Raw genomic sequence first — 57,671 nt, forward strand, 5'->3', positions numbered from 1 at the left:
TTACGTCATTATTGCGGTAGTTGGTTTTTCGGCTCTGGTCAGCCTGATCCGTGGGTTTGTCCGGGAAGCCTTATCTCTTGTTACCTGGGGATGCGCGTTTTTTGTCGCCAGTCATTACTACGCCTACCTTGCAGTCTGGTTTACAGGGTTTGACGACGAACTGGTTCGTAACGGTATCGCCATTGGGGTGTTGTTTGTCGCCACCCTGATTGTCGGTGCGATTGTGAATTACGTGATCGGCTCGCTGGTGGAAAAAACCGGCCTGTCGGGAACCGACCGGGTGTTGGGCGTCTGTTTCGGGGCGTTGCGTGGTGTGCTGATAGTAGCCGCTTTGCTGTTCTTCCTCGATACTTTCACCGGCTTTTCAAAAAGTCCGGACTGGCAACAGTCTCAACTCATTCCCGAGTTCAGTTATATAATCAGGTGGTTTTTCGATTACCTGAAAAGCACGTCGAGTTTTTTACCCCGGTGATGCGACCGGGAGTGCGGCTTAATGAGGAAATGACAACATGTGCGGTATTGTCGGTATCACCGGTTTCATGCCGGTCAACCAGTCGATCTATGACGCGTTAACGGTGCTCCAGCACCGCGGGCAGGATGCCGCAGGCATTTGTACTATCGATGCGCTGAAGTGCTTCCGTCTGCGTAAGGCCAATGGCCTGGTCAGCGACGTTTTCGAAGCACGCCACATGCAGCGTCTGCAGGGCAACATGGGGATTGGTCACGCGCGTTATCCTACCGCGGGCAGCTCAAGTGCCTCTGAAGCGCAGCCATTCTACGTAAACTCGCCGTACGGTATCACGCTGGCACATAACGGTAATCTGACCAACGCCCACGAACTGCGTAAGCATCTGTTCGAAAAAGGCCGTCGTCATGTGAATACCACCTCAGATTCTGAAATTCTGCTGAATATTTTTGCGCAGGAGCTGGATCGCTTCCAGAACGATCCGCTGGAAGCCGACAATATTTTTGCTGCCGTCGCGGCGGTGCACCAGCAGGTGCGCGGCGCCTATGCGGTGGTGGCGATGATCATCGGTCATGGCATGGTGGCGTTCCGCGATCCGAACGGCATCCGGCCGCTGGTGCTGGGCAAACGCGTAATTGCGGATGGCCGTACCGAATATATGGTCGCCTCGGAGAGCGTGGCGCTGGATACGCTGGGGTTTGAATTTATCCGTGACGTTGCGCCGGGTGAAGCGGTCTACGTCACTGAGCAGGGTCAGCTCTCGACCCGCCAGTGCGCCGAAAACCCGAAAAGCAATCCCTGCCTGTTCGAGTACGTCTACTTTGCCCGTCCCGACTCTTTCCTCGACAAGATTTCGGTCTACAGCGCCCGTGTCCGTATGGGTACCAAGCTGGGTGAGAAAATTGCCCGCGAGTGGGAAGATCTCGATATCGATGTGGTGATCCCGATTCCGGAAACCTCGACCGATATCGCGCTGGAAATTGCGCGCATTCTCGATAAACCCTATCGTCAGGGCTTCGTGAAAAACCGTTACGTTGGTCGTACCTTTATCATGCCGGGCCAGCAGTTGCGCCGCAGCGCTGTGCGCCGCAAGCTGAACGCTAACCGCGCCGAGTTCCGGGATAAAAACGTGTTGCTGGTGGATGACTCCATCGTGCGCGGCACCACCTCTGAGCAGATTATTGAGATGGCGCGTGAAGCCGGTGCGAAGCGGGTTTACCTGGCGTCAGCGGCACCGGAAATTCGTTTCCCGAACGTCTATGGCATTGATATGCCTAGCGCCACCGAGCTGATTGCTCACGGGCGTGAAGTGGAAGAGATTCGCCAGCTGATTAAAGCCGATGCGCTGATTTTCCAGGACCTCGACGATCTGATCGAAGCGGTGCGTGAAGAGAACCCGGATATTACCCAGTTTGAATGTTCGGTGTTTAACGGGGTTTACGTGACCAAAGATGTCGATCAGCAGTATCTGGAGTATCTTGAATCGCTGCGTAATGATGATGCTAAAGCGCTTCAGCGGCAGAATGAAGTTGAGAACCTCGAACTGCACAACGAAGGCTAAGCGCCAGCGTTAAAGCAGAGAAAGCAGGGCGGGAGCAATCCCGCCCTGTTTGTTTTCAGAAATCGCCTGGCCGCGTTATGATGGTGCATCCGGATACAGCAAGGTTGGAATATGAAACGACTCATCATTGGCATCTCTGGCGCCAGCGGGGTGATTTATGGCGTGCGTATGCTGCAGGTTTTGCAGCAGGTCGATGAGGTGGAAACCCATCTGGTGATGAGCCAGGCGGCGCGTCAGACGCTGGGGCTGGAGAGTGATTACTCACTGCGTGACGTGCAGGCGCTGGCCGATGTGGTGCATGACGTGCGCGATATTGCAGCAAGCATCTCATCAGGATCGTTTAAAACCCTGGGAATGGCGATTTTGCCGTGCTCAATGAAGACCCTGTCCGGCATTGTCCACAGCTACAGCGATTCGCTGCTGACCCGTGCGGCTGACGTGGTATTAAAAGAGCGGCGCAGGCTGGTTCTGTGCGTGCGGGAAACACCGCTGCACGTTGGCCACCTGCGCATGATGACCACCGCGGCCGAGCTGGGCGCGATTATCATGCCACCGGTACCGGCGTTTTATCATCGCCCTGAAACCATTGAGCAACTGGTTGATCAAACGGTTAATCGGGTCATCGATCAGTTTGATATCGAATTGCCAGAGGATTTGTTCGCGCGCTGGCAGGGTGCATAAAGTTCCGCTGGCGCACTTATTTAGTGCATAAGCGCGCCTCGGATCACTCTTCGTGCATTTGATGCACCAAAAGTTAACATCATCGCTTTTTCTCTTTTACTTCACTGTTATATTCCCCTGACAAACTCAGCGTTTTCGGCTGTCCCACGTCACGCTAAGTGCGCGGATAACTTGCAGAACTGGCATGAAACATGCAAATTACTTTGCGCAAACACATCACGAACCACATAACAAAAAGCACTTCACTTGAGGGTAATCTATGAAAAAGCGTGTTCTGGCTCTTTCCCTGATGCTGGGTTTATCCAGTGCTGCCAGCGTATTTGCGGCGGTGCCAGGTTCAATCCGCATCGGTACAGATCCAACCTACCCACCGTTTGAGTCAAAAAACGCGCAAGGGCAGTTAGTGGGCTTTGATATCGACCTCGCTAACGAAATCTGTAAACGCATTCATACCCAATGTACTTACGTTGAGAGCGACTTCGACGCGCTGATCCCTTCGCTGAAAGCGAAGAAAATTGACGCCATCATCTCTTCTCTTTCGATCACAGCAAAACGTCAGGAAGAAATTGCCTTCTCGGAAAAACTCTACGCCGCCAACGCGCGCTTAGTGGCACCGAAAGGTTCAAAAATCGAGCCGACGATTGAGTCGCTGAAAGGCAAAAATATCGGCCTGTTACAGGGGACCACGCAGGAAACCTACGCCAACCAGAACTGGCGGCCAAAAGGCGTCAACGTGACGCCGTATGCCAACCAGGATCTGGTCTATCAGGATCTCAATGCCGGGCGAATTGATGCCGCGTTTCAGGACGAAGTCCAGGCGAGCGAAGGGTTCCTGAAGCAGCCGGTTGGTAAAAACTACGCGTTCGCCGGTCCGGCAGTGAAAGATGACAAAATCTTCGGCGTCGGTACCGGTATGGGGCTGCGTAAAGATGACAGCGAACTGAAAGCCGCCATCGACAAAGCCTTTGCTGAGATGCGTAAAGATGGCACCTACGACAAGATTGCGAAGAAGTATTTCGACTTTAATGTGTACGGCGACTAACCATCCTGTCGCTCTGCCGACTGATTGCTGAGGTGAGCGGACCGGATGCAGGTGCAGCAATTGCCGACAGCGGTCGGCGTTGTTGTCACTGGCATTGACCGGCCTGCTGACATCCGCAACGACCTGGCAGAGCAAAGCTGCCCGCGCACCACTGGCGGGCAGCGTTCCGTTTCCACCGCACGACAGGACCCTTTCGATGCTGTATGGCTATTCTGATGTAATTCTTCGGGGCACGCTGGTGACGCTGGAACTGGCGCTGACCTCAGTGGTACTGGCAGTGCTGCTCGGCCTGATCGGGGCCGGTGCCAAACTGTCCCGTAACCGACTGCTGGCGATGATTTTTGAAGGCTACACCACCCTGATTCGCGGTGTGCCGGACCTCGTTCTTATGCTGCTGATCTTCTACGGTCTGCAGATTGTGCTCAATCAGGTGACCGACGCGCTGGGTCTGGCCCAGTTTGATATCGACCCTATGGTCGCGGGTATCATCACGCTCGGCTTTATCTATGGTGCTTACTTCACTGAAACCTTTCGCGGCGCCTTCATGGCGGTGCCAAAAGGGCAGATCGAAGCGGCAACCGCCTTTGGTTTCACCGGTTCACAGGTGTTCCGCCGCATACTGTTTCCGGCAATGATGCGCTATGCGCTGCCGGGCATTGGCAACAACTGGCAGGTTATCCTCAAGGCGACGGCGCTGGTCTCCCTGCTGGGGCTGGAAGATGTGGTGAAAGCCACTCAGCTGGCCGGTAAAAGTACCTGGCAACCGTTCTACTTCGCGATTGTGGCGGGCGTCATTTATCTGGTCTTCACCACGCTGTCGAACGGCGTGCTGTGGTGGCTCAACCGGCGCTACACGGTCGGCGTGAAGAGGGCGAGTTATGATTGATATCATTCAGGAATACTGGAAATCGCTGCTCTGGACCGACGGTTACCGCTTTACCGGCGTCGCCATTACGCTGTGGCTGCTGATCCTCTCGGTGGTGATCGGCGGAACGCTGGCGATCCTGCTGGCGATTGCGCGGGTTTCACCGAACCGGTTTATCAGTTTCCCGGTCTGGTTGTTCACCTATGTGTTTCGCGGTACGCCGCTCTACGTGCAGTTGCTGGTGTTCTATTCGGGGATGTATACGCTGGAAATTGTTAAGGGCACCGAACTGCTGAACGCTTTTTTCCGCAGCGGACTGAACTGTACCTTGCTGGCGTTTACCCTGAATACCTGCGCTTACACCACCGAAATTTTTGCCGGTGCGATCCGCTCGGTGCCACACGGTGAAATTGAGGCAGCGCGGGCCTATGGCTTCTCCACCTTTAAACTCTATCGCTGCATTATCCTGCCGTCGGCGTTGCGCACCGCGTTACCCGCTTACAGCAACGAAGTGATTTTAATGCTGCACTCCACTGCGCTGGCGTTTACCGCTACGGTACCGGACTTGCTGAAAATCGCGCGAGATATTAACTCGGCGACCTATCAGCCGTTTACCGCGTTCGGCCTGGCCGCCGTGCTGTACCTGATCATTTCTTACGTGTTAATCAGCCTGTTCCGTGTTGCGGAACGCCGCTGGCTGGCTCATGTAAAACCCTCTTCATCGCATTGAGTAGAACTATGGCTGACAATAAATTAAGCGTCACCGAATTGCATAAACGTTACGGTGAACATGAAGTGCTGAAAGGGGTCTCGTTAACCGCCAACGCGGGCGATGTGATCACTATCATTGGATCGTCCGGTTCGGGGAAAAGTACCTTTTTACGCTGCATCAACTTCCTCGAAAAACCGAGCGAAGGCACCATCGTGGTCAACAATCAGCAGATCAACTTAGTCCGCGACAAAGATGGTCAGCTCAAGGTAGCGAACAAAGAGCAGCTGCGCGCACTGCGTACCAGCCTGACCATGGTGTTCCAGCACTTTAATCTGTGGAGCCACATGACGGTGCTGGAAAACGTTATGGAAGCGCCGATTCAGGTGCTGGGACTGAGTAAAGCGGAAGCGCGTGAACGGGCGATCAAATATCTCGATAAGGTCGGAATTGATGCGCGGGCACAGGCGAAATATCCGGTTCATCTCTCCGGCGGTCAGCAGCAGCGCGTGTCAATTGCACGCGCGCTGGCAATGGAGCCGGAAGTGCTGCTGTTTGATGAGCCAACTTCGGCGCTCGATCCGGAACTGGTGGGCGAAGTGCTGCGCATTATGCAGAAACTGGCGGAAGAGGGGAAAACCATGGTAGTGGTCACGCACGAAATGGAATTTGCCCGCCACGTCTCCAGCCACGTCATTTTCCTGCATCAGGGCAAGATCGAAGAACAGGGCACGCCAGTGGAGCTGTTTGGCAGCCCGAAGAGTGCTCGTCTGCAGCAGTTCCTGAAAGGCTCGCTGAAGTAACGCTGCGCCCGCGTGTGGCTGATGCGGGCCAGGTCATGAGGTGCGGCTGACGGTAGCGCACAGGCTGCGCGTTATCGTCAGCGTTGACACCGCTTCGCCAGACGGCACCGGCTGACGGTGCTGCGCCTGCACGCCGGTGATGATTCGCCGATCGCGTTCGTTAATGCTTCACCACATCCTGCAACGCCTGCTGTAAATCGTACCAGCGGAAAGTAAATCCCGACGCCTCCAGCCGTTTCGGTATCACATGCTGTCCACCCAGTACCAGCACGGCGGATTCACCCATCATCAGTTTGATGGCGCTGGCAGGCGTGCGCATAAAGGCCGGACGGTGCATCACCCGCCCCAGAATGGCGGCAAACTGCTCATTGCGTACCGCGTAAGGCGCGACCATGTTGAATGGGCCGCGCAGATCGTCATGATCCAGCAGCCAGATAATCGCGCTGAGCATATCGTCAAGATGGATCCACGGCATATATTGCTTGCCGCTGCCGATCGGCCCGCCGATTCCCAGCTTAAACGGCAGCTTCATTTTGCTGAGCGCACCGCCCTCGGCAGCCAGCACCACGCCGGTACGTAACAGGCAGACGCGGGTGCGATCGCTTTCGGCCGCGAGCGCCAGCTGCTCCCAGCGCGCGCAAAGTTGATGGGTAAATTCGTCGTGTCCGGGGTCCTCTTCGGTCAGCACCACATCGCCGCTGTCGCCGTAAAAACCGGTTGCCGAGCCGGAGATCAGCACCGCCGGTGGCGTGGTGCTGGCGTTGATCAGTGAGGCGATCTGTTCCGTGATCTGCCAGCGGCTTTCGCATAACTGCTGCTTATGCGGTTCAGTCCAGCGTTTGTCGGCAATGGGCTCGCCCGCCAGGTTGATCACCGCATCAACATTATTGAGATCGGACTGTTGCGACAGCCCTGACCAGAGCGCCACGCCTTCGCCCAGTTTTTCACGCGCGCTCACCACGTCACGCGTCACTACACTGATCTGGTGACCGAGCTGTTGCAGGCGAGGAATCAGATGACGACCTATCAATCCCGTTCCACCGGTAATAAGAATGTGCATGTTGCGGCTCCCTTGACGTTGTTGTTATTTATTCTCTTCAGCATAGAAGAGTAAGGCCAGTGTGAGGTGAGTCGCGTCGCGCTTTCTTGCAATCAGGCGAAACATCGGACCAGCTCAGCGTTGCCTTCAGAAATAAAAGTCGGTAAACATGATGCAATCCTGACAGCCAATTGAGGTAACCGATGAATTATCCGCCCATCACCCTGTGGTCAGATTCATCATTTTTCAGTCCTTACGCCATGTCGGCTTACGTTGCGCTCACCGAAAAGGGTATTCCGTTTACCCTGAAACGGGTTGATTTGTCGCAGAATCAGCAATTCGCGGCGGCCTATCGTGAGCTCTCGTTAACCTGCCGGGTTCCCACGCTGCAGATCGATGACTTTCTGCTGAGCGAATCGTCGGCGATCGGCGAATATCTCGAAGAGCGGTTTCCGGCTCCCGAATTTGAACGTCTCTATCCACGCGACCGTGAAAAACGGGCGCGGGCAAGAGAGATTCAGGCCTGGCTACGCAGCGATTTTCTGTGGATCCGACAGGAGCGGCCGACTGAAGTGCTGTTTGCCGGCGAGCGATTTTCACCGCTGACCGCCTCAGCGCAGCAGGCGGTGGATAAGCTAGTTACGGCAGTTGAACGTCTGTTACCCGAAGGGCAGCAAAATCTGTTTGGTGAATGGTCAATTGCCGATACCGATCTGGCGGTGATGCTCAACCGACTGGTACTGCATGGCGATCCGTTACCCGCACGCTTACAGCACTATGCTGAGTTTCAGTGGCAGCGTGCCTCAGTACAACTGTGGTTAGCTGAAAGCGGTAAAAATCGATAGCTTTCGAGGCTTGCTCAAGCTAACGGAAGTGATTACCTTACGCCACACTATGAGAATAACGTGGTAAACAGCGCGTGCATCCAGGCACGCTAAACAGGAAAGGGTTACGGATGGTGGATCACATTGCGGGTGACGATGTCGAGTGGGTCGATATCGTTAGCGAAGAGAATGAAGTCGTTGCTCAGGCGACACGCGCACAGATGCGTGCTCAATGCCTGCGTCACCGCGCCACCTATATCGTGGTACATGACGGTATGGGCAAGATTCTGGTACAGCGTCGTACCGAGATCAAAGATTTTATGCCAGGCAAACTGGACGCGACCGCCGGCGGTGTTGTACAGAGCGGCGAAGATATGCTGGAGTCGGCGCGACGTGAAGCGGAAGAGGAGCTGGGCATCGCCGATGTACCCTTTGCCGAACATGGCAAATTCTACTTCGAAGATGAACACTGCCGCGTCTGGGGCGGGCTGTTCAGCTGTGTGTCACACGGACCCTTTGCGATGCAGGAAACCGAAGTCGATGAGATCATCTGGATGACGCCTGATGAGATCACCGCACGTTGTGATGAGTTTACCGACGATTCGCTGAAGGCGTTGTCGTTGTGGATGAGCCGCAACGGCGAGAACCGCGCCTGATAAACGAGTGAACCGCGCTGCCTGTGCCGTTCACCTGAATCGGTGGTGGCAGGCGGTTACGCGATCGCAGATAAAAAAAAGGGCATGCGCCGTGGCATGCCCTCTCTGTCAGATTAACGCTTAGCCTTCAGCCTGCTGTGACTGAATAGCGGTCAGAGCGATGGTGTAGACGATATCATCCACCAGCGCGCCGCGTGACAGGTCGTTGACCGGTTTACGCATCCCCTGCAGCATCGGACCAATAGAGATCAGATCGGCAGAACGCTGTACCGCTTTGTAAGTGGTATTACCGGTGTTGAGATCCGGGAAGATGAACACCGTCGCGCGACCGGCAACCTGTGAATTTGGCGCTTTCGACTTCGCCACATCTTCCATGATCGCGGCGTCATACTGCAGCGGACCATCGATCACCAGATCAGGACGTTTCTCCTGCGCGATACGCGTGGCTTCACGCACTTTTTCCACATCGCTACCTGCACCCGAGGTGCCGGTGGAGTAGGAGATCATCGCCACACGCGGGTCGATACCAAAGGCTTTGGCGGAATCGGCTGACTGAATCGCGATCTCGGCCAGCTGTTCAGCGGTCGGGTCCGGGTTAATGGCGCAGTCACCGTAGACCAGCACCTGCTCAGGCAGCAGCATAAAGAACACCGACGACACCAGCGAACTGTTTGGCGCGGTTTTGATCAGCTGCAACGGTGGACGAATGGTATTCGCGGTAGTGTGGACGGCACCGGAAACCAGACCGTCGACTTCGCCACTTTCCAGCATCATGGTGCCAAGCACCACGTTATCCTCCAGCTGTTCCTGCGCCACCACTTCGGTCATGCCTTTGCTCTTACGCAGCTCAACCAGACGCGGCACGTAGTTTTCACGTACCTGAGCCGGATCGACAATCTCGACGCCTTTACCGAGCTCAACGCCCTGTGCAGCAGCGACACGCTGGATCTCATCCGGATTACCTAACAGCACGCAGGTCGCGATGCCGCGTTCGGCACAGATCGCGGCGGCTTTCACGGTACGCGGCTCATCACCTTCTGGCAGCACCACACGTTTGCCTGCTTTACGCGCCAGCTCGGTCAGCTGATAGCGGAAGGCTGGCGGTGACAGACGACGGCTGCGTTCAGAGGTGGCGGTCAGTGACTCAATCCAGTCAGCATTGATGTAGCTGGCGACATACTCCTGCACTTTTTCAATGCGCTGGGTATCATCAGCCGGCACTTCCAGGTTGAAGCTCTGCAGGCTGAGTGAGGTCTGCCAGGTGTTGGTTTTCACCATAAACACCGGCAGGCCGGTCTGGAACGCGCGCTCACACAGTTTCGCGATGCGCTCGTCAATCTCATAGTTACCGGTCAGCAGTATCGCACCAATCTCGATGCCGTTCATCGCGGCCAGGCAGGCGGCAACCAGCACATCCGGACGGTCAGCAGAGGTAACCAGCAGCGAGCCAGGGCGGAAATGCTCCAGCATGTGCGGAATGCTGCGGGCGCAGAAGGTAACGGATTTCACCCGGCGGGTCTGAATCTCACCTTCGTTGATGATGCGCGCATTGAGGTGACGGCACATATCGATGGCGCGGGTCGCGATCAGATCAAAGCTCCACGGCACGCAGCCTAATACCGGCAGCGGGCTGTCGGAAAACAGCTGCTTAGGATCGATATTGGCGATGCTGGCTTTTGACGAGTCATCAAAAATCTCTGACAGGTCAGGGCGGGTACGCCCTTGTTCATCGACGGGCGCATTCAGTTTGTTGATGATCACGCCGGTGATGTTTTTATTCTTCTGTCCGCCAAAGCTGCTTTGGGTCAGCTCAATGCGTTCTTTCAGCTGGGCCGGAGAGTCATTGCCCAGCGCCATCACGAAGACGATTTCCGCATTCAGGGTTTTCGCGATTTCGTAGTTCAGCGCGTTAGCGAACTGATGCTTACGGGTCGGGACCAGGCCTTCAACCAGCACCACTTCGGCATCCTGGGTGTTGGCATGGTAACGGGAGATAATTTCTTCCATCAGCACATCCTGCTGGTTCGATCCCAGCAGAGATTCTACCCGTGACATCTGCAGCGGTTCAGCGGCAGGAATCGACGAGTTCTTACGGATGATGGTGGTGGTTTGATCCGGGGTATCGCCGCCAGAACGCGGCTGAGCAATCGGCTTGAAGACGCTGAGACGCACGCCTTTACGTTCCATGGCGCGAATGACGCCGAGGCTGACGCTGGTCAGGCCGACGCTGGTGCCGGTCGGAATGAGCATAATTGTACGTGACACGATTGAACCTCTCAGGAATTGCAGGGTGTCAAAAACAACTCCGTCAGCCTGAGCTGACGGAGAGAAGTGATTACGCAGTCAGACGCGCAGCGTCCTGGGCGATGACCAACTCTTCGTTGGTTGGAATCACCAACGCCGGGCGGGTCCCTTCTTTATTGATGTAGCCGGACTGGCCAAAGCGGGCCGCCAGGTTACGATCGTGATCGACTTCGAAACCGAGTAGCGCCAGCTTTTTCAGCGACAGTTCACGCACCATCGCGGCGTTTTCACCGATGCCGCCGGTGAAGACCACGGCGTCAAGACGGCCATCCATCAGCGCGGTATAGCTGCCGATATATTTTGCCAGGCGGTGACAGAACACATCCATCGCGCGCTTCGCATCTTCTTTGGTGGTGTAGTTCTCTTCAACATAACGGCAGTCGCTGGTCACTTCGGTCAGCCCTAACAGGCCAGACTCTTTGGTCAGCAGCTTGTTGATCGCATCCACACTCATGCCGAGGGTGTCGTGCAGGAAGAAGATGATAGCCGGATCGATATCACCACTGCGGGTACCCATCACCAGACCTTCCAGCGGCGTCAGACCCATTGAGGTATCGACGCACTCACCATTGCGGATTGCCGAGACAGAACCGCCGTTGCCGAGGTGACAGGTAATGATGTTCAGTGACGCCAGCGGCTTGTTGAGCATTTTGGCCGCTTCATGAGTGACGTAGAAGTGGCTGGTCCCGTGCGCGCCATAGCGACGGACGCCATGTTCTTTATATAATTTGTACGGCAGCGCGTAGAGATAGGACTCTTCCGGCATTGTCTGATGGAAAGCGGTGTCAAATACCGCGACATTCTTATCTGACAGGTGCGGGAAGTTTTTCATCGCCTCATCGATACCGATCAGGTGGGCCGGATTGTGCAGCGGGGCGAATGAAGAGGCATCTTTAATGCCCTGAATCACCTCTTCGGTGATCACCACGGACTGCGTCAGTTTTTCGCCGCCGTGAACGATGCGATGGCCGATTGCAGCAATTTGTGCCGAAAGCGCGGGTTTTTGTGCCAGAATGGTTTTAACAATGAAATTCAGTGCTTCGCTATGCGCCGCGCCGGCACCGAGAGGGGCTTCCTGTTTTTGACCGTCCAGCTTCCACTTAATACGCGCTTCAGGAAGATGAAAGCATTCCGCCAGACCAGACAAAAACTCGTCACCGCTGGCAGGATTGAGGATGGCAAACTTAAGGGAAGAGCTGCCACAGTTCAGGACCAGAACTAACTTACTCGACATGGAAGTACCTATTTTTAGAGAGTGGCGAAAAAAAACGCAATCAGACTATCAGCGTAGCCCATGAAAGCTGGTAGATTAATGATAAACATCATGCGGTAGTCAGAATTCTGCTTTTCCGCAAAAATTTTTAGTAATTTTACGCAAAAATTTGAAATTTCTTTGTCGAAACATGACCCGTCCTCTTCCCAAAGGCGGTCGTCGCTGCCAGAAAGGTGGAGAAACGGCGTCAGGATAGCCGGAGTCACCTTTAAAGACAAAAAAAATTGAAGGATGTCACGTAAAGTTGTGTAGTTATAACTATTTTTTAATCTTTGCAGTATTAGTTGAGGTGAGCCATGGCGAATGAATCTGGCAGTACCAGCTGGTTCCGGATGTTTCAGCGCGGACAGCATTACATGAAGACCTGGCCGGCTGATAAGCGCCTGGCACCGGTATTCCCGGAAAATCGTGTCTCATCAGCGACGCGTTTTGCCATTCGTTTTATGCCACCTTTGGCCATTTTTACGCTGACCTGGCAGATCGCGATGGGCGGTCAGCTCGGGCCAGCCGTCGCGACCGCACTGTTCGCCTGTAGCCTGCCGATGCAGGGGCTATGGTGGCTGGGTAAACGCTCCGTCACGCCGCTTCCGCCCACGTTGCTCAACTGGTTTCATGAAGTGCGGGCAAAACTGGAAGAGGCAGGGCAGGCCATCGCCCCGGTTGAAGGCAAACCGACCTACCAGGCGCTGGCTGACGTGCTGAAACGCGCTTTCAAACAGCTGGACCGCACCTTCCTCGACGACCTCTGAGTCACGCCGTTTTTACACTAAAAACCCGGCGAACCTGCAGTCAGATCAAAGAAAGGCGATACGGAGATTTCCGTATCGTCAGCCCTGTGTGATCATTTCCACCTTGTCTGTTATCTGAGCGGTCTCTGGCCGGGAGTAAATGATGGAAATGACCCATGCACAGCGTTTGATCCTTACCAACCAGTACAAAATCATGGCAATGCTTGAGCCAGAAAATGGTGAGCGCTTTCGCCGTTATCAAACCATTATCGAACGCGGCTATGCGCTGCAGATGCGCGAGCTGGACAAAGAGTTCGGTGAGCTCAGCGAAGAGACCTGCCGGACGGTGATCGACATTATGGAGATGCACCATGCGCTGCACGTCTCCTGGTCGAACCTGAAAGATAAAGGCACGCTGGAAGAGCGGCGTCTGGCTTTCCTCGGTTTCGATGCGGCAACCGAAGCGCGCTATCTGGGGTATGTGCGTTTTATGGTCAACAGCGAAGGGCGCTACACCCATTTTGATTCCGGCTCCCACGGGTTTAATGCCCAGACGCCGATGTGGGAAAAGTATCAACGTATGCTGGCTTTGTGGCAGACTTGTCCGCGACAGTACCATTTAAGCGCCAATGAAATTGCGCAAGTGATTAATGCCTGAGGAGGAGTGACGCGTGACCTACAGTGGTTTTCTATTTGATTTAGATGGCACCTTAGTGGATTCACTGCCGGCGGTTGAACGTGCCTGGAGTCAATGGGGCGCCCGCCACGGCATTGCAGCGGAAGAGATTCTGGCATTTATCCACGGCAAACAGGCGATCACTTCACTGCGTCATTTTATGGCCGGTCAGCCGGAAGCGGCGATTCAGGCGGAGTTTGTGGCGCTGGAACAGGCCGAAGCGGCAGATACTGATGGCGTTCAGGCACTGCCCGGCGCACACGCATTGCTGAATACGCTTAATGAATTGCAGATCCCCTGGGCGATTGTGACTTCAGGTTCCGTCCCGGTGGCGCATGCGCGACATAAAGCGGCAGGATTACCGCAACCGGCGGTGTTCATTACTGCCGAGCAGGTAGCCAAAGGTAAACCCGAGCCGGACCCTTATTTGCTGGGTGCCGAAAAGCTCGGCTTAGCGGCCACTTCCTGCGTCGTGGTTGAAGATGCGCCAGCCGGGATTCTCTCAGGCCTGAATGCCGGTTGTGCGGTTATTGCGGTTAATGCGCCAGCTGACACGCCACGATTTAACGAGGTGGCGTTGTCGCTCACCTCGCTTGAGTCATTAATCGTGACCCGGCATCGCGATGGGCACTTCAGCTTTGGCCGTCAGGATCAATAACGCTTCCGCGCCGCGGATTCAGAGCGGCGTATCCTGTGAAATTTCATCCAGTGACAGGCTGAAACTGGGAATAAACACCTCAACGAAGTAATCCATTTCCGGCGAGCGGCGGTCGGCCAGGGTTTTTTCCAGCCTGGCCTTGGCCAGCAGAAATTCGTTGTTACCGGCGGAAAGCTCTTCCAGACACTTCACGTAAGCACAGAGCGCATCCGCCTGCTTCACGACCGCCTGTTCCTCTTCACTGTGCAGATGCTCATCAATCAGCGGACGGTAGATCGCCTGAAACTCTTCAGGCAGCATCTCAATCAGCTTCTGCTGCGCAATTTTTTCAATCTTTTTATATTCGTGGGCAATTTGCGCGTTGTAATACTTCACCGGGGTCGGCAGATCGCCGGTCAGCACTTCGCTGGCATCGTGGTAGAGCGCCAGCATGGCGATGCGATCGGCGTTGAGCGTGCCGTTGAACTTGAGGTTTTTAATCGACGCCAGGGCGTGCGCCACCATCGCGACCTGCAGACTGTGCTCAGAGACGTTTTCGGTGCGCACATTACGCATCAGGGGCCAGCGATTAATCAGTTTCAGGCGGGAGAGATGGGCAAAGAAGTGGCTTTGAGTCATGAGCGTTCCTGTGAGCCGACAGGGGAGAGACGGGCTCTCCCCAAATAGCGTCAGTATACGCGGCTGAGATTACTGACGATAGCCTTGCAGGAAGCGGCCAAACTTATTGATCGCCATCTCAAGATCATCGACGCGCGGCAGAGTGACGATGCGCAGGTGATCCGGCCACGGCCAGTTAAAGGCGCTGCCCTGTACCAGCAGCACTTTCTCCTGCAGCAGGAAATCCAGCACCATCTTCTGATCGTCAAAGATATTGAATTTTTTCGCATCAATGCGCGGGAACATATAGAGCGCGCCCTGCGGTTTCACGCAGCTGACGCCGGGAATATCATTAATCAGCTCCCAGGCGCGCTGGCGCTGTTCATACAGCCGGCCGCCAGGCATGATAAATTCACTGATGCTCTGGTAGCCACCCAGCGCGGTCTGAATCGCATGCTGAGCCGGAACGTTGGCACAGAGACGCATTGAAGCAAGCATCTCCAGCCCTTCAATGTACCCTTTAGCGTGCTTTTTCGGGCCGTTCAGCACCATCCAGCCCTGACGGAAGCCCGCCACACGGTAGGTTTTTGACAGGCCATTAAAGGTCACGGTCAGCAGATCGGGGGCCAGCGCGGCGATGCAGTGATGCTGTGCTTCGTCGTACAGAATTTTGTCGTAGATCTCATCGGCGAAAATGATCAGGTTATGCTGACGGGCAATTTCGACGATCTCTAACAGCAGCTCTTTGCTGTAAACCGCACCGGTGGGGTTATTCGGGTTGATGATAACGATGCCGCGGGTGCGTGGCGTGATCTTACTGCGGATATCATCCAGGTCGGGGAACCAGCCAGCCGATTCGTCACACAGATAATGCACCGCTTTACCGCTCGACAGCGAGACGGCTGCAGTCCATAACGGATAGTCGGGTGCCGGTACCAGCATCTCATCGCCACTGTTCAGCAGGGCCTGCATCGCCTGCACGATCAGCTCAGAGACACCGTTACCAATGTAGATATCCTCGACGGTGACATCGCGCATATCGCGTGCCTGATAATGCTGCATGATCGCTTTACGGGCAGAATACAAACCTTTCGAGTCGCAATAACCCTGTGCGCTCGGCAGATTACGAATCACATCCACCAGAATTTCGTCAGGCGCTTCAAAACCAAACGGCGCGGGATTACCGATGTTCAGTTTGAGTACTTTGTTGCCTTCTTCTTCGAGGCGTTTGGCCTCTTTCAATACCGGACCGCGGATGTCGTAGCAAACGTTATCCAGCTTACCGGATTTATCAATCTGAAAAGTCATTGTTACCGCCTTAATGGGCAGAATCCTTTTGGCTGCCACAGAAATCAAACCAGCACAATGTACTCTCCTCACGAACACAAAAGAAGGGTGCCGCTCGGTTTTGGCGCGTTCAGCAACTTTTCCCGTCGCTGATAGCGCAAAAGATATTTGTTACCCTGATAATTAGTTAAACTAACCATATCAGCATTGCTAAACGATATTTTTAGCTGAGAGAGGCGGGCGCTGGCGGGGCTGCATTTGCACATTATGAAACATTTTTGGAACTTATGACGGTTGAACCTTTCCCGACATTTGAAATATACACTCTGTGAAATAGTTAAACGATATTTTATTGATGGTTAAATAATCATCGTTTAAGGGGTGTTGACGTGGCTCAGGTCTTAATGCTGCTAAAGAATGATGCCGTTGGCACCTTGTCATAACCGGAGAAGTGCCAAAAGATCAGGTCCGGATGGCACCAGCTTTGCGAATCAGAAGGCATTCACTGTCACTTCCGGCCAGAGATCAGACTCACCGAACAGGTGAAAAGAAAGCGATCCGCTGGCAGAAGGGGCCGGAAACGCCTTTAGCGCAAAATTTACAGCGCTTTTCACAAAATCATTTCCATTTTGAAGTCAAAAATGATTAAGTATAATTTATTATTTAGTGCGTCTTGCCGCTCCGCTTTACCGGATGCAACATCGCGCATTCTGTCCCGCTTCGCTGTTTTGGGTGGGAATAAGACAACTACGCAGCTTCCTGCATTCGCGCACCCCGCGCCTTCGGTTCAGAAGTTGTATCTGTCTTCCTGGTCCTGTTGATCTTCTGATGGGTCTTCAGCGGTCTGTAAACGTCAGTAAAATTTTTTGTGCCAGTCTCAACACAGGACTGTCATTGAGCACCATTACTGTTTATCACTTTGATAAGCTTAGTAATAACACCAGGGTAGTAGTTCGTAAAAATCTAATAAGTGAAGAAAAAAACATGACTAATGCAAATCGTCCGATACTGAATCTCGACCTCGATCTGCTGAGAACCTTCGTTGCCGTTGCTGATCTCAATACGTTTGCCGCCGCCGCTGCAGCGGTCTGCAGAACGCAATCAGCCGTCAGCCAGCAGATGCAACGTCTGGAGCAATTGGTAGGTAAAGAGCTGTTTGCCAGACATGGACGTAATAAGCTATTAACCGAGCACGGAATCCAGCTTTTAGGTTACGCCAGAAAAATCCTTCGTTTTAATGACGAAGCCTGCACCTCCCTGATGTACAGCAATATTCAGGGTGTGCTGACGATTGGCGCCTCCGATGATACCTCTGACACCATTCTGCCGTTCCTGCTGAACCGGGTTACCTCGGTTTATCCGAAGCTGGCTATTGATGTGCGGGTAAAACGTAACCCTTTCATGATGGAAATGCTCAACCAGGGCGAAGTTGACCTTGTGGTCACCACTTCCAGCCCGGGCAATTTCACCTATCAGGTCCTGCGCACGTCACCGACCTTGTGGTACTGCGCGGCAGATTACATTTTCCAGCGTGGCGAAGCCATTCCGCTGGTGCTGCTGGATGAGCCAAGTCCTTATCGCGACATGGCCATCGATCATCTTAATGAAGCGGGCATCCCGTGGCGTATCTCGTACGTCGCGTCAACGCTGGCTGCGGTTCGTGCCGCGGTTAAAGCGGGATTGGGTGTCACAGCACGTCCGGTCGAGATGATGAGTCCGGAACTGCGGGTGATGGGCGCAGCAGAAGGTTTACCGGTGCTGCCGGATACCCAGTATCTGCTGTGTCGTAATCCTGACAGCGATAACGAACTGGCACTGGCAATCTTTAACGCCATGCAGTCAACCAATGACCCGTACAATCTGAGTGCCAATCCGGATGGTACGCTGTTACTGGACGACGAAGAGTAAGTTGGTTGCCATTATGCTGCACAGATCCTGTGCGGAATGAGCGGCACAAAACGCCGATAAAAAAGCCTTTCATTCTGTAAGCAGAACGAGAGGCTTTTTTTTACCCGCCTGATGATAGCTGACAGCTTTTTCCGCTTCGCCAGCCTGCTGTTTCAATAGTCACCTGCTGCAATTAATTTCATCTCTGCTTTAACTGAAACTTACCCACCAAAAAAACGGATGCTTCGTTTCGCCTTGCGCCAAAAAATGGAGAAATTTAGCGCAAAAAGGGCAGAAGTGTGTTCTGGATCAAAAAAATACCCCTGGTAAGGGGAAGGAAAACCCGCGGATACCTGTCAAAATATGTTTGTTAAATGCACGATCCATGCGTGTAAATACCCGCTACACTAAAATTAACCCTACAGACTGAAGCGATTTAGCTGGAAAGCGGGGCATCATTTGTTAATAATATGATGCAGGTGTGAAATAATGTTTGGATACTTTTGTCAAAGTTGACAAAAGGTTATAGAAAGGAGTAAAAAACCCCATAAAATTGCTGCTTATTTAAGAATAACAGCGACATTTAAAAGGTTTTTATCCTTCCCTTGAATCGATGTGGTCAGTTTGCTGCGGGAAACGCGTGCAGGATGCCAGCGCCACTTTTGATGAGTAAGCAATGAGTATGTCAACTACCACCGAAATCATCGCTCAGCATTGGGCGTTTATCGTCTTTATCGTCATCGCATTTGGCCTGTGTGCTTTCATGTTGACCGGAGGATGGCTGCTTGGCGGCAGAGCGCGCGCGCGTTATAAAGACACGCCGTTCGAGTCAGGCATCGAGTCCGTAGGCGACACCCATATCCGCCTGTCGGCCAAATTCTATCTGGTTGCGATGTTTTTCGTCATCTTCGACGTCGAAGCCCTCTTTTTATACGCATGGGCGACCTCAATCCGCGAAAGCGGCTGGGTCGGCTTTGTGGAAGCCGCAATTTTCATTTTGGTGCTCCTGGCGGGCTTGGTCTATCTGGTACGCATCGGCGCACTCGATTGGGCTCCTGCACGTCGTCGCGTCGTGGTTAAAACCACCACGATCAGTCACACCAATCCTCACAAGCAGTAAAAGAGAGGCAATAAGATGGACTATACGCTCACCCGCATAGACCCGAACGGTGGTGAGAACGACCGTTATCCTCTGCAAAAGCAGGAAATCGTCAGCGATCCGCTGGAGCAGCACGTTCATCGCAGCGTTTACATGGGCAAACTCGAAAATGCCCTGCACGACATGGTGAACTGGGGGCGTAAAAACTCCCTGTGGCCTTATAACTTCGGCCTCTCCTGTTGTTATGTAGAGATGACGACCTCGTTTACCGCCGTGCATGACGTGGCACGTTTTGGTGCTGAAGTCATGCGCGCCTCGCCACGTCAGGCCGACTTTATGGTGATCGCAGGTACGCCATTTACCAAAATGGCCCCGGTGATTCAGCGTCTGTATGACCAGATGCTGGAGCCAAAATGGGTGATCTCAATGGGTGCCTGCGCCAACTCTGGCGGCATGTATGACATCTATTCCGTGGTGCAGGGCGTGGATAAATTCCTGCCGGTTGATGTGTATATCCCTGGCTGCCCGCCGCGTCCGGAAGCCTACATGCAGGCGCTGCTGCTGTTGCAGGAGTCGATCGGCAAAGAGCGTCGTCCGCTCTCCTGGGTGGTTGGCGATCAGGGTGTTTACCGCGCCAACATGCAGTCCGAGCGTGAGAGAAAACGCGGTGAGCGCATTGCGGTCACTAACCTGCGCAGCCCGGACGAAGTGTAAGTTAACCGTATGGATGGCAAAACGCGCCTGCAGCAGAACATCACAATTTAATGCATGGCCCCATCCTGACGCCTTCATTTGAGTGCCTGAGACCAGGCCGGAATGGTGAGTAACGTATGACAGATTTGACCACGCAAGATCTCGCTCAGCCTTCATGGCAAACCCGTGATCACCTGGATGACCCGGTGATCGGCGAGTTGCGTAACCGTTTTGGGCCGGATGCCTTTACCGTTCAGGCGACCCGCACCGGGATTCCGGTAGTCTGGGTAAAGCGTGAACAGCTACTGGAAATCACCGAGTTCCTGCGTAAATTACCTAAACCTTACGTCATGCTGTATGACCTGCATGGCATGGATGAGCGTTTACGCACCCACCGCGCCGGCTTGCCTGCCGCGGATTTTTCCGTTTTCTATCATCTGCTGTCGATTGAACGCAATCGCGACATCATGCTCAAGGTGGCGTTATCTGAAAATGATATGCACCTGCCGACCATCACCCGCCTTTTCCCGAATGCCAACTGGTATGAGCGTGAAACCTGGGAGATGTTTGGTGTGACCTTCGATGGTCACCCGCACCTGACCCGCATCATGATGCCGCCGACCTGGGAAGGTCACCCGCTGCGCAAGGATTACCCGGCGCGCGCCACCGAATTTGATCCGTTTACGCTGACTAAACAGAAAGAAGATCTGGAGATGGAGGCGCTGACCTTCAAGCCCGAAGACTGGGGTATGAAGCGCAGCACCGCCAATGAGGACTTCATGTTCCTCAACCTCGGTCCTAACCACCCGTCAGCGCACGGGGCTTTCCGCATCATTCTGCAGCTGGATGGCGAAGAGATCGTCGACTGCGTGCCTGACATCGGTTATCACCATCGCGGTGCCGAAAAGATGGGTGAACGTCAGTCGTGGCACAGCTACATTCCTTACACCGACCGCGTCGAGTATCTCGGCGGTTGCGTGAATGAGATGCCTTACGTGCTGGCGGTGGAGAAACTGGCCGGTATCGTGGTGCCGGATCGCGTCAATGTGATCCGCGTGATGCTGTCAGAACTGTTCCGCATCAATAGCCATCTGCTCTACATTTCGACCTTTATTCAGGACGTCGGCGCCATGACGCCGGTGTTCTTTGCCTTTACCGATCGCCAGAAAATTTATGACGTGGTGGAAGCCATCACCGGCTTCCGTATGCACCCGGCCTGGTTCCGCATTGGCGGCGTGGCGCACGACCTGCCGAAAGGCTGGGAACGTCTGCTGCGTGACTTCCTTGACTGGATGCCGAAGCGCCTGAAGGAGTATGACAAAGCCGCACTGCGCAACAGCGTGCTGGTTGGTCGTTCTAAAGGCGTTGCCGCGTACAACATGGAAGAAGCGCTGGCGTGGGGCACCACCGGTGCGGGCCTGCGCGCCACCGGCCTCGACTTTGATGTGCGTAAATGGCGTCCGTACTCCGGCTACGAAAACTTCGACTTCGAGATCCCGACCGGTTCAGGCATCAGTGATGCGTACAGCCGCGTTCAGCTGAAGATGGAAGAGATGTGGCAGTCACTGCGTATCCTGGAGCAGTGTCTCAACAACATGCCAGAGGGTCCGTTCAAAGCCGATCACCCGCTGACCACACCGCCGCCGAAAGAGCGCACGTTGCAGCACATTGAAACGCTGATCACCCACTTCCTGCAGGTTTCGTGGGGGCCGGTAATGCCGGCTAACGAATCCTTCCAGATGATCGAAGCGACGAAAGGGATCAACAGTTACTACCTGACCAGCGACGGCAGCACCATGAGCTACCGCACCCGCGTGCGTACGCCCAGCTTCCCGCATCTGCAGCAGATTCCTTCTGTGATCCGTGGCAGCCTGGTATCCGACCTGATCGTATACCTCGGTAGTATCGATTTTGTTATGTCAGACGTGGACCGCTAATTATGCACGATCAACACATTGCCATTAAAACGATCGACCCCAACGAGGTCTTCGTGCTGAGCGCGGAAGAACATCACGCCATTGAGCACGAAAAACACCACTACGAAGATGCGCGTGCCGCTTCAATCGAAGCGCTGAAGATCGTGCAGAAAGCGCGCGGCTGGGTGCCGGATGGCGCGATTCACGCCATCGCTGAGGTGCTGGGCATTCCGGCCAGTGACGTTGAAGGTGTAGCGACATTTTATAGCCAGATCTTCCGTCAGCCGGTCGGCCGTCATGTGATCCGCTATTGCGACAGCGTCGTCTGTCACATCACCGGTTATCAGGGCATTCAGGCGGCGCTGGAACAGAATCTGAATATCAAACCGGGCCAGACCACGGCAGACGGACGCTTCACGCTGCTGCCAACCTGCTGTCTGGGCAACTGCGATAAAGGGCCAACGATGATGGTGGATGAAGATACCCACGTGCATCTGACGCCAGAAGGCATCGCCACTTTGCTGGAGCAGTATCAATGACATTGAAAACTATCATTCGTACTGCTGAAACCCATCCACTCACCTGGCGGATGCGCGACGACAAGCAGCCGGTGTGGATTGATGAATATCGCAGTAAAAACGGCTATGCCGGTGCTGAAAAAGCGCTGAACAGCATGTCGCCTGACGAAATCGTGGCGGCGGTGAAAGACTCTGGCCTGAAAGGGCGCGGCGGTGCGGGCTTCTCCACCGGCCTGAAGTGGAGCCTGATGCCGAAAGATGAGTCGATGAACATCCGTTACCTGCTGTGTAACGCCGATGAAATGGAGCCGGGCACCTATAAAGACCGCCTGCTGATGGAGCAGATGCCGCACCAGCTGGTGGAAGGGATGCTGATCAGCGCCTTTGCGCTGAAGGCTTACCGTGGCTACATCTTCCTGCGCGGCGAATACATTGAAGCCGCGGTGCATCTGCGCCGGGCGATTGCTGAAGCCACCGAAGCGGGCTACCTCGGTAAAAATATTCTCGGCACCGGTTTTGACTTCGAACTGATTGTTCACACCGGCGCGGGCCGCTATATCTGCGGCGAAGAGACGGCGCTGATTAACTCGCTGGAAGGCCGTCGTGCTAACCCGCGCTCCAAACCGCCGTTCCCGGCGAGTGCGGGTGCATGGGGTAAACCGACCTGCGTTAACAACGTGGAAACGCTGTCAAACGTGCCGGCGATTCTGGCTAACGGCGTCGACTGGTACAAAGGCATCTCGAAAAGCGATGACGCCGGTACCAAGATGATGGGCTTCTCCGGTCGGGTGAAAAATCCTGGCGTCTGGGAACTGCCGTTCGGCATTACCGCCCGTGAAATCCTCGAAGATTATGCTGGCGGGATGCGTGACGGACTGCGCTTCAAGGCCTGGCAGCCTGGCGGGGCAGGGACCGACTTCCTGACCGATGAGCACCTGGATCTGCCGATGGAATTTGCCAGCATTGGTAAAGCGGGCAGCCGTCTGGGCACCGCGCTGGCGATGGCGGTCGATCACGAAATCAATATGGTTTCGCTGGTGCGCAATCTGGAAGAGTTCTTCGCCCGCGAATCGTGCGGCTGGTGTACGCCATGCCGTGACGGTCTGCCGTGGAGCGTAAAAATTCTGCGTGCGCTGGAGCAGAAACAGGGTCAGCCAGGCGACATCGAAACCTTACTGCAACTCTGCCGTCAGCTTGGTCCGGGTAAAACCTTCTGCGCACATGCGCCGGGTGCGGTCGAGCCGTTGCAGAGTGCCATTAAGTATTTCCGTGAAGAGTTTGAAGCTGGCATTGCGCCGCAGGTGTTCGGTAATACCCGCGCGATTGGCGGGATTCAGCCAAACCTGCTGAAAGCGCGCTGGTAATTCACCGCAGCACACGGAATCAGGCCTGGTGCCGCCGCCCCGACAATCGGCTGTATGTCGGGGCAAGAATATGATTAACGCTCGTTTCTGACGAGCCTTACGGAAGCATGTCACTATGGCTACAATCCATGTAGACGGTAAAGAGTATGATGTGAACGGAGCGGACAACCTGCTACAGGCGTGTCTCTCTCTGGGCCTTGATATTCCTTATTTTTGCTGGCATCCGGCGCTGGGAAGCGTTGGGGCCTGCCGCCAGTGCGCGGTAAAGCAATTCCAGAATGCCGAAGATACCCGCGGCCGTCTTGTCATGTCCTGCATGACGCCGGCTTCTGACGGCACATTTATCTCCATCGATGATGGCGAAGCGAAAGAGTTCCGCGAAAGCGTGGTGGAATGGCTGATGACCAACCACCCGCACGACTGCCCGGTGTGTGAAGAGGGCGGTAACTGTCACCTGCAGGATATGACAGTGATGACCGGCCACAGCTTCCGCCGTTATCGCTTCACCAAGCGTACCCACCGCAATCAGGATCTCGGCCCGTTCATTTCGCATGAGATGAACCGCTGTATCGCCTGTTATCGCTGCGTGCGTTACTACAAAGATTATGCCGACGGCAAAGATCTGGGTGTCTACGGTGCGCACGACAACGTCTATTTCGGTCGTCCGGAAGATGGCACGCTGGAGAGCGAATTTTCCGGCAACCTGGTTGAGATCTGCCCGACCGGCGTCTTCACCGATAAAACCCACTCCGAACGCTATAACCGTAAATGGGATATGCAGTTTGCGCCGAGCATCTGCCAGCAGTGCAGCGTCGGCTGTAACACCAGCCCGGGTGAACGCTACGGTGAACTGCGCCGTATTGAGAACCGCTATAACGGCACGGTAAACCACTATTTCCTCTGTGACCGTGGCCGTTTTGGTTACGGCTACGTCAACCGCAAAGATCGTCCGCGTCAGCCGATGCTGCTGCGCGGCAATGACTGGGTGACGCTTAACGCAGAACAGGCGGTTAATGCCGGCGCGGATCTGCTGCGTCAGGCGAAAAAAGTGATCGGTATCGGCTCACCGCGCGCCAGCATTGAAAGTAACTTCGCGCTGCGTGAACTGGTGGGCGCAGAAAACTTCTCCACCGGTATGCCGGCTGGCGAACAGGCCCGGCTGGAACTGATGCTTAAAGTGCTGCGTGAAGGCGGGATCTACACGCCATCGCTGCGCGAAATCGAAAGTTACGATGCGGTGCTGGTGCTGGGTGAAGATCTGACCCAGGTTGGCGCACGCGTGGCGCTGTCTGTGCGTCAGGCGGTTAAAGGCAAAGCGCGCGACATGGCGGCGGCCCAGAAAGTGGCAGACTGGCAGATTGCTGCGATCCTGAACATCGGTCAGAACGCTAAACATCCGCTGTTTATTACCAACGTCGATGAAACCCGTCTGGATGATATCGCGGCATGGAGCTATCGCGCCCCGGTTGAAGATCAGGCGCGCCTCGGTTTCGCCATCGCCAATGCGCTGGATGAAACGGCTCCGGCAGTGACCGATTTCGACAGCAAGCTGAACGGCAAGATGGATGTCATCGTGCAGGCACTGGCCGGTGCGAAAAAACCGTTAATCATCTCCGGGACCCACTCCGGCAGCAGCGCGATGATCGAAGCGGCAGCCAACGTGGCGAAAGCTCTGAAAGCGCGCGGTGCCGATGTCGGGATTACCCTGCTGGCAGGACACGCTAACAGCGTGGGTCTGGGCCTGATGGGTGGCAATCCGCTGGAAAGCGCGCTGGAGCAGCTGAGCAACGGTGAAGCCGATGCGCTGGTGGTGCTGGAAAACGATCTCTATCGTCACGCACCGAAAGCGCTGGTGGATGCGGCACTGGCACAGACCACCAACGTGATTGTGGTGGATCATCAGCGTACCGCTACGCTGGAAAAAGCCGGTCTGGTGTTATCGACCGCCAGCTTCGCCGAAAGCGACGGCACCTCGATTAACCATGAAGGCCGCGCACAGCGTTTCTTCCAGGTTTACGATCCCTCTTACTACGACAACAGCATTGTGATGCTGGAAAGCTGGCGCTGGTTGCATTCGCTGCACAGCACGCTGGAAAGCCGTCACGTTGACTGGACGCAGCTGGATCATGTGATCGATGCCGTGGTGAGTCATCTGCCACAGCTGGCCGGCATTAAAGATGCCGCACCCGATGCCAGCTTCCGTATTCGCGGACAGAAACTGTCGCGTTCACCGCACCGTTCCAGTGGCCGTACCGCCGCGCGCGCCAATATCAGCGTGCACGAACCGCGTCAGCCGCAGGATCAGGACACCATGTTCGCCTTCTCAATGGAAGGGAACAACCAGCCAGGCGCACCGCGCTCGCAGATTCCGTTTGCCTGGGCTCCGGGCTGGAACTCACCGCAGGCGTGGAACAAATTCCAGGTCGAAGTGGGCGGCAAACTGCGTAATGGCGATCCAGGCGTCCGCCTGTTTGAAGCCAGCGCAGCGCAGCTACCCTGGTTCAGCAACGTCCCTGCGGCATTCGTCAGTGAAGCGCAATGGCGCGTGGCTCCGTACTACCAGCTGTTTGGTAGTGAAGAGATGTCACAGCGTTCACCGGTGTTCCAGCAGCGTATGGCGCAGCCAATGCTGGTGATTAACCCGGATGATGCGGCGAAACTGGGCGTCAATAATGGTGCTGCCGTGGAGTTCACCTGTGCCGGTGAAACCGTGCGTCTGCCGGTCCGTTTCTCTGCCTCGCTGCAGGCGGGACAGATTGGTCTGCCGCTGGGTATGCCGGGCGTACCGCCGTTCCTGGCGAACGGTAAAATCGACAAACTGCAGGAGGCGGCGCAATGAGCTGGTTAACACCGGATGTTATCGACATTCTGCTGGCCATCGGTAAAGCCATCGTCATTCTGCTGGTGGTCGTGGCCTGTGGCGCGTTCATGAGCTTTGCCGAGCGTCGTCTGCTCGGCCTGTTCCAGAACCGTTACGGACCGAACCGGGTAGGCTGGGGCGGCTCGCTGCAGCTGGTAGCGGATATGATCAAAATGTTCTTTAAAGAGGACTGGGTCCCGCCGTTTACCGACCGCTTTATTTTCACCCTGGCACCGGTTATCGCCTTCGTCTCGTTGCTGCTGGCGTTTGCCATTGTGCCGGTATCGCCAACCTGGATGGTCACGGACCTGAACATCGGTCTGCTGTTCTTCCTGATGATGGCAGGCCTGGCGGTCTACGCCGTGCTGTTCGCCGGCTGGTCGAGTAACAACAAATACTCGCTGCTGGGTGCGATGCGTGCTTCGGCGCAAACGCTGAGCTACGAAGTGTTTCTCGGACTGTCGCTGATGGGCGTGGTGGCACAGGCGGGCTCGTTCAACATGAACGATATCGTCAACAGCCAGACCCATTTGTGGAACATCATTCCGCAGTTCTTCGGCTTCATTACCTTCTGTATTGCGGGCGTAGCGGTGTGTCACCGTCACCCGTTTGACCAGCCGGAAGCGGAGCAGGAACTGGCCGATGGTTACCACATTGAATATGCCGGTATGAAATTCGGCCTGTTCTTTGTCGGCGAGTACGTGGCGATTACCACCGTATCAGCGCTGATCGTGACGCTGTTCTTTGGTGGCTGGCATGGCCCATTCCTGCCGCCGTTCATCTGGTTCGCCCTGAAAACGGCGTTCTTTATGATGATGTTCATCCTGATTCGTGCTGCGCTTCCGCGTCCACGCTATGACCAGGTGCTGTCGTTCGGCTGGAAAGTGTGTCTGCCGTTGACGCTGTTGAACCTGCTGGCGACCGCCGCAGTGATTCTCTACACAGCGCAGTAAGGGGTTAACAAATGACTTTAAAAGATATTGTCGTTGGCTTCGGCACGACAGTGCGCAGTATCTGGCTGATTGGCCTGCACGCCTTCGCCAAACGTGAAACGCAGATGTACCCGGAAGAGCCGGTTTATCTGCCACCACGCTATCGTGGCCGCATCGTGTTAACCCGCGATCCGGATGGCGAAGAGCGTTGCGTAGCCTGTAACCTGTGCGCCGTGGCCTGTCCGGTCGGCTGTATTTCGTTGCAGAAAGCAGAAACCAAAGATGGTCGCTGGTACCCGGAGTTCTTCCGCATCAACTTCTCACGCTGCATCTTCTGCGGCATGTGTGAGGAAGCCTGTCCGACCACGGCGATTCAGCTGACGCCCGATTTCGAACTGGGTGAGTTCAAGCGTCAGGATCTGGTGTATGAGAAGGACGATCTGCTGATCTCGGGTCCGGGTAAATATCCGGAATACAACTTCTACCGCATGGCGGGTATGGCGATTGACGGTAAAGATAAGGGCGAAGCGGAAAACGAAGCTAAGCCTATCGACGTCAAAGGCTTATTACCTTAAGGAGCAAGGCATGGAATTTGCGTTTTATCTTTGCGGGCTGGTGGCGGTGCTGACGACGTTGCGCGTCATTACCCACACTAATCCGGTACATGCGTTGCTGTACCTGATCATTTCGCTGCTGTCGATTGCCGGCGTCTTCTTCTCGATGGGCGCCTATTTTGCCGGCGCGCTGGAGATCATCGTCTATGCCGGTGCGATTATGGTGCTGTTCGTCTTCGTGGTGATGATGCTGAACCTGGGCAAACAGACTGAGAAGCAGGAACGCGAGTGGCTGAGTCCGTCGCTGTGGATTGGGCCTGGTCTGGTGTCGCTGCTGCTGCTGGTGGTGATGGTTTACGCCATCCTGACCGCCAACGATCAGGGCATTGACGGCACCATTATCGACGCCAAAGCGGTCGGCATCAGCCTGTTTGGTCCTTACGTGCTGGCGGTGGAACTGGCTTCCATGCTGCTGCTGGCGGGTCTGGTGGTGGCGTTTCACGTCGGTCGTGAAGATCGACAGGGTGAAGTGCTCAGCAACCGCGTTTCTGACGCCGCGCAAGCGAAAAAGGAGAATGCATGATCCCGTTACAACATGGATTGATACTTGCTGCCGTGCTGTTCGTCCTCGGACTGACTTCGCTGGTGATCCGCCGTAACCTGCTGTTTATGCTGATCGGCCTTGAGATCATGATCAACGCCGCCGCGTTAGCGCTGGTGGTGGCCGGGAGTTACTGGGGTCAGGCCGATGGACAGGTAATGTATATCCTGGCGATCAGCCTGGCCGCAGCCGAAGCCAGTATTGGCCTGGCGCTGCTGCTCCAGCTCTATCGTCGTCGTCAGACGCTGAACATTGACACTGTGAGCGAGATGCGCGGATGAATCTTCTCTATTTAACAGTACTGTTTCCGCTAATCGGCTTCCTGCTGTTAGCGTTTTCCCGTGGTCGCTGGTCAGAGAACCTGTCGGCCGCGATTGGTATGGGATCGGTAGGACTGGCAGCGCTGACCACGGTGATGGTCGGCGTCGACTTCTTTGCCAACGGTCAGCAGGCTTATACGCAGGCGCTCTGGACCTGGATGCATGTCGGCAACTTTGACATGAAGGTGAACCTGACCCTGGATGGTCTGTCACTGACCATGCTGTCTGTGGTCACCGGTGTCGGTTTCTTTATCCACATGTTCGCCTCCTGGTACATGCGCGGTGAAGAGGGTTACTCGCGTTTCTTCGCCTACACCAACCTGTTTATCGCCAGCATGGTGGTTCTGGTGCTGGCCGATAACCTGATGCTGATGTATCTCGGCTGGGAAGGGGTAGGGCTCTGCTCTTACCTGCTGATCGGCTTCTACTACAGCAATCCGGATAACGGCAAAGCGGCGATGAAAGCCTTCATCATCACCCGTGTCGGCGATGTGTTTCTGGCATTCGCGCTGTTCATTCTCTACAACGAGCTGGGCACGCTGAACTTCCGCGAGATGATGGAACTGGCGCCGGCGCACTTTGCCGCAGACAACCACATGCTGCAGTGGGCAACGCTGATGCTGCTGGGTGGCGCGGTCGGTAAATCGGCACAGCTGCCGTTGCAGACCTGGCTGGCCGATGCGATGGCCGGCCCGACACCGGTTTCGGCACTGATCCACGCCGCGACCATGGTGACCGCCGGTGTCTATCTGATTGCCCGTAGTCACGGCCTGTTCCTGCTGACGCCGGAAGTGCTGCATCTGGTCGGAATTATCGGGGCAATTACCCTGGTGCTGGCTGGTTTTGCTGCGCTGGTGCAAACCGATATCAAACGTGTACTCGCTTACTCCACCATGAGCCAGATTGGCTACATGTTCCTGGCGCTGGGCGTCCAGGCGTGGGATGCGGCGATTTTCCACCTGATGACGCACGCCTTCTTTAAAGCGTTACTGTTCCTCTCTTCCGGTTCAGTGATTCTGGCCTGCCACCATGAGCAGAACATCTTTAAGATGGGCGGCCTGCGTAAGAGCATTCCGCTGGTTTACACCTGCTTCCTGGTGGGCGGCGCGGCACTGGCGGCTCTGCCGCTGATTACCGCTGGCTTCTACAGTAAAGATGAGATCCTGTTTGGCGCACTGGCCAACGGTCACATCAACCTGATGGTTGCCGGTCTGGTGGGCGCTTTCCTGACCTCAATCTACACCTTCCGCATGATCTTCATCGTGTTCCACGGCGAAGAGAAAATTCACGCACATGCCGGTAAAGGCATTACCCATCATCTGCCACTGATTGTTCTGCTGCTGCTCTCCACCTTCATCGGCGCACTGATTACGCCGCCATTGGCTGGCGTGCTGCCAGCCAATGAGTTTGGTGAAGCCGGTAAAGTAGGACTGGAAATCACCTCTGGCGTGGTCGCTATCGTCGGCATTCTGATTGCTGCCGCGCTGTGGCTGGGCAAACGTGAGCTGGTAACGAAGATCGCTCACAGTGCACCAGGTCGTTTCTTCACTACCTGGTGGTTCGCTGCCTGGGGCTTCGACTGGCTCTACGACAAAGTGTTCGTCAAACCTTACCTCGGTATTGCGTGGCTGTTAAAACGCGATCCGCTGAATGCCCTGATGAACCTGCCTGCGCTGTTCTCACGTATCGCCAATAAAGGTCTGGTGGTGAGTGAAAACGGGTATCTGCGCTGGTATGTCGCGTCAATGAGTGTCGGTGCCGTGGTCGTGCTGGCCCTGATGCTGGTGATTTAAAGATTGATGAGCGGGGCAGGTTAGCTAATCTGCCCATTGAGAATGTCAAAAATTGTCCTGAGCAAGGGCGTTATCGTCGCGGCCAGTTTGGTTACCGCCAGCGCACAGCAACCGGAGCATACTGAAGTATGTGAGGATTGCGAGCACTGCCGGGAGCCAAAATGGCAAGTAAGATAGCCCGAACTAAGACAAAGAAAAGGGAAGTGTGCCGTGTTATTACCTTGGCTAATTATCATACCCTTCGTCGGTGGTCTGATTTGCTGGCTGACCGAGCGCCTTGGCGCGAAGGTGCCACGCTGGATCGCACTGATCACCATGGGGCTGACGTTGGCGCTTTCGCTGCAACTCTGGTTGCAGGGAGGCTATTCACTGACGCAGGCAGCGGGCATTCCGCAGTGGCAGTCAAGTTTCTCCGTACCCTGGATTCCACGCTTCGGCATCAGTTTCCATGTCGCTATCGATGGTCTGTCGCTGCTGATGGTGGTGCTGACCGGGCTGCTCGGCCTGATGGCGGTGCTCTGCTCCTGGAATGAGATTTCAAAGTATCAGGGCTTTTTCCACCTGAATCTGATGTGGATTCTGGGTGGCGTGATCGGGGTGTTCCTTGCCATCGACATGTTCCTGTTCTTCTTCTTCTGGGAAATGATGCTGGTGCCGATGTACTTCCTCATCGCGCTCTGGGGTCATAAAGCCTCTGACGGTAAAACCCGTATTACTGCCGCCACCAAATTTTTCATCTATACCCAGGCGTCAGGTCTGGTGATGCTGATTGCGATTCTGGGACTGGTTTTCGTCCACTACAACGCCACCGGCGTCTGGACCTTTAACTACGAACAGCTGCTGAAAACGCCGATGTCGAGCGGTGTCGAGTATCTGCTGATGCTGGGCTTCTTTATCGCTTTCGCGGTAAAAATGCCGGTGGTACCGCTGCACGGCTGGTTGCCAGATGCGCACAGCCAGGCACCCACCGCAGGTTCGGTGGATCTGGCCGGTATTCTGCTCAAGACTGCGGCTTACGGTTTACTGCGCTTCAGCCTGCCGCTGTTCCCGAACGCCTCCGCAGAGTTCGCGCCGATTGCCATGTGGTTAGGCATCATCGGTATTTTCTACGGTGCCTGGATGGCGTTCTCGCAGACCGATATCAAACGCCTGATCGCTTACACCTCAATCTCGCACATGGGCTTTGTGCTGATTGCGATCTACACCGGCAGCCAGCTGGCGTTCCAGGGTGCGGTGATTCAGATGATTGCGCACGGCCTGTCAGCCGCGGCACTCTTCATCCTGTGTGGTCAGCTCTATGAGCGTCTGCATACCCGTGATATGCGTCAGATGGGCGGCTTGTGGTCGCGGATTAAGTGGATTCCTGGCCTGTCGCTGTTCTTTGCCGTGGCTAACCTCGGGATGCCGGGCACCGGTAACTTCGTCGGCGAATTTATGATTCTGACCGGTAGCTTCCAGGTGGTGCCAGTGATTATCGTCATCGCCACCTTTGGTCTGGTGTTCGCCTCGGTCTACTCGCTGGTGATGATGCAGCGCGCTTACTACGGCGAAGCGAAATCGAAAGATCCGCTGCCGGGCATGTCGCCGCGTGAGTTTCTGACTATCGGGGTGCTGGTGGTGCTGCTGGTGCTGCTGGGCGTCTATCCACAGCCGATTCTGGATACTTCGCACGCTGCCATGAGCAATATTCAGCAGTGGTTTACCGCTTCAATTTCAACTACAAGGCCGTAATTCGCCATGACAATAACTCCTCAACAATTGATCGCGTTGCTGCCGCTGTTAATCGTCGGATTGACGGTGGTGGTTGTGATGCTGTCCATTGCCTGGCGACGCAACCACTTCGTTAACGCCACGCTAACGGTGGTGGGCCTGAACCTGGCACTGCTGTCACTCTACTTTGTTGGCCAGGTCGGGGCGATGGATGTCACGCCGCTGCTGCGGGTTGATGGCTATTCCATCTTTTATACCGCGCTGGTTTTACTGGCGAGTCTGGCAACCTGTACCTTTGCTTATCCCTGGCTGACGGATTTCCCCGACAACAAAGATGAGTTCTATCTGCTGGTGCTGATTGCGGCGCTCGGTGGCATCGTGCTCGCCAGCGCTAACCATCTGGCGGCGCTGTTCATCGGTATTGAGCTGCTGTCACTGCCGCTGTTTGGCCTGATCGGCTACGCCTTCCGGCAGAAACGCTCACTGGAAGCGGCACTGAAGTACACCATTCTGTCGGCGGCGGCTTCGTCGTTCCTGCTGTTTGGTATTGCGCTGATTTACGCTGACTCCGGTAATCTCAGCTTTGTGACGCTCGGCAAGAGCCTGACCGACAGCATGATTCAGGAGCCGCTGCTGCTGGTGGGCCTGGGTATGATGATCATCGGCCTTGGCTTTAAACTGTCGCTGGTGCCGTTCCATCTCTGGACGCCAGATGTTTATCAGGGTGCGCCTGCGCCGGTTTCTACCTTCCTGGCAACCGCCAGCAAGATTGCGATTTTCGGCGTCATCATGCGTCTGTTCATGTATGCACCGGTGACCGACAGTGAAGCAGTGCGGACCGTGCTGGGCGTGATCGCCTTCGTCTCGATCCTGTTCGGTAACCTGATGGCGATCTCTCAGAGCAACATCAAGCGTCTGCTGGGTTACTCTTCAATCGCTCACCTCGGTTATCTGCTGGTGGCGCTGATTGCGGTGAAAGATCATCAGCTGTCGCTGGAAACAGCCGGGGTTTATCTGGCCGGTTACCTGTTCAGCAGCCTCGGCGCGTTTGGCGTGGTGAGTCTGATGTCCAGCCCGTATCGTGGCCCGGATGCTGACTCGCTCTACTCCTATCGCGGTCTGTTCTGGCATCGTCCGATCCTGTCAGCGGTAATGACGGTGATGATGCTGTCACTGGCCGGTATCCCGATGACGCTCGGCTTTATCGGTAAATTCTACGTTATCGCCTCGGGCGTCAGTGCGCACCTGTGGTGGCTGACCGGTGCCGTGGTGGCGGGCAGTGCGATTGGTCTTTACTACTATCTGCGCGTCACGGTGAGCCTCTACCTTAGCCCGCCGGAACTGCATACCCGCGATACGCCAGCTAACTGGGCCTTCACCGCGGGTGGTGTGGTGGTGCTGATTTCAGCGATTCTGGTGCTGCTGTTAGGGGTTTACCCGCAGCCGCTGATTACGCTGGTGCAGATGGCCCAGCCGCTGATGTAACTTCGACCCTTACCGAACAATCAGGCCTGCGGGCCTGATTTTTTTTGCCTCTAATTTGCCTGCCGCGCGGCGATAATCTGTTTCGCCACAGGCCAATCCGCTAAAGTGAGCAAACTGATAAGGAGAGACTATGGACATAACCTGGCGGGATAAACATCATCGTGACCTGACCACCACCGAGCTCTATGCGCTGCTGGCACTGCGTTGTGCGGTGTTTGTAGTGGAACAGCAGTGCGCCTATCTGGATGTGGATGGGCTGGATTTGCAGGGCGACAACCGTCATCTGCTCGGGATGCACAACAATCAGCTGGTGGCGTACGCGCGGCTGCTGGCCCCGGCCGATGCCGCCAGCCCGGTAAAGATTGGGCGGGTGATTGTGTCTGATAGCGTGCGCGGCGCCCGTCTGGGCAACCGCCTGATGACCGAGGCGCTGGCGAGCTGTCAGCAGCACTGGCCGCAACGGGATCTGTTTCTCTCTGCGCAGGCGCATCTGCAAGCGTTCTATGGGCAGCACGGTTTTGAGCCGTTCGGTGAGACTTATCTCGAAGATGGCATCCCGCATATTGATATGCAGAAGGCCGCCACGGCAGAATAGAAAAAGGCGAGGCCAGTGCCTCGCCTTACGGACTTAGCCCACCGTCATCTGCCGGTCATCAACGTATTTGCGCTGGTCCGGTGCAGGCGGGAAGTACTGATAAAGCCAGGTTTCACTCAGTGTCTCTTCCTTGCTGCGCAGGAACAGACGCATATCCACCGGCTGGGTGGAATCGCTGTTCGGATACCAGTCAAACAGAATACGGTAGCCCTTGAGCGGTTCAACGTAGAGGATCTCCACCTGCTTCACGCTGCCGGATGAAACGGTAATCACCGGTTCAATCCCTTTTGGCGCGGCGGCCTGCAGATCGCCGCCAATAAAGTCGATGGCGAAGCGGCGACACCAGGTTTCCGGGAAGTGCTCGCCCGGTGCCCAGCCTTCCGGGAAGCCGCCAATACCGGTACGGGTGGCATCAACGCGCGCCAGTCCGCTGCGCACCGGCGGCAGACCACTCCAGTAGAGCTTATAGGAGAAGTTCAGTTCGCTGCCCGCTTTTACCGGTTCCGCCGGCTGCCAGAAGCAGACGATATTATCCAGCGTCTCACCGGTGGTCGGGATCTCCATCAGGTTGATCGCGCCTTTACCCCATTTCCCCACCGGTTCCACCCACAGGCTCGGACGTTTGTCATACCAGCCAATCACATCCTGATAATCTTTGAAGTCGTGATTAAGCTGCAACAGACCAAAACCGCGCGGGTTCTCATCTTCATAAGCATTGAACTGCAGACGCTGCGGGTTGTTGAGCGGACGGGCAATCCATTCGCCTTTCCCGGTCCACATCGCCAGCCGATCGGAGTCATGAATCTGTGGATGGTAGGTGTTGCACATGCGGCGTTCGTTGGTGCCGCAGCTGAACATACTGGTCATCGGCGAGATGCCGATCTGGCGGATCTCTTTACGGGCAAACAGGTGGTTTTCCACTTCCATCACCACGCGTTTCTCTTCGCAGTGGATGATGAACTTGTAAGCGCCGGTCAGGCTGGCACCATCCAGTAAGGCGTAACAGGTGAAGGTGGTGTCTTCCGCTTTCGGCGTTTCAAACCAGAAGGCGGTGAAGTCCGGGAACTCTTCCTGACCGTTACTGAAGGTGTTAACGGCCACGCCACGCGCCGATAAACCGTACTGGAAAGTCTCATCCACGGCACGGAAGTAACTGGCACCGAGGAAGGAGACGATGTCACGGCGGGCCAGTTCCGGCTTTTTAAATGCCCGGAAACCAGCGAAGCCGATATCGGTTTTGCCTTCCAGCTGTTGCGTATCGACGTGCGCATTGTTGTAGTTGAATAGCTCAGGACGGAAGTGGATTTCGCGCGCCTGGCGGCTTTCACCGTCAACCGAGAACATGCGGATACGCCGTTTGAAGCCCATGCCGACGTGGAAGAACTGGACGTCAAGTTCACGGTCGGGAATGTTGTTCCACAGTGAATGGCTGGCGTCATACTGAATTTCGTTGTAGGCCTGCGGCGTTAGCGTGGCCAGCGTCTGCGGCAGCGCGCCGGGCGCGCCACTCCAGGGTTGTTTCGCCAGCGCGGCTGCATTCTTCTTCAATACGTCGAAATCGAAGCGTACTGCGGTTCCGTCAGCAATGCCATCTTCTGCCCAAGCGGATTGCGCAAACAGCGTTGACAGGCCGGTCATGCCGCTGACGGCGGAGAAGGCCATTGACGCTTTCATAAACATTCTTCGATTCATGCCAGAGATCATTCCTTAGCTGTTCGAGTTTGTCGTGACTGTCGTGCGGGATGCACTTTCATGGCCCGATAATCACAGGCAACAGGAGGATACGACAGTCCGGTTACGGTAAAATTCACTCCGAAGAAAATTTATCAGATTAATCAAAGAAGCGAAGCGAAATTCGGCGTTTACCCCTGCGTCTTACACTTCTTTGCGAAAGCGTAGCGGATATCCCGGCAGTTTGTCTGGCGTTAGCAAATGAAATATCAGGTGATTCCTGGGGCGGTAAAACGGCAGAGCGCCAGATTGTAGCTATAGTTAAGGGACTGCTTTGCAATTCACACGGAGGAAATGATGGTAAATCAGACTGATCAATTCGAAACCAATCTGGATGACGATATTACGCTGCTGACTGAAACGCTGGAAGAAGTGCTGAAGTCTTCAGGCGATCCAGCCGATCAAAAATATATCGAGCTTAAAACTAAAGCGGAACAGGCACTGCACGATGTGAAATCCCGCGTTAGCCAGGCGTCTGATAGCTACTACTATCGCGCCAAACAAGCGGCCTACCGTGCGGATGACTACGTGCATGAAAAACCGTGGCAGGGAATCGGTATCGGTGCCACTGCCGGTCTGGTGCTCGGCCTGCTGCTGGCGCGTCGCTAATCTTTCAGACGACACCGGAACAGCAGTGTGATGATAAAAACGGCGGGCGTTCCCCGCCGTTTTTGTTGCCTTTTTTTTGCCGCGCCGCGCTGAATGCCGGCATCAGTGTAAACCCCGTCGGGCCGCCGGGGCGCGACTTTTCCGCAATCACATCCTCAGCCAGACTCCTTCCGTTCAGTCCCGCCTGCGGTCCTCGGTGATCGATGCTGATTGTGTTTCATCCGCGGACTTCCTACAGTAAAGCGACCGGCATAAGGAGAACCAACGTGATCAGAGTCGAGATGCTTTCAACCGGGGATGAGGTGCTGCATGGCCAAATCGTCGATACCAATGCGGCCTGGCTGGCCGATATTTTATTCCAGCAGGGTTTACCGATGACCAGCCGCACCACGGTGGGCGATGCCCTTGAGTCGCTGGTGAGCACGCTTCAGGCGCGCAGTCATGAGGCGGATGTGCTGATCGTCAATGGTGGGCTGGGACCCACCAGCGACGATCTCAGCGCGCTGGCCGCCGCGCAGGCCTGCGGTGTGGAGCTGGAGCTGCAAACGGACTGGCTGGAACAGATGGAAGCCTGGTTTGCCAGCCGCGGACGGGTGATGGCGGCCAGCAACCGGAAACAGGCGGAGATCCCGGTAAATGCTGAACTGATTGATAATCCGGTCGGCACCGCCTGCGGCTTTGCTCTGCAGTTGAATCGCTGCTGGATGTTCTTTACTCCCGGCGTGCCGTCTGAATTTAAAGTGATGGTCGAGCAGCAGATTATTCCGCGTCTGAAAGCGAAGTTTTCTCCGCCTGAGCCGCCGATCTGTCTGCGTCTGACCACCTTTGGTCGTGGCGAAAGCGATCTGGCCGCAGAGCTTGAGCCACTGGCGTTACCGGAAGGGGTGGTCATGGGTTACCGCTCTTCGATGCCGATCATTGAGATCAAACTGACCGGCCCGGCCAGCCAGCGCGTGGCGATGGAACAGGTATGGCAGCAGGTGCGGCTGCAACTGGCAGAATGCACGATCTTTGAGGGCACGGAGGGGCTGCCGGCGCTGCTGGCGCGTGAGTTACAGCAGCGGGATTACCGGCTGACGGTGAGTGAGCACTATACCGCTGGCTTGCTGAACTGGCAGCTGGCCGCAGCGGATGTGCCGTTGAGTGGTGCGCACATATTTCCGCCGCAGCAGGAGACGCTGACGCAACAGGTGGCGCGCACCCGTGAACTGGCGACGCAGCAGCAGGCAGCACTGGCACTCTCGGTCGGCAGTTTGCAGCAGGAGGAGATTGCGGTAGCGCTGCACACGCCCGCAGGCAGCTGGGGCCAGCGCGTGAAGTTCAGCACCGGTCGCTATAACCTGGAGACGCGGCAGAAGGTGGTGGCGATGATGGCGATGAATATGTTGCGCCGCTGGCTTCACGGCAGCGAAGTCAGTACCGGTCACGGCTGGATCGAGGTGGTTGAGACGGTCAGAGAGTAAAGGTGGAACAGCAAAACGGGCGCTGATGCGCCCGTTGTGTTTATAGCTCGATTTCGATCTCGCCTTTGGCTTTGCAGCAGCAGGGCAGGATCTCATCCTGCTGCACAAAGGCCAGCGGCCGCTGTGGGTAATGCACTTCGCCTTTCAGCAGCCGCATCCGGCAGGAGCCGCAGTAGCCTTCGCGGCACTGGAACTCCACGCAGAGATTATTGGCTTCCAGCAGCGTCAGCAGATTGGTATGTTCGTCTGTGCATTCCAGCCGGGTGCCGGAACTGCGCAGAATCACAACGTCGCGGCTCATGATTACAGCTGGAAATCGTCGAAGTCGTTAGCGCCCACTTCAGAATCGATCTGACCCACCAGATAGGAGCTCACTTCCACTTCCTGTGGCGCAACCTGGACGTTGTCAGAAACCAGCCAGGAGTTGATCCACGGAATCGGGTTAGAGCGGGTCTGGAACGGCAAATCCAGGCCAACCGCCTGCATACGGATATTGGTGATGTACTCAATGTACTGGCAGAGAATATCTTTGTTCAGGCCGATCATTGAGCCGCCGCTGAACAGATATTCCGCCCACTCTTTCTCCTGCAGCGCCGCCTTCTTAAACAGCTCGAAGCACTCTTCACGGCACTCCGCCGCAATCTCTTTCATCTCCGGATCGTCTTCACCGCTACGCAGCAGGTTCAGCATGTGCTGGGTGCCGGTCAGGTGCAGCGCTTCATCGCGGGCGATCAGCTTGATGATTTTGGCGTTGCCTTCCATCAGCTCACGCTCGGCGAACGCGAATGAACAGGCGAAGCTGACGTAGAAGCGGATCGCTTCCAGCGCATTGACGCTCATCAGGCAGATATAGAGCTGCTTCTTCAGGGCGCGCAGGCTGACAGTCACCGATTTGCCGTTGACCTGATGGGTGCCTTCGCCCAGCAGATGCCAGTAGTTGGTCATCTCAATCAGATCGTCGTAATAGCGGGAGATATCCTGAGCACGGGCCAGAATCTGCTCATTGGTGACGATATCGTCAAACACCACCGCCGGATCGTTCACGATGTTGCGGATGATGTGGGTATAAGAGCGCGAGTGGATGGTCTCAGAGAACGCCCAGGTTTCGATCCAGGTTTCCAGCTCCGGAATAGAGATCAGCGGCAGCAGCGCCACGTTCGGGCTACGACCCTGAATCGAGTCCAGCAGGGTCTGATACTTCAGGTTGCTGATGAAGATGTGTTTTTCATGCTCCGGTAGCGCCTGATAGTCGATGCGATCGCGTGAGACATCGACTTCTTCCGGACGCCAGAAGAAGGAGAGCTGCTTTTCGATCAGCTTTTCAAAGATGTCATATTTCTGCTGGTCGAAGCGCGCCACGTTTACCGACTGACCGAAAAACATCGGTTCTTTCAGCTGGTCATTTTTGTTCTGTGAGAAAGTGGAGTAAGCCATAAAAAATGTCCAAAAGTAGACGAAGCGAAGCCGCCCCGTGAAAGGAGTGGGGCGGGAGTTTCTCCCGCCCGCCCGTTAGATCTTACATGCGCCGCTTTCGCAGCCATCATCCTGGATAGAAGGGGCCAGGTCATCCTGTGCATCTTCCGCACCGTCACGGGTGTTCTGGTAGTAGAGCGTTTTCACGCCAAACTTGTAGGCCGTCAGCAGATCTTTCAGCAGCTGCTTCATCGGCACTTTGCCATTGGCGAAGCGCGACGGATCGTAGTTGGTGTTCGACGAAATCGCCTGGTCGATAAATTTCTGCATCAGACCCACCAGTTGCAGGTAGCCGTCGTTGTTCGGCATTTCCCACAGCAGTTCGTACTGATCTTTCAGGCGCTCATACTCCGGCACCACCTGACGCAGAATGCCATCTTTCGAGGCTTTGATGCTGATGTGGCCGCGTGGCGGTTCAATGCCGTTAGTGGCATTGGAGATCTGCGACGAAGTTTCAGACGGCATCAGCGCAGAGAGCGTTGAGTTGCGCAGGCCGTGCGTTTTAATCTCTTCACGCAGGCTTTCCCAGTCCAGATGCAGCGGCTCGTTGCTGATGGTGTCGAGATCTTTCTTGTAAGTGTCGATCGGCAGAATGCCCTGCGCATAGGTGGTTTCATTGAACCACGGGCATGCACCTTGCTCTTTCGCCAGCTCGTTTGAGGCTTTCAGCAGGTAATACTGAATCGCTTCAAAGGTTTTGTGCGTCAGGCCATTTGCGCTGCCATCGGAGTAGCGCACACCGTGTTTCGCCAGGTAGTAAGCGTAGTTGATCACGCCGATACCCAGGGTACGACGACCCATCGCGCCACGTTTGGCCGCCGGGATCGGGTAGTCCTGATAATCGAGCAGCGCATCAAGCGCACGTACCGCCAGGGTCGCCAGCTCTTCCAGATCGTCCAGGCTTTCAATCGCGCCCAGGTTGAATGCTGACAGCGTACACAGGGCGATCTCACCATTTTCGTCGTTCACATCTTCCAGTGGCTTGGTCGGCAGCGCGATCTCAAGGCAGAGGTTAGACTGGCGAACCGGCGCTATGCTGGCGTCAAACGGGCTGTGGGTGTTGCAGTGATCGACGTTCTGAATGTAGATACGGCCGGTAGAGGCACGTTCCTGCATCATCAGTGAGAACAGGTCGACCGCTTTCACCCGCTGCTTACGGATGCTCTGGTCCTGCTCATATTTAGTGTAGAGACGCTCAAACTCATCCTGATCGGCGAAGAACGCATCATACAGGCCCGGCACATCAGACGGGCTGAACAGGGTGATATCTTCCCCTTTCAGCAGGCGCTGATACATCAGCTTGTTGAGCTGTACGCCGTAGTCCATGTGACGCACGCGGTTGCCTTCTACGCCACGGTTGTTTTTCAGCACCAGCAGGCTTTCGATTTCCAGATGCCACATCGGGTAGAACAGCGTGGCTGCGCCGCCGCGTACGCCGCCCTGAGAACAGGACTTCACCGCCGTCTGGAAGTGCTTATAGAACGGGATACAGCCGGTATGGAACGCTTCACCGCCGCGGATCGGGCTGCCCAGCGCACGGATACGACCGGCGTTGATGCCGATACCGGCGCGCTGAGAGACATATTTCACAATCGCGCTGGAGGTGGCGTTGATCGAGTCCAGGCTGTCGCCGCACTCAATCAGTACGCAGGAGCTGAACTGACGCGTTGGCGTGCGCACGCCGGACATGATCGGCGTCGGCAGTGAGATTTTGAAGGTCGAGATCGCATCGTAGAAGCGCTTGATGTAATCCATACGCGTTTCGCGCGGATAGCCCGAGAACAGGCAGGCCGCGACCAGGATATAGAGGAACTGCGCGCTCTCGTAGATTTCGCCCGAGACGCGGTTCTGCACCAGATATTTCCCTTCCAGCTGCTTCACGGCGGCGTAGGAGAAGTTCATGTCACGCCAGTGGTCGAGGAACTCGTCCATCCGGGCAAACTCTTCTTCGCTGTAATCTTCCAGCAGGTGACGGTCATATTTGCCCATGCCGACCATTTTAACGACCTGGTCATACAGCTTCGGCGGCTCAAACTGGCCATACGCTTTTTTGCGCAGATGGAAGATCGCCAGGCGTGCGGCGAGGTACTGATAATCCGGGGCATCGCGAGAGATGAGGTCTGCTGCGGCCTTGATGATGGTCTCATGAATGTCAGACGTTCTGATGCCATCATAGAACTGAATGTGGGAGCGCAGCTCCACCTGCGATACTGAGACGTTGTTCAGCCCTTCGGCTGCCCAGTCCAGTACACGGTGAATTTTGTCGAGATCAATGCGCTCCTGGCGGCCATCGCGTTTAGTAACGAGCAGACTTTGGTTCATGTCGCGTTTTTACCTTTGCGTGAGTATCCAAAAATTAAAAGAAATCCCGGTTTATACACAGCATATTCATTGTGAATAATATGTGGATAAACACAACATCTAGGGGGTTTGGGCTAAAGCCATAACTATATGGGGGCATATTTTAGTATTTTACTGCCGCTTAACAAGAGGAAAAAATGATGTCTGGAGGGGTTGTAATTTCTGCGAAATTTCTTAGCCCGCGTCTTATAAGGCCCGCCATCATGTCAACCAGATCCCACTTTTTTTTCTTAATTTGATCGGGCGCGTATTTCTTATTCAATCCGCTGTGCCAGGCCTGAGAAAGGGTGAAAAATCGCCAAAACCCGCTACCCGTGGTTCTGCTGGCGGGCGAACATGGAACGAGCAGAGAGGTCAGCCCGTCGCGGTTCAGCCTAACCCGTTGGCCGATAACAGAATGGTCGCCGACGGTGGAGCAACACGCTACCGGATAGCCGCCAGGCTGCCGATGAACGGGTAACACGGGTAATAAAGGAGGGCAGAAGAGGGTGAAGGCGTCAGCGGATAGAACCTGCTGACGCTTAATCCTGCGGCGAGGCCCGCGCTAACCGGCGAGCCGCGTGACTCAGACCGCGCGGTGGGTATGCACCATATAGTTGACGTCGGTACCCGGTGCCAGCTTAAAGCGGTTGGTGACGGGATTGTAGTGCAGGCCGATGATGTGGCGTTCACGCAGCGCGGTTTCATCAACCCAGCCCAGCAGTTCGGAAGGACGGATGAATTTCTTCACGTCGTGGGTGCCGCGCGGCACCATACGCAGCACATATTCGGCGCCAAACACCGCCAGCAGCCAGGCTTTCGGGTTGCGGTTCAGCGTAGAGAAGAAGACTTCGCCGCCAGGCTTGACCAGCTGCGCGCAGGCGTGAACCACCGAGCGGGGATCGGGCACGTGCTCCAGCATCTCCATGCAGGTCACCACATCATATTTTCCGGCGTGCTGCTCCGCGTGCGCTTCCACCGTCTGCTGGACATAGTCGAGCGTTACGCCGCTCTCCTGAGCATGCAGGCGCGCCACGGCCAGCGGTTCAGCGCCCATATCCAGTCCGGTGACGATAGCGCCTTCACGCGCCATGCTTTCCGCTAAGATGCCGCCGCCACAGCCGACGTCGAGCACGGTTTTACCAAACAGACCGTTGCTGTGCTGCGCGATATAGCCCAGTCGCAGCGGGTTGATCCGGTGCAACGGTTTAAATTCACCCTCCAGATCCCACCAGCGCGAGGCCACGGCCTCAAATTTGGCAATTTCCTGCGCATCGACGTTCTGCTGATGATTCTGCGGTTGTGCATTCATTGAATCGTAACTCCTGACAAAATGTGCCATCAGTATAAACGCTTAACCGGTTATGGCACACCTTTCAGGCGCAAGGAAAAGCGGCTGAAATCGGTGGTTAACGTTCACCAGAGCATTGCAGTGTGATATACTTTCGCACCTTTAAAATCCGGGATTAAGTAGAGGGATAGTGGCTCCATGAGCGACCTTGCGAGAGAAATTACACCGGTCAATATCGAAGAAGAGTTAAAGAATTCTTACCTCGATTACGCCATGTCGGTCATCGTTGGCCGAGCTTTACCCGATGTGCGTGACGGCCTGAAGCCGGTGCATCGTCGCGTACTCTTTGCGATGAGCGAACTGGGTAACGACTGGAACAAACCCTATAAAAAATCTGCCCGCGTCGTCGGTGACGTTATCGGTAAATATCACCCGCATGGTGATTCCGCCGTTTACGACACCATTGTACGTATGGCCCAGCCTTTCTCCCTGCGTTACATGCTGGTGGACGGTCAAGGCAACTTCGGCTCCATCGACGGCGACTCCGCTGCGGCGATGCGTTATACCGAAGTCCGCATGTCCAGAATCGCCCACGATCTGTTAGCTGACCTGGAAAAAGAGACCGTCGATTTTGTCCCTAACTACGACGGCACTGAGCAGATCCCTGAAGTTCTGCCGACCAAAATTCCAAACCTGCTGGTCAATGGTTCCTCCGGTATCGCCGTGGGGATGGCAACCAATATTCCGCCGCATAACCTGCGCGAAGTGATCAACGGCTGCCTGGCCTACATTGAAGATGAGAACATCAGCATTGAAGGGCTGATGGAGCACATTCCGGGACCCGATTTCCCGACCGCTGCCATCATCAATGGTCGTCGTGGCATTGAAGAAGCCTACCGTACCGGGCGCGGCAAAATTTATATCCGTGCGCGTGGCGAAGTGGAAGCGGACGCCAAAACCGGCCGTGAGACCATCATCATTCATGAGCTGCCTTACCAGGTTAACAAGGCGCGTCTGATTGAGAAAATTGCCGAGCTGGTGAAAGAGAAGCGCGTCGAAGGCATCAGCGCACTGCGTGACGAGTCTGATAAAGACGGTATGCGCATCGTGATTGAGATCAAGCGTGATGCGGTCGGCGAAGTGGTGCTGAATAATCTCTATTCACTGACTCAGCTGCAGACCTCGTTCGGCATCAACATGGTGGCGCTGCATCAGGGCCAGCCTAAGATTATGGCGCTGAAGGAGATTCTGGAAGCCTTTGTCCGCCATCGTCGTGAAGTGGTGACGCGTCGTACCATCTTTGAACTGCGTAAAGCCCGTGACCGTGCGCATATCCTTGAAGGTCTGGCGATTGCGCTGGCCAACATCGATCCGATCATTGAGCTGATTCGTCGTGCGCCAAGCCCGGCGGAAGCCAAAGCCGGTCTGATTGCGCAGGCGTGGGATCTCGGCAACGTTTCCGCGATGCTGGAACGTGCCGGTGATGACGCCGCGCGTCCGGAGTGGCTGGATGCGCAGTTCGGTATCCGTGACGGCCAGTATTATCTGACCGAGCAGCAAGCCCAGGCGATTCTGGATCTGCGTCTGCAGAAACTGACCGGCCTTGAGCATGAAAAACTGCTGGATGAGTATAAAGCGCTGCTGGATCAGATCGCTGAGCTGCTGCATATCCTGTCCAGCGCCGAGCGTCTGATGGAAGTGATTCGCGAAGAGCTTGAGCTGATGCGCGATCAGTTTGGCGATGAGCGTCGTACTGAGATCACCGCCAATACCGCTGACATCAATATCGAAGACCTGATCAATCAGGAAGATGTGGTCGTGACGCTGTCGCATCAGGGCTATGTGAAGTATCAGCCTCTGACCGATTACGAAGCGCAGCGTCGTGGTGGTAAAGGTAAATCGGCCGCGCGTATCAAAGAAGAGGACTTCATTGATCGCCTGCTGGTTGCCAATACCCATGACACTATCCTTTGCTTCTCAAGCCGTGGCCGTCTCTACTGGATGAAGGTTTATCAGCTGCCAGAAGCGAGCCGTGGTGCGCGTGGACGTCCGATCGTTAACCTGCTGCCGCTGGAAGCCAACGAGCGTATTACTGCGATTCTGCCGGTACGCGAGTATACCGAAGGCTTTAACATCTTCATGGCGACCGCGCTCGGTACCGTGAAGAAGACCGCGCTGAAAGAGTTCAGCCGTCCGCGCAGCGCCGGCATTATTGCCGTGAATCTGCGTGACGACGATGAGCTGATCGGCGTGGCGCTGACCAACGGTAATGATGAAGCGATGCTGTTCTCCGCAGCCGGTAAAGTGGTGCGTTTCGCGGAAACCGCGGTCCGTGCGATGGGCCGTACCGCATCCGGTGTGCGCGGCATCAAGCTGGCCGAAGGCGATCGCGTGGTGTCGTTGATTGTGCCGCGTGAAGAGGGTGCAATCCTGACCGTGACGCAGAATGGCTACGGTAAACGTACCGCCAACAGCGAATACCCGACCAAGTCGCGTGCGACGCAGGGTGTTATCTCGATCAAAGTGACCGATCGTAACGGTCCGGTGATTGGAGCGGTTCAGGTAGTCGATGGCGATCAGATCATGATGATCACCGATGCCGGTACGCTGGTGCGTACTCGCGTGTCTGAAGTCAGCATCGTGGGGCGTAATACCCAGGGTGTGATTCTGATTCGTACGGCAGAAGATGAGAACGTAGTCGGTCTGCAACGCGTTGCCGAACCGGTTGAAGAAGAAGAGCTGGATTCAATCGACGGTAGCGTGGCGGAAGGCGAGGATGATATCGCGCCGGAAGCGGAGCTCGACGATGAAGATATTGCACCGGAAGCGGATGCAGAAGACGAAGATGACGCGGCTGAAGACGAAGAGTAATTTGTCTGACGTAAGCTGAGATTCGTTGCCGAAACGGCAGGTCAGGGGAAACCCGGCCTGCCGTTTTTTTTGGCGCTGATGGCGGAGCATTGAGGTGGCGCTGCGGTGAGTGAGGTGTGGTTGGTGGAGTGAAGCGGTTAAGGGCGCTGCGGTGAGCTGGGTGCGGCCGAAAGGCCCGCACTGCCCGATCGCAAAGGATTCCCGCTTCCCTGCGGATCGGCCGCGCCATCCCTGGCGCGGACGCTTTGCTCTTCGGGCAGAGCGAGTCTTTCTGGTCTGGCTGGGGTGCGCTGGTGGTTGTGCGCTGGTAGCTGCGGGTTATGGGTGGTGGTGGAGTGAAGCGGTGAAGCGGTGAACTGGGTGCGGGTCTTTCTGGTTCAGTCAGCGGCGTTGCTTTTTATTGTTATGAGCGTGTCTTGGGTTGAATGGGCAGATACGGCCACCTGATGCTGGGGTAAAGATACCGCTTTCGCTATCCTAAAAGATTCCCAATCCTGGCGCTAAACCCGCTACCGACTGGCTTTTTTTTCCCGTTAAAGCTAGTGTATGGGCATTAAAAATCGATGATGCGACTAACCTTGCCAACTGCGAGTTCCACTTGAAATATCCTGTCTCTTTCCGCACCACGCTTCGCATCTCGCGCTATCTTTTTCGCGCGCTGGCGCTGCTAATCTGGACGCTGGGCGCCGTACTGACCGCCTTCTATATCATCAGCGTGTTGCATGAAAAAGAGACGCAGGTTCGTCAGGAGTTCGCCAGTAATTACGGCTCTATTCAGTGGTATGTCCGGCATTCAGCCGACATGATGCGTGAGCTGAAATATATTACCGAGAACCGCTTAACCAACGCCAGCAACGGGCTGGATGTGCTGACCGGCATGATGCCAGGCAAAGCGGCTCAGCCGCAGTTTACACCGCTGTTTTCCGATGGCGACTGTACCTCAATGAGCAACACCTGGCGCAACTCGCTGGATTCCCTTAGCTACTACATCAATTACTGGAAAAGTAACTTTGCCTCGTCGTATGAGCTGAATCGGGTATTTTTCATTGGTGGCGAAAATCAGTGTCTGGCTGACTTTACCATCGGCAGCAGCAACGCCGATCGCGAGCGTAGCCTGAAATCGCTGCGTGAGAACGTGTTGCGCTACCGCAACAGCAATGAAGAAGAGCGCCGCAATCCGATGTACTGGATTAACAGTACTGCTCAGCCGGGTGTCGGTACCTTCTATATGGTGGTGCCGGTCTATGTCGCCAATAAACTGCAGGCGCTGCTCGGCGTCGAGCAGAATATCCGGCTGGACGAATTTATTCAGCCGGGCAGCCTGCCGGTTATCGCCTCGGTAACCGATGAAAATTATCGTCCGTTACTCAATTCGCGCCGTGGCGGTCTTGGCTTCTCGCTGGACGATCTGCCCGACGATAAAACCTGGTTTGGCTACCTCAACGGTTATCGCCAGCTGGTACTGAAGAAACCGCTGCCGCCGTCCGATCTTAACGTGGTGTGGTCAATCCCGACTCATGTGATGGTCGATCAGCTGAAGCTGATGATGATCAATGCGCTGCTGCTCAATATTTTCAGCGCGATCATGCTGTTTACCCTGGCCTGGCTGTTTGAGCGCCGGATGTTCCTGCCCGCCGAAGAGAATGCGCACCGGCTGGAGGAGCATGAGCAGTTTAACCGTAAAATTGTCGCCTCCGCGCCAGTGGGTATCTGTATCTTACGCACCAGCGACGGCACCAACATTCTGAGTAATGAGCTGGCGCATAACTATCTGACGCTGCTGACCCAGGAAGATCGCCAGCGGCTGAACGAAATCATTGGCGGCCAACAGGTGAACTTTGTTGATGTGCTGACCGGCAGTAACACCAACCTGCAAATCAGCTTTGTTCACTCGCGCTATCGCAATGAAAACGTAGCGATTTGTGTGCTGGTGGATGTCTCGGCGCGTGTCCGGATGGAGCAGTCGCTGCAGGAGATGGCGCACGCAGCGGAACAGGCCAGTCAGTCGAAATCGATGTTCCTCGCCACCGTCAGTCACGAACTGCGCACGCCGCTTTACGGCATCATCGGTAACCTCGATCTGTTGCAGACCAAGCAGCTACCGAGCGGCATTGATTCGCTGGTCACCGCAATGAATAACTCGTCCAGCCTGTTGCTGAAAATCATCAGCGACATTCTCGACTTCTCTAAAATTGAGTCGGAACAGCTGAAGATTGAGCCGCGTCCGTTTGCGCCGCGTGAAATCGTTACCCATATCGTGGGTAACTACCTGTCGCTGGTGGTGAAAAAACGGCTGACGCTCTACTGCTTCATTGAGCATGACGTCCCGCAGGTGCTGGATGGCGATCCGCTGCGTCTGCAACAGGTGATCTCAAACCTGCTGAATAACGCGATTAAGTTTACCCACACCGGCTGTATCATCCTGCATGCGTATGTGGCCGAGGGCTATCTGGCGTTCCGCGTGCGCGATACCGGGGTTGGCATTCCGGCCAAAGAGCTGCCGCGGCTGTTTGATCCTTTCTTCCAGGTGGGTAATGGCGTGCAGCGTAATTTCCAGGGTACCGGACTGGGGCTGGCGATTTGTGAAAAACTGATCAACATGATGGATGGCGATATTGAGGTCGACTCAGAGCCGGGCATGGGCAGTCAGTTCATCGTACGCATTCCGATTTATAAAGGCCAACCGCCTGCGCTACCGCGGCTGGAAGAGATGCAGGACAAAAAAATCTGGCTGGCGATGTGCAACGAATACCTGGCGGAATTTATTGCGCGGCAGTTGCGGCAGCAGGGCATTCAGGTTGCTGAATACAACGGCAAGCCCGGCCCGGACGATGTGGTGATGACCGATTACGAACTGGATATCGATCTGCCGCTGCGGGCGCTGGTTACTTTTGACGGGTCGCATGTGGATATGCCGCGTGAACCTCATCCGGGACGCTGGATTCACTCTACCGCCACGCTGCATGAAGTGCCGACGCTGCTGGCGCGTATCTATCGCATCGTGCTGGACAGCGACGCAGCGGATGCGCTGTTGCTGGCCGGGCCGGTAGAGCAAAAAGTGCATAACGACGACATCATGGTGCTGATCGTTGACGATCATCCGATCAACCGTATGCTGCTCTCTGAACAGCTCGGCACCCTGGGTTATCAGGTCAAAACCGCGCAGGATGGGGTCGACGCGCTCAACGTGCTGAGCCGCAATGAGATCGATATTGTGCTGACCGACGTTAACATGCCGAATATGGATGGCTATCGCCTGACGCAGCGGCTCCGTCAGCTGGGACATCTGTTCCCGGTGGTGGGCGTAACGGCCAACGCGCTGGCTGAAGAGAAGCAGCGTTGTATGGATGCGGGAATGGATAACTGTCTGTCGAAACCGGTGACCTTAGACGTGCTGAAGGTAACGCTGGCGATCTATGCAGAGCGGGTACGTAAAACGCGGGCAGGATAGGGCAGGAGTAAAGGCGGTGCCGGTGGCACCGCCTCGTGATACTAGTCTTTTTCGACCTGAGTCTGGCTGACAGACGACAGGTAGTTCAGCAGCGCGATATCGTTATCCACGCCCAGTTTCATCATGGCTGATTTCTTCTGGCTACTGATGGTCTTAATACTGCGGTTCAGCTTCTTGGCAATTTCGGTCACCAGGAAACCTTCAGCGAACAGACGCAGCACTTCGCTCTCTTTTGGTGACAGGCGTTTGTCGCCGTAACCGCCAGCGCTGATCTTCTCCAGCAGTTTTGCCACGCTTTCCGGCGTATACTTTTTGCCTTTCTGCAGTGCAGCCAGAGCTTTTGGCAGATCGGTTGGTGCGCCTTGCTTCAGAACGATCCCTTCAATATCGAGATCCAGCACGGAGCTCAGAATCGCCGGGTTATTGTTCATGGTCAGAACGATAATCGACAGATCCGGATAGTGACGTTTAATATATTTAATCAGCGTGATGCCATCGCCATACTTTTCACCCGGCATAGAGAGGTCGGTGATCAGGACGTTGGCATCGAGCTTAGAGAGATTGTTGATCAGTGCTGTTGAGTCTTCGAACTCACCTACAACGTTAACCCATTCAATTTGTTCCAGAGACTTTCGGATACCGAAAAGAACAATCGGATGGTCATCGGCAATAATTACGTTTAAGTTATTCATCTTATTGGTTACCTTGCTGCAGCAGTTGATTGACGTAAGCGTCAATATCACTGGTGGTATTTTTAATGTTTGAATCGTCACACGCTTTAATGTGGTGTTCTAACTCTTCACAAAGCTGTTTGCCGGGAGTCAGATTGAGCATGGCAAACACGCCCTTGAGGCGATGCGCTGTCTGAGCAAGCGAGGCGTAGTCCTTTTCCGCCGACTCAGTATACAGTCTCTTTACATCAACCGGTACTGTCTCCGTAAACAGCTGGAAATAGCCGCCGCTCATCAATGGCGTGGCCGCTTCTTCTTCAGCATCATCTTCCATCACATCGTGTGACAGTTGCTTCTCAATCAGCGCCAGCAATGCATCGAGCAGCGCATTACTGAGATTGAAATTAACCCGATACTGCTGGTCATTCAGCGCATGATGACCGGGTTCATCACCGGCCAGCAGCAGTGACCAGCCGCTCAGTTTGGTCGGATCATCGGTGATCAACACATCATGATCCTGCCCGGAAATACGCTCGTCTGGCGTCAGACAACGCGCACCCCAGTTTTCCAGATGGCGGCAGACGATCTTGTGTACGTCTTCCACGGCAATCTCCACCAGCGCGGTGACGCCATCGAGAATTTTTTCCTCTTCCTCTTCGGTTTTCTGTTCCAGCACCAGCGGCAGCTGCATGTTGTAGCGGGTGCCGATATCGGCTTTCGCCACGATATCCAGACTGCCGCCCATCTGCTTGCACAGCTGTTTGCACAGGAAGAAGGCCATACCTGACGCCTGACCATAACGATCCTGGCGGGTATCGCCAAGGAACGGGAAGTCGACATTCGCCAGCTCATCCACCGTCAGGCCGGCACCGGTATCGACCAGCTCAATCATCAAGCGGTCGGCCTGTTTATCCGCTGCTTTGACTTCCAGCGTGATTTTGCCCCAGCGCGTGGTAGTCAGCGAGTAGTGCATCAGAGTAATCAGAACCTTACGCAGCGCCCGGCGATCGCCAAAGCGCATTTCATCATTCGGCAGATGATTGTTCACCACCAGCGCCAGCCCTTTACGCCGCATCAGCGGCAGGCTTTCCAGCGCGATTTCATCCAGCAGCTCCTGCAGACTGAATACCGTCGCGTCCGGTGACCAGTCGTGCGCCTCCAGCCGGTTAAGCAGCACGATATCGTCGACCAGGCGCGCCAGACCCTGACTCTCATCCAGCACGTCCAGCACGGTTTCATCGCTGTCACGCTGACTCAGCTGGACCAGCTGCGAGACAATTTTTTCCAGCGGCTGATTCAGAGCATGACCGAGGTTATGCAGCAGCTGCTGTCGCATCTGATGGTTACGATCCAGTACCTGCTGCGCCTTTTGCAGCTTCTTATTCACCAGCAGTTCACGATCCTGGTCGCGCATCATAAACAGCTGAGTATGAGGCGACAGCACGCTGCGGGCGTGACGAATCTCATACACTTCATTATTGATGGTGGCCTGCAGCACGCCCTGATGCTGGTCGGACATATTAATGATCTTCTGCAGATTAAGATGTGGCAGAAGATGTTCCGCGATCTTATTACTTAGCAGAGTGCGGTTACTGGCGAAGTCATACACCAGCAGGCCGACCGGCAGGCTGGCAACAATCTCTTCATTTAATACCCGCAGCGAGTCCAGTTCCGCGCTCTGGTTCTCACTGGGCCGCAGTGACTGCTGGCGCAACAGCACCATGCCACCCAGCGACAGCAGGAAAAGCAGCAGATTGATCAACAGTGGCCACAGCAGATTATGCAGCGTATCAATAATCAGCCGGCTAATCGGCACCCGATAGACCAGCTGCAGCGAGGTACTCGGCAGCGTGGCGGCAATTTCGACATTGGGATTCACCAGCGAAATCTGGGTATTTTCTGACTCCTGCTGATCGCTGGCAGTGGCAGCAGGCAACGTCGTGTCCTGGCGCAGCTGGAAGTTCTCCAGCGGCATGTTTTGCGGGATCAGATCGTTGACCGGCAGATCAAAGGCCACCACGGTTGCCAGATGGCCTGGCTGGTTAAAGGTGGTGCGCAGGGTAAAGTAGTGATCGTTCTGAAAGGCGAGATGACGCAGCGCCGAGAAACTTTCGCGCTCATCCAGCGCATTGGCCTGCTGCAACATTTCCGCACGGCGGCCATCCACCATCGAGCTGATGGCGCTCTCTTTGTAGCGGGTTGCCATATCTTTCAGCGGCAGGGTAGAGATCATAATCAGGCTGTTATCCTGACCGTTGAGAAAGTACATCGACCAGGTCGGATTTTCCGCGCCCCATAGCGTGTCGAGATAATTGGACATCCGCATGGTCATGTCGAGCGTGCTGCTGTCATGCGAACCAAAAATCAACGCTTCGGTTTTGCGTCGGGTTTTTTCCAGATAATAGACGTCAGGACGCAGCCGCGTCTCCTGCAGATTGGCGCTGGGCGCGGCGCCCGCTGCGCTGGTAGAGAGGTTTTCATAAATCTGCCAGGTGGCAAAACGGTAGGCATCGATGCGTTTTTGTACGTCGCGCGCCAGATCGGTCATGGCGTAACGTTTGCTGGTCAGCCAGGCGTTGACCGAGTTATGCACCATAAAGCCCAGCGCCAGCAGCAGCACCAGATTAAAAACGACAAAGAAGCGGGTGACATTGCCGGATGTCAGGGGAAACTTGTAAGGCAACATAGCGTGTCTGATACCTGAATTATCGCGCAACTTTTCGCGCACTGGCGGCCACAGCTAACAGCAATAGCGCAATCAATAAAAACGCGCCGCTGAGGCTGATCCATTGTGAAATGAATCCGATTAAAGCCGGACCTGAGAGAATACCCGCATATCCCAGCGTTGTCATGGCAGAAATCGCCAGGTTCGCCGGCATATCCCGTTGATTCCCGGCGGCATTGAATAACATCGGCACGGTGTTCGACAAACCGAACCCGACCAGCAGAAAAGCCAGCAGGGCCACTTCCGGCCACGGCAGCCAGACGGCCAGGCTCATGCCGGCAGCAGCCGTCAGCGCGCCGGTCAGCATCACCGGATAACGGCCAAAACGGTGAATCACTTTATCGCCGCTGAAGCGGCCCAGCGTCATTGCCAGCGAAAACAGCGCGTAGCCCAGACCGGCATAAGTCGGCGACATGGCCGGATTCTGCAACAGCAGCAGCGCGCCCCAGTCCAGAACCGCGCCCTCTGCCAGAAACAGGATAAAGCAGAGCAGGCCGAGAAAGGCGACCCAGCCACGGGGGATCACCAGCCAGGGCTGATCGGGCTGGTGTAAGCGCTCATTCAGCAAGCCGGGCAGGCGCCACACTAACAGCAGCAGCATCACGGCCATGATCACCAGAATGGCGGTCAGCGGGGTGAAGCTCAGGCTCAACAGCAGGCTGACGGCACCGGCACCCAGAATGCCGCCGAGGCTGAAGAAACCGTGGAAGCCAGACATCATCGGTTTGCCTGCGGCTTTCTCGACCTGTACCGCCTGGTAATTCATCGCCACATCCAGCATCCCCAGACCGGCACCAAAAAAGGTCAACGCTGCAGCCATCACCAGATGGGAATCCGCCGTGGCCAGCAGCGGCATCATCGCCAGTACCAGCAATGCTGAAAGGGCCATCACCCGACGACAGCCAAACCGCGCCACCAGTGTGCCGGTTACCGGCATCGCGGCCAGCGAACCCAGGCCCAGACAGAGCAGCAGCGCGCCCAGTGATGCGCCGCTGAGCTGCAGACGATCGCGGGCAAACGGCACCAGCGGTGCCCAGGCCGACATGCCTAAGCCATTGATCAAAAAGATGGTGCGCGTGCCCCAGTTCAGGCGGCTCTGATGTTTGTTTTGCGGTGCAGCGTCCAGTGCAGTCATAGCTCAGATTCGTCAGTGGCAAAGCGAAAAAGTGTAGCATCGCGGCCATGAAAACCGGCATCCGCCGCACCAATTATTATCAGTGGAGTGGATGCAGCAGATGCGTAACAAAACCGCGAGTTTACCGACTTTTAGCCTGACGCGGATTTTTTCCAGAACTTTCCTGGCTAAGTTCGCAACGCAGAATGTGACTTAAGCCAAATTTGATCGCTGTTTTTCAACCAGTTGACCTAAAAACCCGCCTTAAGGGCCAGCGATAATTGTTGGCTGAATCGCTTAATTGAGAAATTCTTTTCGGCTGCTCTAAAGCGCTGGCAAAGGTTAATTTTTAACCTTTTCGCATCCTTTTTGGAAACTTCCTGCAACAAATTGACATGTAAAACAACGATGAAGCAAATTTTATGAATGCATTACTTCAAATATTGCTTATGAAAGGAATGTTAAAACATAACGAAATCTGCACATTGAAATTGATTTATGCCTCAGTTACGTTAAAGATTAAGCAGGCGAGACCGCTGCGTTTTGCGTATAACGATGATCAAATAATCCAATAAAAATATCGCCATGTATCGGTTTCATCCCGATGCGCGGCAACATCTGGCTTGACTGCCTTTACATACACCGGGCTAAGACGCTTTCTGTCTGACAGAAGGCGAAAGAATGTGTGGATACTACAAGCATAAAAATATTTTATGTTTTTAGATTCAGTATATTAGCTAATCTGGTGAAGTAGAGGTTACACATGGCAGAACTCACGCAAGGCCGGGTCGATATCATTTCGCGCGAAAACGGCACGCTCATCTCGCAGATAACCGGTGGTTCATCACAAACTATTAACCTCGCCGAACCCAGCGTGGTCCGCATTAGCGGCACGCGTGCAATGGTGACCCAGTACGAACGCCAGGGCGACGATCTGGTTCTGCATATGCGCGACGGCAGCACGGTGCGCTACCAGAAATTTTTCTTAGATGACGCCGAGGGCGAACACAGCGAACTGGTTTTTGATGATGGCGTTAACCCGCCGGAGCATGCGCTGTTCCCGCAGACCGCAGAAGGTGCGGACCTGGCTTCAACCTCAGTGACGCCGACCTATGAATCGCTCGACAGCGTGGAACCGCTGTTGCTGGCCGACAATACCAACTCATCAATGGGTGTGATCACCGCTGGCGGTCTCGGCGTGCTGGGCTTAGCGGGCCTCGCCATCGGTGCCGGCGGCGGTGGCGGCGGTGGTGGTGGCGATAACAACAATGGCACCGATCCTGGCACGCCCGTCGATCCGGGAACGCCCGGTGCGCCCGCCATTACGCTGAATACCTTTGCCGGCGACGACCTGCTGGATAATGCGGAAAAATCGACCGATCAGTTGCTGAGCGGCAGCACCAGCAACGTTGAAGCGGGTCAGATTGTGACCATCAGCCTCGGTGGGCAGACCTACAATGCCAGCGTCGCTGCGGATGGCAGCTGGAGCGTCACTATCCCGGCCAGTGCGCTGGCCGCGCTAGCCGCCGGTACTACCACCATTTCCGTCAGCGTAACCAATGCGGCGGGCACCAGCGCCAGCGGTACGTTGCCGATAAACGTTGCCGCGCCGGAAACCGATCCCGGTACGCCTGTCACTCCAGCCATCACTCTTAATCCGTTTGCCAGCGATAACCTGCTGGATAACAGCGAAAAAACCAGCGCGCAAACGCTGTCAGGCAGCACCAGCAACGTCGAAGCGGGTCAGCCGGTCAGCATCACGCTTGGCGGTCAGACCTATAACACCAGCGTCGGCGCTGATGGCAGCTGGAGCGTCACTATTCCAGCCGCGGCACTGGCCGCGCTGGCGGCGGGCGCGACCACCATTTCCGTCAGCGTCAGTAACGCCGCCGGGGCCAGCGCTTCCGCTACTCTGGGGATCACCGTTCAGCAGGCCGACAGCACCCCCAATGCACCTGTTCTGACTATCAATCCGTTTGCCGGTGACGACATTCTGAGCAGCAGCGAAAAAGCCTCCGACCAGACGCTGAGCGGCAGCACCAGCAATGTGCAGGCTGGCCAGCTCGTTACCATCACGCTGGGCAGCCAGAGTTTTAACGCCACGGTTGGCGCAGATGGCAGCTGGAGCGTCAGCCTCTCTCCTGCAACCCTTAACGCGCTGGCGCAGGGCACCCAGACGATTACCGCCACCGTCAGCAATCAGGCGGGCGCCGAGGCCAGCGAAAGCCGTCCGATTCAGGTCCAGGCACCGATTACCGAGCCCGGTGCGCCAGGTGTGGAGATCAATCCGTTTGCCGGTGATAACGTCCTCAGCAACGCAGAGAAAACAGTCGATCAAATCCTGAGCGGGACCACCACTAATATTGAAGCGGGTCAGGTGGTTACCGTCACGCTGGGCGGCCAGAGCTACAGCGGCAGCGTAGCTGCCGACGGTCGCTGGCAGATTACCGTTCCGGCAGATGCGCTGGTCGCGCTGGCGGCGGGCAGCACCACCATCACGGTCAATGTGGCGAATGCGGCAGGCACCGCCGCAACGGGCAGTCTGGCGATCGGCGTTGACGCGCCAGTTACTCAGCCTGGCGTTCCGGTTATCGCCATCAATCCGTTTGCGGGCGACGATATCCTCAGCAATGACGAAAAAAACAGCGATCAGACGCTGAGCGGCAGCACCGGCAACGTTGAAGCGGGACAGATCGTAACCATCACCCTTGGCGACCAGACCTACACCGCCGCCGTGGGTGCAGATGGTAGCTGGAGCGTGGCGCTACCGGCAGCGGCGCTGAATGCGCTGGCGTCAGGGACGCTGGCTATTTCGGTCGTCGTCACCAGCCTGGCCGGCGTCGAAGCCAGCGAAAACCGTGACATCAGCGTTGAAACCCCGGTTACGCCGGGCGTGCCCAGCGTGACGCTGGCAGATTTCGCCGGCGATAACCAGTTAAACAATATCGAAAAAACCAGCGACCAGACGCTGAGCGGCAGTACCAGCAATATTGAGGCCGGTCAGATCGTTACGGTGACGCTGGGCGGTCAGACTTACAGCACCAGCGTCGGCGCGGATGGCAACTGGAGCCTTACCGTGCCTGCCGCGGCACTGACGGCGCTGGCGGCGGGCGATACTACTATCACGGTGTCGGTCAGCAATGCGGCCGGTAGCACCGCCACTACCGCGCTGCCCATTACCGTTGAAGCGGCGGTCACCCCGACAGGCGAACCCACCGTGGCGATTGGTCAGTTTGCCGGCGATGACATTCTTAGCAACGATGAAAAAGGCACGGCCCAGACGCTAAGCGGCACCACCACCAATATTGAAGCGGGCGCGCAGGTCACCGTGACGCTGGGCGGACAGAACTACCTCGGTATCGTCGATAATACCGGCAACTGGCAGGTGACGATTCCGGCAGCGGCGCTGGGCAATTTACCCGCCGGTTCGAATGCC

General features: G+C 55.6%; 45 protein-coding genes (2 of these 45 running past the window's edge). 32 read left to right on the forward strand and 13 right to left on the reverse strand.

The features are described 5' to 3' along the window. The 7 genes from cvpA to hisP all read left to right on the forward strand — a co-directional run. Nucleotides 1–472, forward strand: partial view of a colicin V production protein gene (gene cvpA, locus LZU96_RS06355; protein ID WP_031376251.1) — the 3' portion only. The gene continues 14 nt to the left of window position 1, outside the view; 472 of the gene's 486 nt are visible here — the last part of the coding sequence; the start codon falls outside the window, past its left edge; its stop codon occupies nt 470–472. A 37-nt stretch (nt 473–509) separates the two neighbouring features. After that, nucleotides 510–2,027: an amidophosphoribosyltransferase gene (gene purF / locus LZU96_RS06360; protein ID WP_233987523.1), complete on the forward strand. Its 1,518-nt coding sequence runs from the start codon at nt 510–512 to the stop codon at nt 2,025–2,027. A gap of 111 nt (nt 2,028–2,138) precedes the next feature. After that, nucleotides 2,139–2,708 carry a UbiX family flavin prenyltransferase gene (locus LZU96_RS06365; protein WP_233987524.1) on the forward strand — a complete coding sequence of 190 codons (570 nt, stop codon included), beginning with the start codon at nt 2,139–2,141 and terminating at the stop codon, nt 2,706–2,708. 259 nt (nt 2,709–2,967) lie between these two features. Continuing rightward, complete coding sequence (argT, locus tag LZU96_RS06370) at nt 2,968–3,750, forward strand: lysine/arginine/ornithine ABC transporter substrate-binding protein ArgT (protein WP_233987525.1); 783 nt, start codon at nt 2,968–2,970, stop codon at nt 3,748–3,750. A gap of 196 nt (nt 3,751–3,946) precedes the next feature. Further along, nucleotides 3,947–4,636: a histidine ABC transporter permease HisQ gene (locus tag LZU96_RS06375; protein WP_233988139.1), complete on the forward strand. Its 690-nt coding sequence runs from the start codon at nt 3,947–3,949 to the stop codon at nt 4,634–4,636. Continuing rightward, entirely contained in the window at nt 4,629–5,345 is a 717-nt protein-coding gene (locus LZU96_RS06380) for an ABC transporter permease (RefSeq protein WP_233987526.1), read from the forward strand. Before LZU96_RS06375 ends, LZU96_RS06380 begins: the two co-directional genes overlap by 8 nt. Nucleotides 5,346–5,353: 8 nt before the next feature. Further along, nucleotides 5,354–6,127: a histidine ABC transporter ATP-binding protein HisP gene (gene hisP / locus LZU96_RS06385; protein ID WP_233987527.1), complete on the forward strand. Its 774-nt coding sequence runs from the start codon at nt 5,354–5,356 to the stop codon at nt 6,125–6,127. Nucleotides 6,128–6,287: 160 nt separating this feature from the next. Here hisP and LZU96_RS06390 read toward each other — a convergent pair whose 3' ends face one another. After that, nucleotides 6,288–7,187 carry a TIGR01777 family oxidoreductase gene (locus LZU96_RS06390; RefSeq protein WP_233987528.1) on the reverse strand — a complete coding sequence of 300 codons (900 nt, stop codon included), beginning with the start codon at nt 7,185–7,187 and terminating at the stop codon, nt 6,288–6,290. A gap of 182 nt (nt 7,188–7,369) precedes the next feature. Here LZU96_RS06390 and yfcF point away from each other — a divergent pair, with 182 nt between their 5' ends. Beyond that, entirely contained in the window at nt 7,370–8,011 is a 642-nt protein-coding gene (gene yfcF, locus LZU96_RS06395) for a glutathione transferase (RefSeq protein WP_233987529.1), read from the forward strand. A 110-nt stretch (nt 8,012–8,121) separates the two neighbouring features. Beyond that, entirely contained in the window at nt 8,122–8,646 is a 525-nt protein-coding gene (gene yfcD / locus LZU96_RS06400) for an NUDIX hydrolase YfcD (RefSeq protein WP_233987530.1), read from the forward strand. 120 nt (nt 8,647–8,766) lie between these two features. Here the strand turns inward: yfcD and pta are convergent, their stop codons facing one another. Together pta and ackA are read right to left on the reverse strand one after the other, a co-directional pair. After that, nucleotides 8,767–10,896: a phosphate acetyltransferase gene (gene pta, locus LZU96_RS06405; protein WP_233988140.1), complete on the reverse strand. Its 2,130-nt coding sequence runs from the start codon at nt 10,894–10,896 to the stop codon at nt 8,767–8,769. An 85-nt stretch (nt 10,897–10,981) separates the two neighbouring features. After that, nucleotides 10,982–12,184, reverse strand: coding sequence for an acetate kinase (ackA, locus tag LZU96_RS06410; RefSeq protein ID WP_233987531.1), 1,203 nt, complete (start codon nt 12,182–12,184; stop codon nt 10,982–10,984). A gap of 335 nt (nt 12,185–12,519) precedes the next feature. Here ackA and yfbV point away from each other — a divergent pair, with 335 nt between their 5' ends. The 3 genes from yfbV (at nt 12,520) to LZU96_RS06425 (ending at nt 14,285) form a co-directional block, all read left to right on the forward strand. Next, nucleotides 12,520–12,972: a terminus macrodomain insulation protein YfbV gene (gene yfbV, locus LZU96_RS06415; RefSeq protein ID WP_233987532.1), complete on the forward strand. Its 453-nt coding sequence runs from the start codon at nt 12,520–12,522 to the stop codon at nt 12,970–12,972. A gap of 142 nt (nt 12,973–13,114) precedes the next feature. After that, nucleotides 13,115–13,609 (forward strand): YfbU family protein, encoded by a 495-nt coding sequence (locus LZU96_RS06420; RefSeq protein WP_233988141.1) that lies wholly within the window; start codon nt 13,115–13,117, stop codon nt 13,607–13,609. Nucleotides 13,610–13,622: 13 nt separating this feature from the next. Then, nucleotides 13,623–14,285, forward strand: a complete 663-nt coding sequence (locus LZU96_RS06425; RefSeq protein ID WP_233987533.1) for a sugar phosphatase — start codon at nt 13,623–13,625, stop codon at nt 14,283–14,285. 18 nt (nt 14,286–14,303) lie between these two features. Here the strand turns inward: LZU96_RS06425 and yfbR are convergent, their stop codons facing one another. Together yfbR and LZU96_RS06435 are read right to left on the reverse strand one after the other, a co-directional pair. Continuing rightward, nucleotides 14,304–14,903: a 5'-deoxynucleotidase gene (gene yfbR, locus LZU96_RS06430; protein ID WP_233987534.1), complete on the reverse strand. Its 600-nt coding sequence runs from the start codon at nt 14,901–14,903 to the stop codon at nt 14,304–14,306. Nucleotides 14,904–14,972: 69 nt separating this feature from the next. Next, nucleotides 14,973–16,190, reverse strand: a complete 1,218-nt coding sequence (locus LZU96_RS06435) for a pyridoxal phosphate-dependent aminotransferase (protein WP_233987535.1) — start codon at nt 16,188–16,190, stop codon at nt 14,973–14,975. Between the two features lie 963 nt (nt 16,191–17,153). Here LZU96_RS06435 and lrhA point away from each other — a divergent pair. From lrhA to LZU96_RS06510, 15 genes are all read left to right on the forward strand, one after another. Further along, nucleotides 17,154–18,077, forward strand: a complete 924-nt coding sequence (gene lrhA / locus LZU96_RS06440; protein ID WP_021509211.1) for a transcriptional regulator LrhA — start codon at nt 17,154–17,156, stop codon at nt 18,075–18,077. A gap of 655 nt (nt 18,078–18,732) precedes the next feature. Continuing rightward, nucleotides 18,733–19,176, forward strand: a complete 444-nt coding sequence (locus LZU96_RS06445) for an NADH-quinone oxidoreductase subunit A (protein ID WP_233987536.1) — start codon at nt 18,733–18,735, stop codon at nt 19,174–19,176. A gap of 15 nt (nt 19,177–19,191) precedes the next feature. Further along, nucleotides 19,192–19,869, forward strand: coding sequence for a NuoB/complex I 20 kDa subunit family protein (locus LZU96_RS06450; protein WP_009089012.1), 678 nt, complete (start codon nt 19,192–19,194; stop codon nt 19,867–19,869). A gap of 116 nt (nt 19,870–19,985) precedes the next feature. Then, nucleotides 19,986–21,785 (forward strand): NADH-quinone oxidoreductase subunit C/D, encoded by a 1,800-nt coding sequence (gene nuoC, locus LZU96_RS06455; RefSeq protein WP_233987537.1) that lies wholly within the window; start codon nt 19,986–19,988, stop codon nt 21,783–21,785. Between the two features lie 2 nt (nt 21,786–21,787). Beyond that, entirely contained in the window at nt 21,788–22,303 is a 516-nt protein-coding gene (gene nuoE, locus LZU96_RS06460) for an NADH-quinone oxidoreductase subunit NuoE (RefSeq protein ID WP_046288191.1), read from the forward strand. Nucleotides 22,304–22,305: 2 nt separating this feature from the next. Further along, on the forward strand, nt 22,306–23,646 hold the full coding sequence (gene nuoF / locus LZU96_RS06465) for an NADH-quinone oxidoreductase subunit NuoF (protein WP_233988142.1): 1,341 nt from the start codon (nt 22,306–22,308) through the stop codon (nt 23,644–23,646). 115 nt (nt 23,647–23,761) lie between these two features. Continuing rightward, nucleotides 23,762–26,485, forward strand: a complete 2,724-nt coding sequence (nuoG, locus tag LZU96_RS06470) for an NADH-quinone oxidoreductase subunit NuoG (protein ID WP_233987538.1) — start codon at nt 23,762–23,764, stop codon at nt 26,483–26,485. Then, a complete protein-coding gene (gene nuoH, locus LZU96_RS06475) occupies nt 26,482–27,459 on the forward strand; it encodes an NADH-quinone oxidoreductase subunit NuoH (protein ID WP_233987539.1) in 978 nt (325 codons plus the stop codon). Before nuoG ends, nuoH begins: the two co-directional genes overlap by 4 nt. 11 nt (nt 27,460–27,470) lie before the next feature. After that, nucleotides 27,471–28,013 carry an NADH-quinone oxidoreductase subunit NuoI gene (nuoI, locus tag LZU96_RS06480; protein ID WP_031376232.1) on the forward strand — a complete coding sequence of 181 codons (543 nt, stop codon included), beginning with the start codon at nt 27,471–27,473 and terminating at the stop codon, nt 28,011–28,013. 10 nt (nt 28,014–28,023) lie between these two features. Further along, nucleotides 28,024–28,575 carry an NADH-quinone oxidoreductase subunit J gene (gene nuoJ / locus LZU96_RS06485; RefSeq protein WP_031376231.1) on the forward strand — a complete coding sequence of 184 codons (552 nt, stop codon included), beginning with the start codon at nt 28,024–28,026 and terminating at the stop codon, nt 28,573–28,575. Beyond that, nucleotides 28,572–28,874, forward strand: coding sequence for an NADH-quinone oxidoreductase subunit NuoK (gene nuoK, locus LZU96_RS06490; RefSeq protein WP_003854236.1), 303 nt, complete (start codon nt 28,572–28,574; stop codon nt 28,872–28,874). Before nuoJ ends, nuoK begins: the two co-directional genes overlap by 4 nt. Continuing rightward, nucleotides 28,871–30,706: an NADH-quinone oxidoreductase subunit L gene (nuoL, locus tag LZU96_RS06495; RefSeq protein ID WP_233987540.1), complete on the forward strand. Its 1,836-nt coding sequence runs from the start codon at nt 28,871–28,873 to the stop codon at nt 30,704–30,706. The genes nuoK and nuoL overlap by 4 nt, the downstream gene beginning before the upstream one ends. 210 nt (nt 30,707–30,916) lie before the next feature. After that, nucleotides 30,917–32,437 carry an NADH-quinone oxidoreductase subunit M gene (gene nuoM, locus LZU96_RS06500; RefSeq protein ID WP_094119703.1) on the forward strand — a complete coding sequence of 507 codons (1,521 nt, stop codon included), beginning with the start codon at nt 30,917–30,919 and terminating at the stop codon, nt 32,435–32,437. Nucleotides 32,438–32,443: 6 nt separating this feature from the next. Continuing rightward, nucleotides 32,444–33,901, forward strand: a complete 1,458-nt coding sequence (gene nuoN, locus LZU96_RS06505; RefSeq protein ID WP_233987541.1) for an NADH-quinone oxidoreductase subunit NuoN — start codon at nt 32,444–32,446, stop codon at nt 33,899–33,901. Nucleotides 33,902–34,031: 130 nt separating this feature from the next. After that, nucleotides 34,032–34,496, forward strand: a complete 465-nt coding sequence (locus LZU96_RS06510; protein ID WP_233987542.1) for a GNAT family N-acetyltransferase — start codon at nt 34,032–34,034, stop codon at nt 34,494–34,496. A 33-nt stretch (nt 34,497–34,529) separates the two neighbouring features. Here the strand turns inward: LZU96_RS06510 and LZU96_RS06515 are convergent, their stop codons facing one another. Then, a complete protein-coding gene (locus LZU96_RS06515) occupies nt 34,530–36,188 on the reverse strand; it encodes a glucan biosynthesis protein D (RefSeq protein ID WP_233987543.1) in 1,659 nt (552 codons plus the stop codon). A gap of 336 nt (nt 36,189–36,524) precedes the next feature. Between LZU96_RS06515 and elaB the strand changes: the two genes are divergently transcribed. Then, nucleotides 36,525–36,836: a stress response protein ElaB gene (gene elaB, locus LZU96_RS06520; RefSeq protein ID WP_233988143.1), complete on the forward strand. Its 312-nt coding sequence runs from the start codon at nt 36,525–36,527 to the stop codon at nt 36,834–36,836. Between the two features lie 266 nt (nt 36,837–37,102). Further along, nucleotides 37,103–38,299 carry a nicotinamide mononucleotide deamidase-related protein YfaY gene (locus tag LZU96_RS06525; RefSeq protein ID WP_233987544.1) on the forward strand — a complete coding sequence of 399 codons (1,197 nt, stop codon included), beginning with the start codon at nt 37,103–37,105 and terminating at the stop codon, nt 38,297–38,299. 40 nt (nt 38,300–38,339) lie between these two features. Here LZU96_RS06525 and yfaE read toward each other — a convergent pair whose 3' ends face one another. The 4 genes from yfaE to ubiG all read right to left on the reverse strand — a co-directional run bounded on the left by yfaE (nt 38,340) and on the right by ubiG (nt 43,424). Then, nucleotides 38,340–38,600, reverse strand: coding sequence for a class I ribonucleotide reductase maintenance protein YfaE (gene yfaE / locus LZU96_RS06530; protein ID WP_233987545.1), 261 nt, complete (start codon nt 38,598–38,600; stop codon nt 38,340–38,342). A 2-nt stretch (nt 38,601–38,602) separates the two neighbouring features. Beyond that, nucleotides 38,603–39,733, reverse strand: a complete 1,131-nt coding sequence (gene nrdB / locus LZU96_RS06535; RefSeq protein WP_233987546.1) for a class Ia ribonucleoside-diphosphate reductase subunit beta — start codon at nt 39,731–39,733, stop codon at nt 38,603–38,605. Between the two features lie 75 nt (nt 39,734–39,808). Then, complete coding sequence (gene nrdA, locus LZU96_RS06540; protein WP_233987547.1) at nt 39,809–42,094, reverse strand: class 1a ribonucleoside-diphosphate reductase subunit alpha; 2,286 nt, start codon at nt 42,092–42,094, stop codon at nt 39,809–39,811. 604 nt (nt 42,095–42,698) lie between these two features. Further along, entirely contained in the window at nt 42,699–43,424 is a 726-nt protein-coding gene (gene ubiG / locus LZU96_RS06545; protein WP_094119698.1) for a bifunctional 2-polyprenyl-6-hydroxyphenol methylase/3-demethylubiquinol 3-O-methyltransferase UbiG, read from the reverse strand. A 177-nt stretch (nt 43,425–43,601) separates the two neighbouring features. Between ubiG and gyrA the strand changes: the two genes are divergently transcribed. Then, nucleotides 43,602–46,274, forward strand: a complete 2,673-nt coding sequence (gene gyrA, locus LZU96_RS06550; RefSeq protein ID WP_233987548.1) for a DNA topoisomerase (ATP-hydrolyzing) subunit A — start codon at nt 43,602–43,604, stop codon at nt 46,272–46,274. 598 nt (nt 46,275–46,872) lie between these two features. After that, complete coding sequence (rcsC, locus tag LZU96_RS06555) at nt 46,873–49,725, forward strand: two-component system sensor histidine kinase RcsC (RefSeq protein WP_233987549.1); 2,853 nt, start codon at nt 46,873–46,875, stop codon at nt 49,723–49,725. Between the two features lie 41 nt (nt 49,726–49,766). On the opposite strand, the gene rcsB is transcribed toward rcsC, so the two are convergent. From rcsB to LZU96_RS06570, 3 genes are read right to left on the reverse strand one after another with little or no spacing between them, the layout of a single operon-like run. Continuing rightward, the gene (gene rcsB, locus LZU96_RS06560; RefSeq protein WP_031376602.1) at nt 49,767–50,417 is read right to left on the reverse strand and encodes a response regulator transcription factor RcsB; all 651 of its coding nucleotides are present in this window, start codon (nt 50,415–50,417) and stop codon (nt 49,767–49,769) included. A gap of 1 nt (nt 50,418) precedes the next feature. Further along, on the reverse strand, nt 50,419–53,079 hold the full coding sequence (gene rcsD / locus LZU96_RS06565; RefSeq protein ID WP_233988144.1) for a phosphotransferase RcsD: 2,661 nt from the start codon (nt 53,077–53,079) through the stop codon (nt 50,419–50,421). Between the two features lie 22 nt (nt 53,080–53,101). Next, complete coding sequence (locus tag LZU96_RS06570; RefSeq protein WP_233987550.1) at nt 53,102–54,256, reverse strand: MFS transporter; 1,155 nt, start codon at nt 54,254–54,256, stop codon at nt 53,102–53,104. 742 nt (nt 54,257–54,998) lie between these two features. Between LZU96_RS06570 and LZU96_RS06575 the strand changes: the two genes are divergently transcribed. Continuing rightward, nucleotides 54,999–57,671, forward strand: the beginning of a protein-coding gene (locus LZU96_RS06575) for an Ig-like domain-containing protein (RefSeq protein ID WP_233987551.1). 15,648 nt of this gene lie beyond the right edge of the window; the window shows 2,673 of its 18,321 coding nt (coding positions 1–2,673); its start codon is at nt 54,999–55,001; its stop codon lies off the right edge, out of view.

It is taken from the genome of Pantoea agglomerans, assembly GCF_021397715.1.
Taxonomy (GTDB): Bacteria; Pseudomonadota; Gammaproteobacteria; order Enterobacterales; family Enterobacteriaceae; genus Pantoea; species Pantoea astica.

Excerpts from the sequence above, each read along its gene's own strand:
- purF (WP_233987523.1), top strand. The coding sequence starts at position 510 with ATGTGCGGTATTGTCGGTATCACCGGTTTCATGCCGGTCAACCAGTCG.
- LZU96_RS06365 (WP_233987524.1), top strand. The coding sequence starts at position 2,139 with ATGAAACGACTCATCATTGGCATCTCTGGCGCCAGCGGGGTGATTTAT.
- argT (WP_233987525.1), top strand. The coding sequence starts at position 2,968 with ATGAAAAAGCGTGTTCTGGCTCTTTCCCTGATGCTGGGTTTATCCAGT.
- LZU96_RS06375 (WP_233988139.1), top strand. The coding sequence starts at position 3,947 with ATGCTGTATGGCTATTCTGATGTAATTCTTCGGGGCACGCTGGTGACG.
- LZU96_RS06380 (WP_233987526.1), top strand. The coding sequence starts at position 4,629 with ATGATTGATATCATTCAGGAATACTGGAAATCGCTGCTCTGGACCGAC.
- hisP (WP_233987527.1), top strand. The coding sequence starts at position 5,354 with ATGGCTGACAATAAATTAAGCGTCACCGAATTGCATAAACGTTACGGT.
- LZU96_RS06390 (WP_233987528.1), bottom strand. The coding sequence starts at position 7,187 with ATGCACATTCTTATTACCGGTGGAACGGGATTGATAGGTCGTCATCTG.
- yfcF (WP_233987529.1), top strand. The coding sequence starts at position 7,370 with ATGAATTATCCGCCCATCACCCTGTGGTCAGATTCATCATTTTTCAGT.
- yfcD (WP_233987530.1), top strand. The coding sequence starts at position 8,122 with ATGGTGGATCACATTGCGGGTGACGATGTCGAGTGGGTCGATATCGTT.
- pta (WP_233988140.1), bottom strand. The coding sequence starts at position 10,896 with ATGCTCATTCCGACCGGCACCAGCGTCGGCCTGACCAGCGTCAGCCTC.
- ackA (WP_233987531.1), bottom strand. The coding sequence starts at position 12,184 with ATGTCGAGTAAGTTAGTTCTGGTCCTGAACTGTGGCAGCTCTTCCCTT.
- yfbV (WP_233987532.1), top strand. The coding sequence starts at position 12,520 with ATGGCGAATGAATCTGGCAGTACCAGCTGGTTCCGGATGTTTCAGCGC.
- LZU96_RS06420 (WP_233988141.1), top strand. The coding sequence starts at position 13,115 with ATGGAAATGACCCATGCACAGCGTTTGATCCTTACCAACCAGTACAAA.
- yfbR (WP_233987534.1), bottom strand. The coding sequence starts at position 14,903 with ATGACTCAAAGCCACTTCTTTGCCCATCTCTCCCGCCTGAAACTGATT.
- LZU96_RS06435 (WP_233987535.1), bottom strand. The coding sequence starts at position 16,190 with ATGACTTTTCAGATTGATAAATCCGGTAAGCTGGATAACGTTTGCTAC.
- lrhA (WP_021509211.1), top strand. The coding sequence starts at position 17,154 with ATGACTAATGCAAATCGTCCGATACTGAATCTCGACCTCGATCTGCTG.
- LZU96_RS06445 (WP_233987536.1), top strand. The coding sequence starts at position 18,733 with ATGAGTATGTCAACTACCACCGAAATCATCGCTCAGCATTGGGCGTTT.
- LZU96_RS06450 (WP_009089012.1), top strand. The coding sequence starts at position 19,192 with ATGGACTATACGCTCACCCGCATAGACCCGAACGGTGGTGAGAACGAC.
- nuoC (WP_233987537.1), top strand. The coding sequence starts at position 19,986 with ATGACAGATTTGACCACGCAAGATCTCGCTCAGCCTTCATGGCAAACC.
- nuoE (WP_046288191.1), top strand. The coding sequence starts at position 21,788 with ATGCACGATCAACACATTGCCATTAAAACGATCGACCCCAACGAGGTC.
- nuoG (WP_233987538.1), top strand. The coding sequence starts at position 23,762 with ATGGCTACAATCCATGTAGACGGTAAAGAGTATGATGTGAACGGAGCG.
- nuoH (WP_233987539.1), top strand. The coding sequence starts at position 26,482 with ATGAGCTGGTTAACACCGGATGTTATCGACATTCTGCTGGCCATCGGT.
- nuoI (WP_031376232.1), top strand. The coding sequence starts at position 27,471 with ATGACTTTAAAAGATATTGTCGTTGGCTTCGGCACGACAGTGCGCAGT.
- nuoJ (WP_031376231.1), top strand. The coding sequence starts at position 28,024 with ATGGAATTTGCGTTTTATCTTTGCGGGCTGGTGGCGGTGCTGACGACG.
- nuoK (WP_003854236.1), top strand. The coding sequence starts at position 28,572 with ATGATCCCGTTACAACATGGATTGATACTTGCTGCCGTGCTGTTCGTC.
- nuoL (WP_233987540.1), top strand. The coding sequence starts at position 28,871 with ATGAATCTTCTCTATTTAACAGTACTGTTTCCGCTAATCGGCTTCCTG.
- nuoN (WP_233987541.1), top strand. The coding sequence starts at position 32,444 with ATGACAATAACTCCTCAACAATTGATCGCGTTGCTGCCGCTGTTAATC.
- LZU96_RS06510 (WP_233987542.1), top strand. The coding sequence starts at position 34,032 with ATGGACATAACCTGGCGGGATAAACATCATCGTGACCTGACCACCACC.
- LZU96_RS06515 (WP_233987543.1), bottom strand. The coding sequence starts at position 36,188 with ATGAATCGAAGAATGTTTATGAAAGCGTCAATGGCCTTCTCCGCCGTC.
- elaB (WP_233988143.1), top strand. The coding sequence starts at position 36,525 with ATGGTAAATCAGACTGATCAATTCGAAACCAATCTGGATGACGATATT.
- yfaE (WP_233987545.1), bottom strand. The coding sequence starts at position 38,600 with ATGAGCCGCGACGTTGTGATTCTGCGCAGTTCCGGCACCCGGCTGGAA.
- nrdB (WP_233987546.1), bottom strand. The coding sequence starts at position 39,733 with ATGGCTTACTCCACTTTCTCACAGAACAAAAATGACCAGCTGAAAGAA.
- nrdA (WP_233987547.1), bottom strand. The coding sequence starts at position 42,094 with ATGAACCAAAGTCTGCTCGTTACTAAACGCGATGGCCGCCAGGAGCGC.
- ubiG (WP_094119698.1), bottom strand. The coding sequence starts at position 43,424 with ATGAATGCACAACCGCAGAATCATCAGCAGAACGTCGATGCGCAGGAA.
- gyrA (WP_233987548.1), top strand. The coding sequence starts at position 43,602 with ATGAGCGACCTTGCGAGAGAAATTACACCGGTCAATATCGAAGAAGAG.
- rcsB (WP_031376602.1), bottom strand. The coding sequence starts at position 50,417 with ATGAATAACTTAAACGTAATTATTGCCGATGACCATCCGATTGTTCTT.
- LZU96_RS06570 (WP_233987550.1), bottom strand. The coding sequence starts at position 54,256 with ATGACTGCACTGGACGCTGCACCGCAAAACAAACATCAGAGCCGCCTG.